Annotated in this window: 53 protein-coding genes and 1 tRNA gene (2 of these 54 cut by a window edge); 35 read left to right on the top strand and 19 right to left on the bottom strand. The window is 47.9% G+C overall.

The window, feature by feature from the left end; translation table 11 throughout:
* From AWU77_RS14210 to hldE, 6 genes are all read left to right on the top strand, one after another.
* On the top strand, window positions 1-885 hold the 3' portion of the coding sequence (locus AWU77_RS14210) for a branched-chain amino acid transaminase (RefSeq protein WP_062064627.1). The gene continues 45 nt to the left of window position 1, outside the view; the window shows 885 of its 930 coding nt (coding positions 46-930); the start codon falls outside the window, past its left edge; the stop codon is at window positions 883-885.
* Window positions 886-1,003: 118 nt separating this feature from the next.
* Complete coding sequence (waaF, locus tag AWU77_RS14205) at window positions 1,004-2,095, top strand: lipopolysaccharide heptosyltransferase II (protein ID WP_062064625.1); 1,092 nt, start codon at window positions 1,004-1,006, stop codon at window positions 2,093-2,095.
* The gene (gene rfaP, locus AWU77_RS14200; RefSeq protein WP_062064622.1) at window positions 2,092-4,071 is read left to right on the top strand and encodes a lipopolysaccharide core heptose(I) kinase RfaP; all 1,980 of its coding nucleotides are present in this window, start codon (window positions 2,092-2,094) and stop codon (window positions 4,069-4,071) included. Before waaF ends, rfaP begins: the two co-directional genes overlap by 4 nt.
* 7 nt (window positions 4,072-4,078) lie before the next feature.
* Window positions 4,079-5,272 (top strand): O-antigen ligase, encoded by a 1,194-nt coding sequence (locus tag AWU77_RS14195; RefSeq protein WP_062064620.1) that lies wholly within the window; start codon window positions 4,079-4,081, stop codon window positions 5,270-5,272.
* A gap of 3 nt (window positions 5,273-5,275) precedes the next feature.
* On the top strand, window positions 5,276-7,066 hold the full coding sequence (gene msbA / locus AWU77_RS14190; RefSeq protein WP_062064618.1) for a lipid A export permease/ATP-binding protein MsbA: 1,791 nt from the start codon (window positions 5,276-5,278) through the stop codon (window positions 7,064-7,066).
* Window positions 7,067-7,138: 72 nt separating this feature from the next.
* Complete coding sequence (gene hldE / locus AWU77_RS14185; RefSeq protein ID WP_062064616.1) at window positions 7,139-8,563, top strand: bifunctional D-glycero-beta-D-manno-heptose-7-phosphate kinase/D-glycero-beta-D-manno-heptose 1-phosphate adenylyltransferase HldE; 1,425 nt, start codon at window positions 7,139-7,141, stop codon at window positions 8,561-8,563.
* A 73-nt stretch (window positions 8,564-8,636) separates the two neighbouring features.
* Here hldE and AWU77_RS14180 read toward each other — a convergent pair whose 3' ends face one another.
* From AWU77_RS14180 to AWU77_RS14155, 6 genes are all read right to left on the bottom strand, one after another.
* A complete protein-coding gene (locus tag AWU77_RS14180; RefSeq protein WP_062064614.1) occupies window positions 8,637-9,791 on the bottom strand; it encodes an iron-containing alcohol dehydrogenase in 1,155 nt (384 codons plus the stop codon).
* A 91-nt stretch (window positions 9,792-9,882) separates the two neighbouring features.
* On the bottom strand, window positions 9,883-10,221 hold the full coding sequence (locus AWU77_RS14175; RefSeq protein ID WP_062064613.1) for a Rieske (2Fe-2S) protein: 339 nt from the start codon (window positions 10,219-10,221) through the stop codon (window positions 9,883-9,885).
* Complete coding sequence (locus AWU77_RS14170) at window positions 10,218-11,264, bottom strand: S1C family serine protease (RefSeq protein WP_062064611.1); 1,047 nt, start codon at window positions 11,262-11,264, stop codon at window positions 10,218-10,220. Before AWU77_RS14170 ends, AWU77_RS14175 begins: the two co-directional genes overlap by 4 nt.
* 18 nt (window positions 11,265-11,282) lie before the next feature.
* A complete protein-coding gene (gene htpX, locus AWU77_RS14165) occupies window positions 11,283-12,158 on the bottom strand; it encodes a protease HtpX (protein WP_062064608.1) in 876 nt (291 codons plus the stop codon).
* A gap of 315 nt (window positions 12,159-12,473) precedes the next feature.
* Window positions 12,474-13,271 (bottom strand): Crp/Fnr family transcriptional regulator, encoded by a 798-nt coding sequence (locus AWU77_RS14160; protein ID WP_062064606.1) that lies wholly within the window; start codon window positions 13,269-13,271, stop codon window positions 12,474-12,476.
* Between the two features lie 114 nt (window positions 13,272-13,385).
* Window positions 13,386-13,679, bottom strand: a complete 294-nt coding sequence (locus tag AWU77_RS14155; protein ID WP_062064604.1) for a TfoX/Sxy family protein — start codon at window positions 13,677-13,679, stop codon at window positions 13,386-13,388.
* A gap of 210 nt (window positions 13,680-13,889) precedes the next feature.
* Here AWU77_RS14155 and AWU77_RS14150 point away from each other — a divergent pair, with 210 nt between their 5' ends.
* From AWU77_RS14150 to cysE, 4 genes are read left to right on the top strand one after another with little or no spacing between them, the layout of a single operon-like run.
* Window positions 13,890-14,570: a M15 family metallopeptidase gene (locus AWU77_RS14150; protein ID WP_062064602.1), complete on the top strand. Its 681-nt coding sequence runs from the start codon at window positions 13,890-13,892 to the stop codon at window positions 14,568-14,570.
* Between the two features lie 20 nt (window positions 14,571-14,590).
* Complete coding sequence (locus AWU77_RS14145; RefSeq protein ID WP_062064600.1) at window positions 14,591-15,976, top strand: MFS transporter; 1,386 nt, start codon at window positions 14,591-14,593, stop codon at window positions 15,974-15,976.
* 31 nt (window positions 15,977-16,007) lie between these two features.
* Window positions 16,008-16,712, top strand: coding sequence for an HAD family phosphatase (locus tag AWU77_RS14140; protein ID WP_062064597.1), 705 nt, complete (start codon window positions 16,008-16,010; stop codon window positions 16,710-16,712).
* 11 nt (window positions 16,713-16,723) lie between these two features.
* Window positions 16,724-17,536, top strand: coding sequence for a serine O-acetyltransferase (gene cysE, locus AWU77_RS14135; protein WP_062064596.1), 813 nt, complete (start codon window positions 16,724-16,726; stop codon window positions 17,534-17,536).
* Window positions 17,537-17,549: 13 nt separating this feature from the next.
* On the opposite strand, the gene AWU77_RS14130 is transcribed toward cysE, so the two are convergent.
* Complete coding sequence (locus AWU77_RS14130; protein ID WP_062064593.1) at window positions 17,550-17,819, bottom strand: hypothetical protein; 270 nt, start codon at window positions 17,817-17,819, stop codon at window positions 17,550-17,552.
* A gap of 199 nt (window positions 17,820-18,018) precedes the next feature.
* Between AWU77_RS14130 and AWU77_RS14125 the strand changes: the two genes are divergently transcribed.
* The gene (locus AWU77_RS14125; protein ID WP_062064591.1) at window positions 18,019-18,798 is read left to right on the top strand and encodes a hypothetical protein; all 780 of its coding nucleotides are present in this window, start codon (window positions 18,019-18,021) and stop codon (window positions 18,796-18,798) included.
* Window positions 18,799-18,861: 63 nt separating this feature from the next.
* Here AWU77_RS14125 and AWU77_RS14120 read toward each other — a convergent pair whose 3' ends face one another.
* Together AWU77_RS14120 and AWU77_RS14115 are read right to left on the bottom strand one after the other, a co-directional pair.
* Window positions 18,862-20,841 (bottom strand): carbohydrate-binding protein, encoded by a 1,980-nt coding sequence (locus AWU77_RS14120; protein WP_062064589.1) that lies wholly within the window; start codon window positions 20,839-20,841, stop codon window positions 18,862-18,864.
* A 79-nt stretch (window positions 20,842-20,920) separates the two neighbouring features.
* On the bottom strand, window positions 20,921-22,408 hold the full coding sequence (locus AWU77_RS14115; protein WP_062064586.1) for an RICIN domain-containing protein: 1,488 nt from the start codon (window positions 22,406-22,408) through the stop codon (window positions 20,921-20,923).
* 311 nt (window positions 22,409-22,719) lie between these two features.
* Between AWU77_RS14115 and AWU77_RS14105 the strand changes: the two genes are divergently transcribed.
* The 5 genes from AWU77_RS14105 to AWU77_RS14085 all read left to right on the top strand — a co-directional run bounded on the left by AWU77_RS14105 (window position 22,720) and on the right by AWU77_RS14085 (window position 27,539).
* Entirely contained in the window at window positions 22,720-24,909 is a 2,190-nt protein-coding gene (locus tag AWU77_RS14105; RefSeq protein WP_084618413.1) for an AsmA family protein, read from the top strand.
* A 92-nt stretch (window positions 24,910-25,001) separates the two neighbouring features.
* Window positions 25,002-26,129 (top strand): A/G-specific adenine glycosylase, encoded by a 1,128-nt coding sequence (gene mutY, locus AWU77_RS14100; protein ID WP_062064582.1) that lies wholly within the window; start codon window positions 25,002-25,004, stop codon window positions 26,127-26,129.
* Window positions 26,130-26,136: 7 nt separating this feature from the next.
* Window positions 26,137-26,415 carry an oxidative damage protection protein gene (locus AWU77_RS14095; RefSeq protein ID WP_062064580.1) on the top strand — a complete coding sequence of 93 codons (279 nt, stop codon included), beginning with the start codon at window positions 26,137-26,139 and terminating at the stop codon, window positions 26,413-26,415.
* Window positions 26,416-26,520: 105 nt separating this feature from the next.
* On the top strand, window positions 26,521-26,991 hold the full coding sequence (locus tag AWU77_RS14090; RefSeq protein ID WP_062064578.1) for a hypothetical protein: 471 nt from the start codon (window positions 26,521-26,523) through the stop codon (window positions 26,989-26,991).
* 86 nt (window positions 26,992-27,077) lie between these two features.
* On the top strand, window positions 27,078-27,539 hold the full coding sequence (locus AWU77_RS14085; protein WP_062064576.1) for a hypothetical protein: 462 nt from the start codon (window positions 27,078-27,080) through the stop codon (window positions 27,537-27,539).
* Window positions 27,540-27,644: 105 nt separating this feature from the next.
* Here AWU77_RS14085 and AWU77_RS14080 read toward each other — a convergent pair whose 3' ends face one another.
* Window positions 27,645-30,131, bottom strand: a complete 2,487-nt coding sequence (locus AWU77_RS14080; RefSeq protein WP_062064574.1) for a cellulose-binding domain-containing protein — start codon at window positions 30,129-30,131, stop codon at window positions 27,645-27,647.
* Window positions 30,132-30,542: 411 nt separating this feature from the next.
* On the opposite strand from AWU77_RS14080, the gene AWU77_RS14075 reads away from it, so the two are divergent.
* The gene (locus AWU77_RS14075) at window positions 30,543-31,391 is read left to right on the top strand and encodes a class D beta-lactamase (RefSeq protein WP_193747539.1); all 849 of its coding nucleotides are present in this window, start codon (window positions 30,543-30,545) and stop codon (window positions 31,389-31,391) included.
* 103 nt (window positions 31,392-31,494) lie between these two features.
* Here AWU77_RS14075 and AWU77_RS14070 read toward each other — a convergent pair whose 3' ends face one another.
* The 4 genes from AWU77_RS14070 to AWU77_RS14055 form a co-directional block, all read right to left on the bottom strand.
* A complete protein-coding gene (locus tag AWU77_RS14070) occupies window positions 31,495-32,415 on the bottom strand; it encodes an alpha/beta hydrolase (RefSeq protein ID WP_084618409.1) in 921 nt (306 codons plus the stop codon).
* A gap of 243 nt (window positions 32,416-32,658) precedes the next feature.
* On the bottom strand, window positions 32,659-33,069 hold the full coding sequence (locus tag AWU77_RS14065) for a group II truncated hemoglobin (protein ID WP_062064569.1): 411 nt from the start codon (window positions 33,067-33,069) through the stop codon (window positions 32,659-32,661).
* A gap of 83 nt (window positions 33,070-33,152) precedes the next feature.
* Window positions 33,153-33,821: a cupin domain-containing protein gene (locus AWU77_RS14060; protein WP_062064567.1), complete on the bottom strand. Its 669-nt coding sequence runs from the start codon at window positions 33,819-33,821 to the stop codon at window positions 33,153-33,155.
* Window positions 33,822-33,824: 3 nt separating this feature from the next.
* Window positions 33,825-34,478 carry a DsbA family protein gene (locus AWU77_RS14055; protein WP_062064565.1) on the bottom strand — a complete coding sequence of 218 codons (654 nt, stop codon included), beginning with the start codon at window positions 34,476-34,478 and terminating at the stop codon, window positions 33,825-33,827.
* 257 nt (window positions 34,479-34,735) lie between these two features.
* On the opposite strand from AWU77_RS14055, the gene AWU77_RS14050 reads away from it, so the two are divergent.
* The 8 genes from AWU77_RS14050 (at window position 34,736) to AWU77_RS14010 (ending at window position 41,511) form a co-directional block, all read left to right on the top strand.
* Window positions 34,736-35,266 carry a hypothetical protein gene (locus AWU77_RS14050; protein ID WP_062064563.1) on the top strand — a complete coding sequence of 177 codons (531 nt, stop codon included), beginning with the start codon at window positions 34,736-34,738 and terminating at the stop codon, window positions 35,264-35,266.
* A 384-nt stretch (window positions 35,267-35,650) separates the two neighbouring features.
* Window positions 35,651-36,970, top strand: a complete 1,320-nt coding sequence (gene guaD / locus AWU77_RS14040) for a guanine deaminase (protein ID WP_062064559.1) — start codon at window positions 35,651-35,653, stop codon at window positions 36,968-36,970.
* A gap of 68 nt (window positions 36,971-37,038) precedes the next feature.
* A complete protein-coding gene (locus tag AWU77_RS14035) occupies window positions 37,039-38,217 on the top strand; it encodes an amidase (RefSeq protein ID WP_062064556.1) in 1,179 nt (392 codons plus the stop codon).
* A gap of 57 nt (window positions 38,218-38,274) precedes the next feature.
* Window positions 38,275-39,342, top strand: coding sequence for an adenosine deaminase (locus AWU77_RS14030; RefSeq protein WP_062064554.1), 1,068 nt, complete (start codon window positions 38,275-38,277; stop codon window positions 39,340-39,342).
* Window positions 39,343-39,399: 57 nt separating this feature from the next.
* Window positions 39,400-39,978, top strand: a complete 579-nt coding sequence (locus tag AWU77_RS14025; protein ID WP_062064552.1) for a phosphoribosyltransferase — start codon at window positions 39,400-39,402, stop codon at window positions 39,976-39,978.
* A gap of 239 nt (window positions 39,979-40,217) precedes the next feature.
* Window positions 40,218-40,293: transfer RNA gene (locus AWU77_RS14020), tRNA-Phe, on the top strand.
* A 268-nt stretch (window positions 40,294-40,561) separates the two neighbouring features.
* On the top strand, window positions 40,562-40,783 hold the full coding sequence (locus tag AWU77_RS14015) for a hypothetical protein (protein ID WP_062064550.1): 222 nt from the start codon (window positions 40,562-40,564) through the stop codon (window positions 40,781-40,783).
* A complete protein-coding gene (locus AWU77_RS14010; RefSeq protein ID WP_062064548.1) occupies window positions 40,780-41,511 on the top strand; it encodes a nucleotidyl transferase AbiEii/AbiGii toxin family protein in 732 nt (243 codons plus the stop codon). Before AWU77_RS14015 ends, AWU77_RS14010 begins: the two co-directional genes overlap by 4 nt.
* Before the next feature lie 140 nt (window positions 41,512-41,651).
* Here the strand turns inward: AWU77_RS14010 and AWU77_RS14005 are convergent, their stop codons facing one another.
* On the bottom strand, window positions 41,652-42,641 hold the full coding sequence (locus AWU77_RS14005) for a tyrosine-type recombinase/integrase (RefSeq protein WP_062064546.1): 990 nt from the start codon (window positions 42,639-42,641) through the stop codon (window positions 41,652-41,654).
* Window positions 42,631-43,332, bottom strand: coding sequence for a helix-turn-helix domain-containing protein (locus AWU77_RS14000; RefSeq protein ID WP_084618407.1), 702 nt, complete (start codon window positions 43,330-43,332; stop codon window positions 42,631-42,633). The genes AWU77_RS14005 and AWU77_RS14000 overlap by 11 nt, the downstream gene beginning before the upstream one ends.
* Before the next feature lie 118 nt (window positions 43,333-43,450).
* Between AWU77_RS14000 and AWU77_RS13995 the strand changes: the two genes are divergently transcribed.
* The 9 genes from AWU77_RS13995 (at window position 43,451) to AWU77_RS13955 (ending at window position 51,923) form a co-directional block, all read left to right on the top strand.
* Complete coding sequence (locus tag AWU77_RS13995) at window positions 43,451-43,660, top strand: helix-turn-helix domain-containing protein (RefSeq protein ID WP_062064542.1); 210 nt, start codon at window positions 43,451-43,453, stop codon at window positions 43,658-43,660.
* Between the two features lie 91 nt (window positions 43,661-43,751).
* The gene (locus AWU77_RS13990; protein WP_062064540.1) at window positions 43,752-45,572 is read left to right on the top strand and encodes a replication endonuclease; all 1,821 of its coding nucleotides are present in this window, start codon (window positions 43,752-43,754) and stop codon (window positions 45,570-45,572) included.
* 69 nt (window positions 45,573-45,641) lie between these two features.
* A complete protein-coding gene (locus tag AWU77_RS13985; RefSeq protein ID WP_062064537.1) occupies window positions 45,642-45,923 on the top strand; it encodes a single-stranded DNA-binding protein in 282 nt (93 codons plus the stop codon).
* A gap of 274 nt (window positions 45,924-46,197) precedes the next feature.
* Complete coding sequence (locus AWU77_RS13975; protein ID WP_062064534.1) at window positions 46,198-46,416, top strand: hypothetical protein; 219 nt, start codon at window positions 46,198-46,200, stop codon at window positions 46,414-46,416.
* A 264-nt stretch (window positions 46,417-46,680) separates the two neighbouring features.
* Window positions 46,681-48,030: a hypothetical protein gene (locus tag AWU77_RS13970; protein ID WP_062064531.1), complete on the top strand. Its 1,350-nt coding sequence runs from the start codon at window positions 46,681-46,683 to the stop codon at window positions 48,028-48,030.
* A gap of 10 nt (window positions 48,031-48,040) precedes the next feature.
* Window positions 48,041-48,322: a DUF2523 family protein gene (locus tag AWU77_RS20155; RefSeq protein ID WP_084618405.1), complete on the top strand. Its 282-nt coding sequence runs from the start codon at window positions 48,041-48,043 to the stop codon at window positions 48,320-48,322.
* A 5-nt stretch (window positions 48,323-48,327) separates the two neighbouring features.
* Entirely contained in the window at window positions 48,328-49,404 is a 1,077-nt protein-coding gene (locus tag AWU77_RS13965; protein WP_062064530.1) for a zonular occludens toxin domain-containing protein, read from the top strand.
* Entirely contained in the window at window positions 49,401-50,636 is a 1,236-nt protein-coding gene (locus AWU77_RS13960; protein WP_062064528.1) for a type II secretion system protein GspD, read from the top strand. Before AWU77_RS13965 ends, AWU77_RS13960 begins: the two co-directional genes overlap by 4 nt.
* Window positions 50,637-50,699: 63 nt before the next feature.
* Window positions 50,700-51,923: an MFS transporter gene (locus AWU77_RS13955; protein WP_062064526.1), complete on the top strand. Its 1,224-nt coding sequence runs from the start codon at window positions 50,700-50,702 to the stop codon at window positions 51,921-51,923.
* Between the two features lie 120 nt (window positions 51,924-52,043).
* On the opposite strand, the gene AWU77_RS13950 is transcribed toward AWU77_RS13955, so the two are convergent.
* The 3 genes from AWU77_RS13950 to AWU77_RS13940 form a co-directional block, all read right to left on the bottom strand.
* Window positions 52,044-52,307 (bottom strand): HigA family addiction module antitoxin, encoded by a 264-nt coding sequence (locus AWU77_RS13950; RefSeq protein ID WP_062064525.1) that lies wholly within the window; start codon window positions 52,305-52,307, stop codon window positions 52,044-52,046.
* Window positions 52,308-52,888: 581 nt separating this feature from the next.
* A complete protein-coding gene (locus tag AWU77_RS13945) occupies window positions 52,889-54,127 on the bottom strand; it encodes a dienelactone hydrolase family protein (RefSeq protein ID WP_062064522.1) in 1,239 nt (412 codons plus the stop codon).
* 89 nt (window positions 54,128-54,216) lie between these two features.
* The gene (locus AWU77_RS13940) at window positions 54,217-57,195 is read right to left on the bottom strand and encodes a TonB-dependent receptor (protein WP_062064806.1); all 2,979 of its coding nucleotides are present in this window, start codon (window positions 57,193-57,195) and stop codon (window positions 54,217-54,219) included.
* A 353-nt stretch (window positions 57,196-57,548) separates the two neighbouring features.
* Here AWU77_RS13940 and AWU77_RS13935 point away from each other — a divergent pair, with 353 nt between their 5' ends.
* Window positions 57,549-57,671: the 5' end (the start) of a DUF1456 family protein gene (locus tag AWU77_RS13935; protein WP_062064520.1), read on the top strand. It continues 369 nt past the right edge of the window; the window shows 123 of its 492 coding nt (coding positions 1-123); it begins with the start codon at window positions 57,549-57,551; its stop codon lies off the right edge, out of view.

Here is a 57,671-nt window from a genome sequence, read left to right as displayed (position 1 = left end):
CTCATTCCCTGGCGCGATGCCAAGGTTCACGTCTTAACCCACACACTGCATTACGGTATGGGTGTATTTGAAGGCGTGCGCGCTTATAAAAGCGACACTATGGGCACTAGTATTTTCCGTCTGCAAGAACACACTGATCGCCTGTTCCGCTCAGCGCACATCATGCGCATGAAAATGCCCGTCACTAAAGATGTGGTGAACGAAGCGCACAAAATGGTCGTGCGTGAAAACGGTTTGGCCGAAGCCTATTTGCGCCCCATGGCATTTTACGGTTCTGAAGGCATGGGCTTGCGCGCCGATAATTTAAAAGTACATGTGATGGTTGCCGCTTGGCACTGGCCGTCGTACATGTCGCCGGAAGCGCGGGATCAGGGTATCCGCATTCGCACTTCCAGCTACACTCGCCACCATGTGAATATCTCCATGTGTAAAGCGAAAGCCAACGGCCACTACATCAACTCACTCTTAGCTTTGCAAGAAGCATTGGACAGTGGTTGTGAAGAAGCGCTGTTGCTCGACGCTGAAGGTTATGTAGCAGAAGGCAGCGGCGAGAATTTCTTCCTAGTGCGCGATGGCATTATCTACACCCCGGAATTGACGTCTTGTCTCGACGGCATCACCCGCAACACCATTTTCCAATTGGCGGCCGATTGCGGTTATACCATCAAAGAAAAACGCATCACGCGCGATGAAGTGTACATCGCCGACGAAGCGTTCTTTACCGGTACTGCGGCAGAAGTATTGCCGATCCGCGAGTTGGATGGCCGTATTATTGGCGAAGGTCGCCGCGGTCCGATCACTACCCGGTTGCAGGATTTGTATTTCAAATCCGTGCGCGGCGAATTGCCCGAGCACACCAACTGGTTGGCGCCGGTTGCAAAATAAAGTACGCCATAACGGAGCCGAATGGCTCCGTTATCGTTTTGGTGTTATGTATTTTTTGTTAATGGTTCTGCGTTAATACTGCTGCTGTTATTGTTCAACTTTGAATGAACTCTCGCCTATGACTGACATTGACTTTCCTGCTGAGCTAAAACAAATCCAAAAAATTTTGGTGATTGGCCCCGCGTGGATTGGCGATATGATGATGGCGCAAACCTTGTTTAAATTACTCAAGTTGCGCAACCCGCAAGTGCGCATCGATGTGCTCGCCTCGGGTTGGACTCGTCAATTACTCGCCTGCATGCCGGAAATTCATGATGTGATTGATATGCCGCTCGGCCACGGTGCTTTTGCTTTTCGCGAGCGGCGAGCGCTGGGGAAATCCCTCGCCGGGCAGGGTTATGAACAGGCGATTGTTTTACCCAATTCTTTTAAATCGGCGTTTGTGCCTTTTTTTGCCAATATCCCATTGCGCACTGGCTGGCGTGGCGAATTGCGTTACGGTTTATTAAATGACGTGCGTGTGCTGGATAAAAAACGTTATCCGTTAATGGTGCAGCGTTACGCCGCATTAGCCTTGCCCAAAAGCGCTGCACCGCTAATTGAATTTCCTTTCCCTGAATTAAAAATCGATCAAACCCAGCGGCCACAATTATTAACAAAGTTTGCATTGCAGCTTAATCGTCCGGTGTTGATACTTTGCCCTGGTGCCGAGTACGGCCCCGCCAAGCGCTGGCCAGAACATTATTTTGCTGAAGTGGTCGACGAAAAAATTCGCGCCGGTTGGCAAGTGTGGTTAATGGGATCTGCAAAAGATCATCCGGTGGCCGATGCCATCCGCAATTTATTATTGGATGAAGAGCGTGCGCAGTGTTACAACCTTGCCGGTGGCACCAGCCTCGCCGAGGCGATTGAATTAATGGATTGTGCCGATGCGGTACTAAGCAATGATTCGGGTTTAATGCATATAGCGGCGGCGCTGCAAAAACCGCTTGCCGTTATTTACGGTTCTACCTCGCCCGAACATACACCGCCGCTGACGCAGCAGGTGAGTATTATCAGTAATAAAATTGAATGCTCGCCGTGTTTTGAGCGTGAATGCCCGAAGGTGCATCACAAATGTCTGCGTGAATTAATGCCGCAGCAAGTATTAACGGCGCTCAATGCACTTATTGCTCAAGCTGCGGTAGTCACCGTGGAAGATGTTAAATGACATTAGCGTTTGCTATCTTTCGCTATTTTCCCTTTGGCGGTTTGCAGCGCGATATGCTGGCCATTGCCCAAGCAGCAGTTGAGCGCGGTCATCAAGTAAGTATTTTTTGCGGTGACTGGCAGGGTGAAAAAATCTCCGGCATTGATGTCATCGAAATAAAAAGCTCAGGTTTTTTTAATGTTGCTGGTGTGAAAAATTTTGTCACTGCCTTTCAGCAACAATATCAGCGTGAGCAATTTGATTTATTAGTCGGCTTTAACAAAATGCCGGGGCTGGATGTGTATTTTGCCGGTGACAGTTGTTTTGCGCACAAGGCATACCGCGAGCGAAATTGGCTGTATCGTTTGTCGCCGCGTGCGCGGTTATATCTCGCCTATGAGCGCGCAGTGTTTGCCGAGTCCAGCACAACCCATATTCTTTCGCTGGTCGCTAGCGAACAACAACAGTTTGCTCGTTATCACGCAACCCAACCCGAACGTTTTCACACACTGCCACCGGGAATTTCAGCGGCGCACTTGGCGTGTGCCAATCCGAGTGCAGCGCGTGTTGCCTTGTGCCATGAATTGGGTTTGTCGCGCGACACTAAAATTATTCTGTGTTTAGGCTCTGGTTACAAAACCAAAGGGGTTGATATCAGCATTAATGCTTTTGCTGAATTAACCCAAATGACTACCGATAAAATCGCTTTGGTGATTGTGGGTAAAGATGATCCGCACGCCTATCGCCAACAGGCGATGCAAGCGGGCATAGAGCAGTGCGTATTTTTTCTCGGTCCGCGCAGCCCGGTGGGTGATTTGTTGCATGCTGCCGATGTGCTGTTACATCCTGCACGCAAAGAGTTGGCTGGTAATGTCATTTTGGAGGCCATGTTGTGCGGCTGCCCGGTAGTGGCTTCCGAGCATTGCGGTTATGCGCATTATATTGTTGAACAGCAATTGGGGCAGTTGATTCCCGCAAATACATCGCCATTAGTCATTGCTCAACAGTTAGCAGAAACGTTTGCGGTGGAGAAACAAGCCTGGCGCGTCGCTGCAGAAAATTTCGCGCAAACAAGCGATGTTTTTTCTCGCCCAGCAGTTGCAGTTGCAGCGCTGGAAAAAATAGCGACTGCCAAAAGGAATGTGCTCGCAGATTTTTCGTGCGTGCAGACTCCTGCAGGGCATGATGTGATTCTGCGCGATGAATTAATCGATAGCTGGAAAGGGCAGGATGTATTTTCCTTAATGGAAAACATGCAGGGAACGATTGCTCGTGAGATGAAAGATCGCCAGACGCTGCGTTTTGAAATAAATGGGCGGGGCTACTATCGTAAATGGCATCGCGGCGTGGGTTGGTCAGAAGTCATTAAAAATTTGCTGCAGTTGCGCCTGCCGGTATTGGGGGCAAGTAATGAGTGGCACGCGCTGAATAAATTGCGTGCGCTGAATATTCCCAGCTTGATCCCTGTTGCCTATGGTGTGCGCGGTAAAAATCCGGCGCGCCAGCAGTCGTTTGTCGTGACCCGTGAATTAACTGATGTGATTCAGCTGGATCATTTTTTTGAGCAGTATTCAGTCGGTATTAAGGCCAAACGGCGCATTTTGGCCTGTCTGGCTCGCATTGCGCGTGAACTGCATGCGGCAGGTATTAATCACCGCGATTTTTATCTGTGCCACTTTATGCTGAAAACAACGTTCATCGCAGATCAAGATCAAGCGCCGGAAATCTACTTGGTTGATTTGCATCGCGCCCAGTTGCGGCCACGAGTACCAGAGCGTTGGCTGATAAAGGATTTGGGGGGCTTGTTGTTTTCCTCGTTAAATTTACGTTTTTCTCAGCGGGACTACTGTTATTTTATGCGGATTTATTTTGCTCAAAACCTGCGCGCTGTTTTTACACAACAAAAAACTCGGTTGGGCAAAATCGCCGTGCGTGCCTGCACAACCTATCGCCGCGATTTTGGCCATGATCCACTGTTGTTTGCTCAAAGGAATTAATGTTTTGATGAAACTGTTGCAGCGCGAGTGGCGCGAACAAAAATTATTGACTTGGTTATCTGCTGGTTTGTGGGTGTTTATCTCGGCGTTTTTGTGGTCACCCTCGCGTGATGGGCTGGAAGCAATTTACGCGCTCGCATTTTTTATTCCCATGTTGCTTGTATTGCTCTGGCGTAAACCAGAGTTTCATCAATATGGCGGTTGGTTTAGTGTGTCTGCATTGGCTTATGCAACATGGAGTTGCATGACTAGCCTGCGGGGCGATGGTACAGGTTTTTTAATCTTGCAACTTTTTATTCTCGCTTCCTGGCTGTTGGGTTCTGCTTGGGTGCTACACAAAAAAGTGCCGGATTTGAATAAGTTATTGCAATGGTTTTTATGGTTAGGTGCCGCGACCGCGCTGGTAAATATTGCAGTATTTTATGCGAGCCATCCGCTGGCAGCGCGATTGGAGGGAATTACTATTGCGCGCGCACCGACCTTGGTTGGGCAAGTCTACGGTGTGGTGGTATTGGTTGGAATTTTATTGTCGTGGCGCATCGATTGTTTCAAATGTGCGCTTGGAATATCACTTGTCTGTATTCCGGCGCTGGCCGCGCTGGGTTTATCGCAAAGCCGCGGGCCCTTGTTGGCCTTGGTAGTGGTATTGGCAATCGGTGTTTTTTGGCTGCGTCCCGCGCGGAAAATTTTGTTGGTGCAGTGTGTTGCCGCGCTGCTCGGTTTGGTTGTGTTATTTCTGTTTTTTCCGCTCGATCAATTATTGTTGGAGCGTGGCGCCTCATTACGCGATCAAATCTGGCTTGATGTGATCGCGCAAATGCGCGCCGAACCCGGTTTGTTTTTGTGGGGTATAGGTATGGGCGAGGCTACCGACATTATGACCTCTGCTGGCGAGTACCATCATGCCCACAATGCTTGGCTGGATATTTTTTATCGCACGGGTGCAATTGGTTTGTGTTTGGCTGCAGTGCATTTGCTGTTGCTGTTGTGGGCTGCGCGCCGCCATCTGCAATTGGCGCCGCTTGTACTTTGGTTTGTTTATGGCTGCGCGTGCCTGTTTGTTGATTCGCGCAGTTTGTTTTGGGAGATAGATGCCAAGTGGCTGCTTTATTGGGTGCCCGCAGCATTATTGGCGGCACTCATGTCGCGTGCAGCGACCAATGCTCCCCTGGTTGCAAAAAGTAAAATTATCACTGGATAAGTTATGAGTTCTGATCAGAAAAAAACGACCCTTATTGGCGATACTTCAGCGTGGGTGGTTTATCAGCGCCTGCTGACCTATGTAAAACCTTATTGGCTATTGTTTGTGGTGGGTTTTATTGGTTTTGCGCTCTATGGTCTGTCCAATAAATTATTTGTTCATACGTTGGAAAATTTGATTCACGTGATTTCGGATAACAATCCCGCAGACCGTTATCTGGTGCCTTTGCAAGTGATGGGTATTACGGTGCTGCGCAGCATTGGTGCTTTTCTTGGGGCCTATTATTTATCCAAAATTGCCTTTAGTGTGATTCACAATTTGCGCACTCAAGTGTTCAATCATATGACGCAATTGCCTACGGCACATTTTGATAAAAGCAGTTCCGGTCATCTTATTTCGGTGATTACTTACAATATCAATGGTGTTACTTCAGCGGCAACCGATGCGTTAAAAATATCGCTGCGTGAAGGTTTAACGGTGATTTTTTTATTCGCAACCCTGATTCAAATGGATTGGAAGTTGACGATGATTTTTATTCTGATCGCCCCGGTGATTGGCTTGTTAGTTTCTATTGTTGGCAAGCGTCTGCGTCGCCTGAGCAACAAAGTGCAGAATTCAGTTGGCGATATCACCCAGGTAACTGGCGAGATGATTAATGGTGTGCGGGTAATGCGCAGTTTTGGCGGTGAAGAATATGAAAAAAAGCGCTTCGAATCTGCCAGCAAAAAAAATTACCAACAGAACATGAAGATTGTGGTGACTGCCGCTGCCAATACTCCGCTGATTCAATTAATTGTTGCAGCTGCCATGGCGGCGTTGATTTTTATCGCGCTGAGTTTTATGGAAATTACCGATCCGGCGCGATTCGTCGCCTATATGACCGCAGCCGGAATGATGCTGCCTTCTATGCGCCGTTTGGGCGAAGTGGCGCCTGCAGTTCTTAAGGGGGTTGCGGCAGCGGATAGCGTGTTTACCTTACTGGATACCCCGGTTGAAAGCGATCAGGGTACGCATCAAGTGGCGCGTGTGAAGGGGAGCGTTGAATTAAAAAATGTAACGTTTTGTTATGCCAATCAACCCGTGCCCGCGTTAAATAACATCAATTTAACTGTGCGCGCTGGTGAAGTTGTGGCACTGGTGGGGCGCTCAGGTAGCGGTAAATCCACACTGGTTGGGCTGCTTAACCGTTTTCATGATTTAAGCTCCGGCGATATTTTAATTGATGGCATCTCAGTAACTGATTACACCCTTGCCAGTTTGCGCGAACAGGTAGCGCTGGTGAATCAACAGGTGACCTTGTTTAACGACACGGTTGCGGGCAATATTGCTTACGGTAGTTTGCAGACGCGTTCACTGGATGAGATTCGCCGCGCTGCCGATGCGGCTTACGCCACAGAGTTTATCGAACAATTACCGGAGGGTTTTAATACGATAATTGGCGAAGCCGGAGCGCGTTTATCGGGCGGCCAGCGTCAGCGTTTGGCAATCGCCCGTGCACTGTTAAAAGATGCGCCGATTTTGATTCTCGATGAGGCAACTTCGGCACTCGATAACGAGTCTGAGTATTACATCCAGGCCGCGCTGAGCACGGTTATGAAAGGCCGTACGACTTTTGTGGTTGCGCACCGATTATCTACCATTGAGCAGGCCGATCGTATTATTGTGATGGATCATGGTGAAATACTTGAGCAGGGCACTCATGTGCAATTGCTGGCGCTAAATGGGCATTACGCAAGGCTCCACGCCAAGCAGTTTAGTGAAGAAGAGCTCCCGCCAGAGCAGCCGGAGGTCTAATATGCAAGTAACGGCAATTATTGATTATATTGGAGGGGTGGTTTTAATGGACTACAACTATCGGAGTTACTTATGCATCTGATCATGCCTTATTTTGAGCGCGCCCATTTAGTGGTAGTAGGCGATTTGATGCTTGATCGCTACTGGCATGGTGCAAGCTCCCGAATCTCACCTGAAGCACCGGTGCCGGTGGTCAAAGTGAATCAAACCGAAGATCGCCCCGGCGGTGCAGGCAACGTCGCCCTCAATATGGCTGCCTTGGGTTGTGGTGTCTCGCTGATTGGTGTTGTCGGCGACGACGAAGCCGGTCAAATCCTCTACAGCCGCTTACGGGCGGCTAAAATCCACACTAACTTCCAGATCTCCAGAACCAAGCCTACCATCACTAAACTGCGTGTAGTCAGCCGTCATCAACAACTGCTGCGCATGGATTTTGAAGAAAAATTTGACGCTGGCGATAGCTCCGAATTTGTAGAAAAAGTAAAAGGGCTGATTAATCGTACCGATGCCTTGGTCTTGTCGGATTATGCCAAGGGCAGCTTGCTTGACTGCCAATCGCTGATTCGTATGGCGCGCGACGCGGGTATTCCGGTATTAGTTGACCCAAAGGGCAGCGATTTCAGCCGCTACCGTGGCGCAACCATCTTGACCCCTAATTTTCAGGAATTCGAAGCGGTAGTAGGCAAGTGCACCAGTGAGCAGGATATGGTCAGCAAAGGCGAGGAGCTGATGCAAGCGCTGGATCTGCAGGCGCTACTAGTGACCCGTGGCGAGCAGGGCATGACACTTTTACGTCACCATCAACCGGAGCTGCATTTGCCTGCACGTGCACGCGAAGTATTTGATGTCACCGGTGCTGGCGATACAGTGATAGCTACTCTCGCGGCAGTGATTGCTTCTGGGCAAACCTTGCCGGAAGCCACAGCGCTGGCCAATTTGGCAGCAGGCATAGTGGTTGGCAAGATGGGTACTGCGACGGTGAGTGCACCCGAGCTGCGCCGTGCGATTATTGCTGAACAGGGCGCCGAGCGCGGAGTGGTAACGGAAGAGCAGCTGTTGTTGGCACTGGAAGATGCACGGGCCAGCGGTGAAAAGATTGTTTTCACTAACGGTTGCTTCGATATCATCCACGCCGGTCATGTTGGTTATTTAGAAGAGGCGCGCAAACAGGGCGATCGGCTGGTGTTGGCGGTAAATTCCGATGCCTCCATTCGTCGTCTTAAAGGTTCTGGTCGCCCGATCAACCCGCTGGATCGCCGTATGGCCGTGCTTGCCGGGTTGGAAGCGGTAGATTGGGTCGTGCCCTTTGATGAAGATACACCTGAACGGTTATTGCGCAGGGTCAAGCCAGATGTATTAGTTAAAGGCGGCGATTACACTGAGGACCAGGTTATTGGCGGTCAAATCGTCAAAGCTTATAACGGGTCGGTAAAGGTGTTGAGCTTTTACGATAATTGTTCCACGACCTCGATAGTGAATAAGATTTTGCGTCAGTGATTTGTTCGTGGCTACTAACAAAAAGCCCCGCCAACAGAGTTGTTGGCGGGGCTTTATACGGCACTGTTGGTTCTTAAGCCGCGAGCTCCAAAATCTCACGCGATGCTTCAGGGGTGATGGCTCCATGTTCACCCAGCGCTAGCAAGTCGTGCTTAATCAGCATATCGACCAGATTGGGGATCGACTCGCGTCCAACACCATAACCGCTAAGGCTGGTCGGGGTGCCCATTTGTTCAAAGAAGTTTTTGGTTGCGGCGATGGTGGCATCGATCAGCGCATCTTCATCGGAGTGATTCAAATTCCACACGCGGCGACCATATTGCAGTATTTTTGCGCGCTTTTTATCGCGTTGGTGCTGCATCAACGCCGGTAAAACAACGGCGAGAGTTTGCGCGTGATCAAGCCCGTGCATCGCAGTTAGCTCGTGGCCAATCATATGAGTTGCCCAATCCTGCGGTACACCAACACCGATCAAACCGTTTAAGGCCATAGTCGCTGCCCACATCACATTGGCGCGCACTGCGTAATTGGTTGGCTCTTTGAGTGAGCGTGGGCCTTCTTCGATGAGGGTCATCAACAAGCCTTCGGCAAACCGATCCTGTACTTTGGCATCGACGGGATAGGTTAGATACTGTTCCATGATGTGGACAAAAGCATCGACCGCACCATTGGCAATTTGGCGTGGCGGCAAACTATAGGTTGTGGTTGGGTCGAGAATCGCAAACTGGGGATAAATAAGCGGGCTGCCAAAAGGGAGTTTTTCCTGAGTTGCGGCTTTGGTGATAACCGAGTTGCCATTGCTCTCCGTGCCTGTTGCGGGCAATGTCAGCACACAGCCAATGGGTAGCGCGGAGTTAAATGGCTGATGTTTGGCGAGTATGTCCCAGGGCTCGCCTTCGAAGTTTACCGCTGCAGCAATCAGTTTGGTGCCATCAATAACGCTGCCACCGCCGACTGCTAACAGGAAATCGACTTGCTCTTTTTTGACGACTTCTACCGCTTTCATCAAGGTTTCGTAGTGGGGGTTGGGTTCGATACCACTGAATTCAAACCAGATTTTTCCCTCTAGGGCTTTTACCACCTGCTCGTAAACACCGTTCTTTTTAATTGAGCCGCCGCCATAGGTCAGCAAGATTCGCGCGTTGGCTGGGATAAGATTGGCTATCTCTTTGATTTGACCCTCGCCAAAGACAATTTTGGTTGGGTTGGAAAAGGTGAAATTCTGCATGAACTGTATCTCCGGATGTGATCTGGTGTACTAGTGGGCTGCGACTCTACTAGTCAGTGGTTAGTAACTCGATCTGGTTTACGCAAATTTACTAGGTTGAGATGACTATATTGCCATCATCAATATGGAAATTTAGCGGGATTAATGCGCGGCCATTGCACGGGCCTGCGACACACTTACCGGTTTCAATTACAAACAGGGCGCCGTGATTGGCGCATTGAATCATGCAGCCGCTGCTGTCGAGAAACTGATCCTCAACCCATTCGAGGGGGATGCCAAGATGCGGGCAGCTATTTTGGTAGAGATAAATTTTACCCCGCTGTTTGACGGCAAATAGCTTGCGCCCGTCGTAGTTAAAACCCTTGCTGCCCCCTTCCGGAATATCGGCGAGGGAGCAAAGGCGGGTCTTATCCGGTAGGTTGGCGGTCACTTGGGGGCTGCCAAACGAAGGCTGCGGATAAGCAATTTGCCATCGCGCACCACACTAACATTTACCTTGTTGCCCGGTTTGTAGTGCTCCAGCGCGCTGAGTAGCTGGTCGTCGTTGGTGGTAGGGTAGTCTTCAATAGCGACTATCACATCGCCCAAGGTGATTTGCCCCCAGCTGTTGCGTTTGGCACCTTCCAGTCCAGCAGCCGCTGCCGGTGAATTCGGCTCCACGCGCAATATAGGTACGCCTTGGATCCCAATCTGCTGTGCCCATTGATCCGGCGCTACCGCGATACCAAGTACCGGGCGAACCAAGCGTCCGTGTTCAATCAGTTCAGGCACTACTTCTTTGACCGTGTTAACCGGAATCGCAAAACCAATACCGGCACTGGCGCCGCTGGGGCTGTAAATCATGGTGTTGACGCCAATGAGCTTGCCCTCTGAATTGAGCAGTGGGCCGCCGGAGTTGCCGGGGTTGATGGCGGCATCGGTCTGAATCACGTTGGTGATTTTGCGTTGATTGGGGGAGGTGATTTCGCGCCCCAAGGCACTCACCACACCGGTGGTGAGCGTAGCATCCAGCCCAAAGGGATTGCCAATCGCCAGCACTTTGCGGCCGACGCGCAAATCGCCGGAGTCACCCAATGGCAGGGCGCTGAGTTTGGCTTTTTTGCCATCGATTTTGAGTACCGCAAGGTCCCGTTCCGGCGCCAAACCCACCACTTCCGCTGGCCAATTGGATTGATCCTGCAGGGTGATGGTGATCTGCCGTGCGCCTTCAACTACATGGTAGTTAGTCACTATGTAGCCTTTGTCATTCCAGACAAAACCGGTGCCTGAGCCGCGCGGCACAGTCACCAGATCAAAAGAGTAGGGGTCGCGCGCGAGTTGTTGATTGGTGACAAACACCACGCTCGGGCGCGCTGCTTCAAACACGTCCATACTGTTGCGTTCGTCATCGGTAGAAAATGCCTTGGCGCTAGCGCCAGTCACCAGTGTCAGCCCCGCTAACAAGTTGATAATGAACCAGCGCCAGAGTCGCATACCTAGTCTCCTAGAGGGTTAAACCGCGTCACGCAGCGCTTGGATACGTGCTTCTAATGGTGGATGGCTGGCAAACAGGTTGCGCATACCACCGCTGATACCAAAGGCGCGCATAGTGCTCGGCAGCGGGCTTTCAACGCCTGCGTTCATTTCCGCCTGCAAACGCTGCAGGGCGCGGATCATGGCGCCGCGATCCGCCAGTGTTGCGCCAGCGTGGTCGGCACGGTATTCGCGATAACGCGAGAAGGCGGCAACGATCATGGAGGCCAAAAAGCCCAGCACCACTTCGGCTACCATGGTGGCGATCATAAAACCAAAGCCGCGACCGCTTTCGTTCTTGAGTAAAACGCGGTCGACAAAGTCGCCGATAATGCGCGCAAAAAACATCACAAAGGTATTCACTACACCTTGAATCAGGCTCAGTGTGATCATGTCGCCATTGGCTACGTGGCCAATTTCATGTGCCAGTACGGCTTTTACTTCATCGCGCTCAAATCGTTGCAACAAGCCAAGGCTTACCGCAACCAGCGCATCATTGCGGTTCCAGCCGGTGGCAAATGCATTGGATTCCTGGGCTGGGAACACGCCGATCTCGGGAGTCTTAATACCCGCTTTTTGGGAGAGTTCCACAACGGTATCGACCAGCCATTGTTCATCGGCATTGCGGGGTTGTTCGATCAGCTGAACCCCCATACTGCGCTTGGCCATCCATTTGGAGATAAACAGGGAAATAAACGAACCGACAAAACCAAAGACGGCACAGAACACTAGCATGCTTGATAAATCCAAACCGCCAGCGGTGCGATAGTTGCCTACACCGAGCAAGCTCAGCACAACACCTGCCACCACCATCACTGCGATGTTAGTTAACAAAAACAAGCCTATGCGTAACACGATAATATCTCCCGAAAAATTGATTTATGCACTGCGTTATACGCAGCGTCGCGGGAGGATATGTGTGCGGAGGGAAACAATTTCAATTGCTGGGGGTGTTAAGAAAGGAAAAATGGCCGCCACCAGGGCGGCCCAAGCAACCGTGTTAGCCGAGAGACTTTCGTAGAGGAAAGACCCTAGGGGTGAGAGGAAACACTAATCGACTTGCAGGGCGACTATTGCATCCTCTCTGCCGCTGTACAGGAGAAGTTGTGCAGCAGTAAGTTAACAATAATCGTTCTCATCTGTGCGGTCAAGCTTTTTTGAGAAATGTTCTCATTTGTGTTGAGGGGCTTTTAGTTGCAATAGCTGATTATTTAGGTGGTTGATTTTGGCGGCCATTTCTTCAATAAGACCCATGCAGATTTGTGGTTGATGCTCAATCAGGGTGATGAACTCTTCTTTGCGCACGGCTAACACGGTGCAATCGCTACTGGCGATTACCGAGGCGATACGTGGTTGGCGGGTAAAAACCGCGAGTGCCCCGAAGATTTCATTGGCGTGAATCTCGCCTACTTTGACACCATCGCAAACCGCGTCCGCTGCGCCTTCTAATAAAGTGTAAACCCGGTCGGCGATATCACCCTGATTGATGATGGTTTCACCCGTGCGAAAATGCAGAAAACCTGCCGATGGTTGGAATTCGGTGCGCAGCTCTTGGGTGAGCGCTTGTTCGTAATAGCTGATGCTGCAGAGCAGAAGATAAGCCCAGTTGCGCTGGGATTTGAGGTCGCTATTGGCTTGTTCAACCAGAGCATCGCGCTCATAGGCTTGCAGTGTTACCGGGCCGCTGCAGCTGAACTGCCCTTGGGGGAGGTTGAGTGAGCGCGGCAAGCCAAGCAGGTCGCCCTCTTCAAAATGCATAACTAATTTATTGTGCAGATAATAGTCGACCTGTCCTTCTACAACTAACAGTGCGCGAGTGGGTGGAATATCAGCAAAAATATCACTGGTGGCCGCGATGGTAAAAGGTTCATCGGCTGGCGCCACTTGCGTGCACAATAGCTCGGTCAATCCGCGCAATTTGGCGGCAAGTTCAGACATAAGGTCAGACTGTTTGGTTGGAAGATGCATAGACCCCTCGGTTACAAAAAAGCGCTAGTAAGGCGCTTTTAGTGTAGCCTGTGTCGGGGAAAAAACTGCACTTAAAACCTCAGTCTGTTAACCGAATAGTTTTTTTGTGAACGATTAGGCCGTTGCCTGGGAAAAATTTCCCTGATCGGGCATTTCGGCTTCACTCACTAGTTGGGCTTTTAAGTCGGGTGGGATATCGTTCCAGTGGATGTCCATCAGTGCACCTTGCAGCGCGTAGAGCATCACTTTGGAAACATTAATGTCGCGGGCTCGTATACGGCGATAAGCCTCAACCGCTCCAGTGCGTTTGAGGTCGGCGTAAGTGTTAATCCCTATAGCGCGGAGGATATTTACCGATGCCATTCCAAGATTCTTTAATTGCAATAACTCACTATGACAGGCAGTCATACAGTGCAATCTCCATTTATTATTATCGGGTATTGTGTTTTAAAATTTCCGTTTACTTCGCCGCCTTATCTTACATACTTGGAAGCCGTGTGCAATTGTTTTCTCATGAGTGCAGTGAAAATCATGACAAATGGCAGTTTGAGTGCAATAAATTGGCGCGGTATTTTGCGAAATATTTCATCTATAAATTGAGGTTGACGGAAAGCGCGCATGGTTGAGTATTCGCAGCAGTTGCTATTGGGCTTGGATGAATGCGAGTTAGTGGAATCACCTCTGCTAAGCTGCCGCGTGCATTCGCAGGTGCTTGAGCCGCTGCACTTTTTAGCGCAGCGCGCCGCCAGTGCCGGATTTGTTTTTAAGGTGGCTAGTAGTTATCGCAGCTTTGAGCGGCAGTTGCTTATCTGGAATAACAAGGCGCGCGGTTTGCGTCCGGTGCTCAATGATGCAGGTGAAGTCATCGACCTGAACCGCTTGTCCGAGCGCGAAAAAGTCTTTGCGATTTTGCGCTGGTCGGCGCTGCCGGGTGCTTCGCGCCATCACTGGGGAACCGATATAGATGTGTACGGCGCAGCGCAACTGAATCCGGATTATCAATTGCAATTGACTGTGGCTGAAACCCAAGGTGCGGGCCCTTTTGCTGAGTTTCATTGCTGGTTGAGCGATGAATTGGCGCAGGGTAATAGCGATTTTTTTCGCCCCTATGTGCAGGATCGCGGCGGCATAGCGCCGGAACCCTGGCATTTAAGTTATGCACCGCTGGCGATGAGTTTTTCAGGTCAACTCACCCCCGAAATCTTGCGCGCACAGCTGGCGCAAACCGAGTTGGAATTAAAACAAACCGTGCTCGATAATCTCGATGAAATTTATCAGCGTTTTATTTGTGTCGCTTGACCTCAATAAGGAATTATTTTTTGACTCACTCTGAACCTGTTGTTCCCGCCTCTAAAAAAGCTATTCGTTCCTGGATGTTATTTGACTGGGCAGCGCAGCCGTTTTTTACGGTGGTGATTACCTTTGTTTTTGGCCCTTATTTTGTCTCGCGCCTCGCAGTTGATCCGGTGGCAGGGCAGGCAGCCTGGGGCTACACCATTACTATTGCCGGTGTGGCGATCGCACTAATGGCGCCCCTATTGGGTGCGGTTGCCGACGCAACTGGCGCGCGCAAACGTTGGATTGCATTTTTTGCTGTGTTTAAGATTATCGCACTCTTTATGCTTTGGTTTGCCGCGCCGGGTTCGACCTTATGGTTGCCTATGGCGTGTGTGATAGTGGCGATGATCGCCGCTGAGTTTTCGATTGTGTTTAACGATTCAATGATGCCGCGCTTAATTGCCAAAGAGGATGTTGGCCGTGTGTCCAATCTCGCCTGGGGCTTGGGTTATCTCGGCGGCTTGGTGGTGTTATTCAGTGTGTTGCTGTTGCTCGCGGGCAATCCTGCAACCGGTAAAACCTTAATTGGAATTGCGCCGCTGTTTGGCTTGGATGCTGCGCAAGGCGAAGATGCGCGCATCGCTGGCCCCTATGCCGCGCTGTGGTATTTAATTTTTATTTTGCCAATGTTTTTGTTTACACCGGATAGCAGCAAGGGGGTATCGCTAAAGTTGGCGATTGTTAAAAGTGCAGGCGAATTAAAAAATACTCTGTCGGAACTAAAACAGCGTGCAGGATTATTGCGCTTTTTAATTGCGCGCATGGTTTATCAAGATGGGGTAAACGGCCTACAGGTATTGGGTGGTACTTTTGCCGCTGGCATGTTTGGCTGGCAGACCATTGAAATGGGGGTTTACGGAATTTTGTTATTGGTGATCGCTATTGGCGGCTGTGCTATTGCAGGGCGTTTGGACGCACGCATAGGCTCGAAAAACGTTATTTTGCTCAGTTTGTTATGTTTAATTATTGCAACGATTGGCATTATTTCAACCGGTCCCGGTTATGCGCTATTTGGCTTGCTGCAATTTTCAAGCGAAGACTCTGGTGGTTTATTTGCGACGGATGCGGAAAAAGTCTACGTCGCATTTAGTTTTCTTATCGGCATAGCGTTTGGTCCGGTGCAAGCATCTTCGCGTTCGTTTATGGCGCGCAGCGTCAGTGTAAGCGAAGCGGGGCGCTACTTTGGTGTTTATGCACTCGCCGGCCGGGCAACGGCATTTTTGGCACCTATGGCAGTGGCGAGCATCACCCTCTATACCGATTCCGCGCGTATCGGCATGGCGGCGTTGATCGTATTTTTAGTTGCGGGTTTGGCGATCTTATTAAAAGCGCCTTATCCTGCATCGGCAAACAATCAGGCGCTGTGATTGTGGATTTTGCAGAGGTAAAGAAAAAGTTATGTTAGTGATTTTTGATTGTGATGGTGTGTTGGTTGATAGTGAAATTCTCTCTGCGCAAGTATCGAGTGATTGTTTAAAAGAGATTGGTATTGAGTTAAGTGCCGATTATTTTTTAGAGACCTATCGCGGCAAATCGGTGGCGGATTGCATCGCTATGATCACCGCAGAATTATCCCGATTGGATGGCTGGAAAAGTTTGACTGCCGCCGAGCAGGCAGAGCGCGGTGCGCAATTTTGGCGCCGTATCCAATTGCAGACATTAGTGGTGTGCGAAACGCAATTGAAACCTGTGGCGGGGGTAATGGCGGTGCTCGACAGCTTGCAAGAAAAACAGATTCCGTTTTGTGTTGCCTCCAATGGCAAACATGAAAAAATGCGCATGACCTTAGCTAAAACCGGCATCATGCCCTATGTGCACGGGCGCGTATTTAGCTTTGAAGATGTAACTCGCGGTAAGCCCGCGCCGGATTTATTTTTACATGCCGCCAAGTCACTCAATATTCCCGCCGAGCAGGCGATAGTGGTGGAAGATTCGCTAACCGGTATTCAAGCGGCAGTCGCTGCCGGTATGCGCCCGCTGGGTTATTGCCCACCCAATAGCGACGGCAGTGACAATGTATTGTTGGAGCCAATGCGCGCCTTGGGAGCTGACGTTTTTTTTGCGATGGATGAATTAATCCCGTTAATTTTTAAGAATCACTAAGCCGGGTTGTTATGCAAACATCAGTACACAATTTTGCCCATGTTGATGTGTGGCAAGAAATTCGCGCCGAGGCGCAGCAGGCGAGCGCCGATGAACCTGTGCTCGCCAGTTTTTATCACGCGAGTATTTTGAATCACGCATCATTTGCGGCGGCGATCAGTTTTCATCTCGCCAATAAACTCGATAGCCAAGCGCTGCCAGCGATGATGCTGCGCGAAGTGTTTAGCGAGGCGATGCAAGCTGATGCCAGTATTGAGCGGGCAATGCGCGCTGATATTCGTGCGCACCGCGAGCGCGACCCAGCCTGTAATAGATTCTGCATGCCGTTTTTATTTTTTAAAGGCTATCACGCGCTGCAATCCTGGCGCATCGCGCACTGGTTGTGGTCGCAACGGCGCAATGCCTTGGCGCTCTATTTTCAGAATCAAATTTCGCAGGCGTTTGATGTGGATATACACCCCGGTGCCCGTATCGGCAGTGGCATTATGATCGACCATGCGACTGGTGTGGTGATCGGTGAAACCACCGTGATCGATGATGATGTATCCATGTTGCACGGCGTTACACTGGGCGGCAGCGGCTGCGTCAAAACTGATCGCCACCCGAAAATCCGGCGCGGGGTTTTAATTGGCGTTGGCGCAAAAATTTTAGGCAATATTGAAATCGGTGAGGGCGCAAAAATTGGTGCGGGCAGTGTGGTGTTGGATGTAGTTGCGCCGCACACCACGGTTGCCGGAGTGCCAGCCAAACCTATCGGCAGGCCGAAAGGGGAGGCTCCGGCACTGGATATGGATCATCACCTGCATGAAGGTGATGATGGTTAATCAGGCATGCAGTTTATGCGCTGCGCTGACCGGGTAAATAACTGGTCTCATCATCACAGCCATCCATTAGCCACTTGAGCACTGACTCGCGGCTTTTCAGCATGGCTTGGTAATGTTCAATCAGCATGGTATTGGGGCGCGGATGTGCCTGCATGGCGGCGATTCGGTCGCTTAAGAAGGCAATGTCCTGCTCAACCTTAATGCGCGCATTGCCGTGTGGGCTGAGCGCGCCATCTACCACGAGTCGATTGTCTTGCAGTTTCTTTTGGATAAAAGGCAACATAGTTTTCACCACTCCTTCGTAGCTGAGTAATGAGTATGGTTGGCGGCTCGGCCAATCGCCAGTTCGGTTTAAGACTGATTGGTTACATTCTGGGAGCTGTTTATCGCTCTTGTTTTTCCATAGCCGTCGGCGCCAGCATTTGCGCTGTCGAGTGCTATTATTCAAACAGTGCAATTTCAGCAGCAGGATTTTTGGATTTATGAGCGCTTCCGAATTCGACATTATTTTCCGTGGCGATATTGTCTTCGGCCACCAGTTGGCTGATGTAAAGGCCAAGTTGCAGCAGCTATTTAAAGTGGATGCCGCCAAGGTCGACAGCTTATTTACAGGGCGCCCGGTGCCGCTCAAGCGCAATTTGGATGAGGCAACCGCCAACAAATACCGCGATGTATTAATTAAAGCTGGCGCTATGGTTGAGATCTATGCCAGCGATGCCAGCCCCGCTAATGCCGCACCTAAACCCGCTCCTGCGCCGCGCCGCACGGTTGAACCGGCGGCACCTGTTGCCGCCACACCTGCTCCGGTGGCAGCGAGCTGGACCTTGGCGCCACTGGGCGCTGACTTACTGCCCGCGCAAGAGCGCCCCGCGCAACCGGCGCCGGTGCGGGTTGATATCTCCGGCTTGAGCTTGCGCGCCGCCGAGGGGAATTTGGTAGATGTCAGCGAAGTACATGAAGAGGTTGCAGTACAGGTGGTCGCGCCAGATCTAGGTCTGGCTGCCGTGGGTGCCGATTTAATCGGCGCCGATGAAAAACTGGCGCTGCCACTGGTCGAAATCGAATTGGAAGACTGGGGTATCGCTGAAGCTGGTAGTGATTTATTGACCGATGACGAGCGCCCCATAGTGCTGCCTGCAATAGTTGAAATAGGCGATTTTGGCCTGGCGCCCGCAGGCAGTGATCTGGGGCAGTTAAAACCCAATGTAAAACCTGTTACTCCCGATATCAGCGCTTTGCGGCTGGCCGACTCGGGCAGCTAGCAATCATCTCTGTGACCTATACAAAAACGCCTGGCCGATTCACGGCCAGGCGTTTTTTATTGCCTATTGCACGGGAATTAGCTTCCAGCGCGCGCTCCACCACCCAGGTTGGATGGCGCTGGCTTGCAGGCGATTGCCTTCGATGTTGATGTACTGCTCTGGCTTTAAGCGATTCTTCAAGCGGTACTCATCGCCAGAGGCTTTCTCTAACTCCCAGTGACCGCTGCTTTTATCGCTGCCGATAACGCTGGCGGCAAGTGCACCCATTTCTATATTGAGGGATTGGGTTGGCTTCCAGCGATTGATCAGGCGCACAAACTGAGTGCCGGTCACCGGCGTTATATCCCACTGTGAGCTCCAATAACCCGCCGGTACATCGCCCGTGCTGAGCGCGCCATTTTCAATATGGATAAATTGTGTTGGCTGCCAGATGTTTTGCAGGCGATAGGTGCCGAGGCTGGCGGCGACTTTTTCGATCTTGATCCAATTCAGGTTGAAGTTGCCCGCCTTGATTGCCAGCGCGACATACTGCTCGCCCGCACTCAATTCCACTTCCTGGCTGATGGTGGTCCAACTTTGCCAGCCGCCAGTGACGGGCACATCAATTGCGCCATAGATTGGATTGCCGCCTTGTTTTTCAAACTGGATACGCCCGGCGGTGTTGAGGCTGGCTACCCGGTAAGACACCTGATACTTGCCCGCGCTGGGAATGTTGGCTTTGTAGGCGAGCCATTCACCGCTGGCGATCCAGCCGACATTGTGCCCGCCGCCAGTATCGCTGGTTGCCTGTATGTCTACATCGTCCTGGCGATAGGCGCCGCCGGTGTTGCCACCTGTGGTGTCGTAGTAAGCGGTGTAATCCTCGGCTTGCAAGGTGATGCTGGTATTGGTATCGCCCGGGAATGGAATGGTGTGCCGGCGATTGGCCGACATGCTCGCCGCGCGCTCGCGCCACAGCCTCGCCATATCGTTGTTTTGGGCGGTGCCAAGGACATTTCCCTCTTCATCTTTAAGCAGCGGCGATGAGTAGTAAGCAAGGTCATTGCCACATTGAATAGTGCCGCGCCCCTGCCGGATCGAATAGCCAAAGTTATAGCCGGAGCCGTCCGGGCAGTGAACGCCTCCCACATTGTGCCCCACCTCATGGCGATAGGCGCTCGGCCAAGGGGCGCCGATCACATGGGTGTCGCCGCCCACACCGGCCCAGCCACCGGCGCTGCCGGGGGCATCGGTGGGCATTTGCACCATGCCGATCAGATCCGGCGCGGTGCGTGCAATATCGCTAGCAAACCAGCTTTTGACATCACTCAATACCGACGTTACTACACCGGGGTTATTGGGTGATACGCCGGTACCGACCAGACGCAGATACACATTATCTACCTTGCTGTTTTTGAGCGCGGTATTGACCGATTCTATGTAGGTTTGTGCGGTGGCCTCCAAATTGTTGCGCACATAACTGGAGCTGGCCGCTTGGGTGGAAAAGCCAATGAACACGTCAACTACGTAGCGCCCGGAGGCATCCTGCTCGCCAACCACCAGTGGTGCTGCGGTCATTGCAGAGGCTGTCGTGGACAAGGTGGTTTTAGCCGTTTTTGTCGTGCTGGCTGACTTATTGGTTTTGGCTGGCGTTGCAGTCTTGCTGGTTTCGGGGTGGTAAATCTCATTGAGTACGGGCGGTTTGGATTGGCGCCAGAGGCGGGTGGCATCGCCTTCCGCATTAAAATCAAAATGCCCCTCGGTGGTTTCGGCAAAGGCGCTCAGGCTGCCGGTTTTGGGCGAGAGTGTAACTATAAGGTTGCGATAACTGCTGTCGGTGTTGGCGTAGGGGTCGAGCAGGCGGGCGGTGATGATTTCCAAGTCGCCGCGGGTTTCGCGCTTGGTAACTTCAAAGGCGAGGCGAGTGCCGGTTTCCAATTGGATCTCGCCAAGGTTTTGCGTTTTAAATTTGGTGTATTCGAGTTCGGCGGGGGTTGGCTGCGCCATAGTGCTGGCGCATAGCAGTGCGAGGCTGAGCGCTGAATAGCAAAGGGTGTGCTTCATAGCGGTATTCCTTCGGGTGAGGTGAAACGAAAAAAGCATTAGCCGATGGGCTGAAATTCATCGGCTAATGCAAAGGGGATTAACGTTTGGTGAGAACAAAGCGCTGCGCGGCACCGCCAGTGCACCACCACTGGTGTACTTTTGGCCCTATGCCCATATCAACATCCAGGCATTTGCCCGAATGGGCGGCGACAAATTCCACTTCTAATGGTGCCCAGGTGATGACTTTCATGGTCCAGGTCTGCGCGGCTGAAGCGTTGCAGTCGTATTGCTGTACCAAGGTGCCATCGGCCGTACCTGCTGCTGTTACATCCACACATTTACCGCTGTTGAGGGCGCGCAATTCCATTTTGTAACCGGTCAAATCAGCCAAAGTGAAGGTCTGTGCATTGGTACCATTGCAGGTGTAAACCTGAAGTTTGGTGCCGTTCGCGGTCGATGCAGAGGGCACATCCAGGCACTTGCCGCTGGCTTTGTTTTTGATCTCGTAGGTGCCAAAGCTGCCGGCCATTTTGGGGTGCTTCATAGCGGCGTCAAATACCGAGCCTGCGCCATCGGCGTCGATGCGCCAATTCGCTTCACCTTGTTTGTCTATATCAAACCAGTTGAAGGCGCGCAGTTTGGGGTACTGGCCGCTGGTGAAGGCGTCAGCGAAATCGCGAATCCACTGGGCTTTATGCGCGCCAGGGGTAACCGCCATCTCACCAATCACAATGGGGCGACCGGTTGCGGCTAATTGGTTGTACCAAGGGTTAAGGATGCTTTTGAAACTGGCATCCGCACCACCGTAAATATCAATGCCGATCCAGTCCATATAGCCGGGTACATACATGTCCGCGACTATTGCTCCGGTGCCGTGAGGGCCAGCGTCGGTCCAGCAATCGGAGTTGGGCCAGATGGAATTGCCGAATTGCACATTGGTTGCGCCCACCGCGCGGAAACGATCCACCACATATTTATATGCACTTCTGAAACGTGCCCAGGTTTCGCGATTTTTGCAGGGGCTCCAGTCATACCAAGCACCATTGGCCTCGTGGAACAGGTCGATAACAACCGGTACTTTCTCGGCTTTTAAGCCGTGGGCGATGTTGTCGATAATGTCATTGTGATTGCCGTCCAGAATTTCCTTGATGATGTTGCGGTCAACCCGCTGGTTGGTGGTATCCCACTTCCACCAGCATTTGCTGTTGTCGTGCAGCGCCAATTCACCGTGAAATTCAAGGTTGATGTAAGGCACACGGCCTTGCGCCTTGATTTTAGCTATCTCGTTTTTCCAGAGGTGATACCAGTTTTTACTGCCGTCCGGGCGAAAGACTTCCGGGAAGATCTTGCCAAAGTAGGGCGATGCATTGCCGTACCACTGTTTGTTATCGGCCCATTCCCATTCCTGGGTGACTTTGTCGCCGCAGGGGTTGGCGGCGGTCCAATCGCGATCGACAAAAGCGCCCATTAATATGCGGTCGCCAGCGGGAATAGTGTTGGCTTGGGCATAACTCAGGCTGGGGATAAGGCATAGAGCAGCAATGCTGGCGCCCAGCCAGCGGGAGAAAATGAGGGGAATTTTCATAGCGTCACCTGTTATTAATTATGTGGGTACTTATGTTGAGTGGTGGCGAAAGGCTAAGCCTCTCGTTCTGCCAGCTTCGGCCGTTACACAAGCCGGCGCACCCCGATTCGCGCTGGTGTCCAAACTGGCAGTGGGTGTGCCAGGTTCGAGTAAAAGTGGTACTCAAAATGCGCAAACCCCGGCATTTTTATGTGAACAGGGTCAGGTTTTATCTGGCTACTGGGGCACTTTGTTCATACACTCCCCTCTAAACTGGGTATTGGCGAAGCTGTTGGTTTTGCATCGCCCGTTTCACCACAGAGGGAATGATTATGAAAATTGCTCTTAAAACACTCGCGGTATTGGTCGCATTAGTGCTGGTTGCAGTGCTGGCGTTAGTCTTTTTGGTAGATGCCAATCGCTTTAAACCGCGCATTGAAGCACTGGCGCAGGAGCAGGGCGTTGCGCTGCAGATCAACGGCGATTTGGGCTGGAAACTCTGGCCGAGTATTGGTGTTGCGGTGGCGGATGTGAGCGTCGCTGCACTGGATACCCCCGCGCAGCCCATTGCGCAATTGCGCCAAGCCAGTTTGCTACTGGCACTGATGCCACTGTTCTCGGGGGATTTTCAGGTCGATCATATTTTGCTGGATGGCGCCAAGGTCAACTTGGCGGTGGATACCAAGGGCAAAGGCAACTGGGAATCGCTTACTCAATCCAAAAACAACACTAAGGCCAGTGCGCCCGCCGCGACTGATGCCGGTGAAGTCAGCCTCAAACTGACCGTCGAGCGCATCAGTCTGGTTGATAGTGCGGTCGATTATGCCGATGCCAAAAGTGGGCAAAACATTGCCCTGCACGACATCAACCTGACGCTGACCGACGTGAATACCCAAGGCAAACCCTTTGCGCTGGATCTCGCTTTTGCGCTGGCACTGACACCCGCCGATACACCACCACTTGCGCTGAAAGGTCGTGTACAAAATCGCATAACACTCGATGAAAAACTCACCCGCATCAGCTTGGATGAAGGTGAATTGCAACTGCAGGCCGATGGAAAATCCTCCGCCAAATTAGCCTTAAGCTATTCGATGAATCTGACCGATGTGCAGCAAAATCTCGCCTATCAAGGCCAACTAAAAGTGGAAGACACCAACGCCCGCGACTGGTTAGCGGTGCTGGGCACCGAATTGGAAACGGCCAATAAATCTGCCTTGAGTAAGGTGAGCCTATCCAGCAACCTAGCGGGCGATAGCAACAAGGTCACCTTTGATAAGGTGAATTTTCAGCTGGATAACACCCGCTTTAGCGGCTCGCTCGCGGTGACCGATTTTGCCACCAGCGCCATCAAGCTGGTATTGCAGGGCGATAGCCTTAACCTTGACGATTACCTGCCGCCACCCGCGCCTGAGTCGGCCAATGCCCCCGCCCAAACCGCGAGTGAAGATGTGCCCCTGCCATTGGACGCGTTGCGCGGGTTGAATCTGGATGCGCAAATCAAACTGGAAAGCCTGCGCTACAACAATCTGCAGCTGGACAATATCGCGCTGGGTATCAAAGCCAAAAAAGGCATCATCGACCAAACGCTCACCGCCCGAAGCTATGAAGGCGATATTAAATTCACCAGCAATACCGACGCGCGTGGTAATCAGGCAGCGCTTAAATTTGATGGCAATGTCAAAGGTGTGGAGCTGGAGCCACTTATGAAAGCACTGGAGGTGGATGAAAAACTTGGCCTGTCCGGTGCCATTCAAGCGCAAACCCAAGGCACAGCGCAGGGCGCTAGCGTTAATCAATTAATGGCATCAATGAACAGCACCGCAGCCTTTTCCGGCGCACAGGTGCGTTTATCGCCGCTCAATATTGAAGAGCAATTTTGCAAGTTGGTGAACCTGGTTACACAAAATCCTGCCGAAGTAAGTTGGGATGATTTTACGGAGCTGCGCCAGTTGGATGGCAATCTAGTCTGGCGCGATCAAGTCATCACCCTGAGTAGTTTTAATGCGGGCGTGTCGCAGTTATTGCTCGCCAGTACCGGGGTAATTAATTTGCTGACCGACAAATACGAGTTTAAATTACCGCTGAAACTGGCCGATGCCAGCGCCGCCGCCAGCATGAAAGGTTGCAGTCTCAGCACTACTAACTACTGGGTAGATCGCAGTTTATCGCTGCTGCGCTGCAAAGGATCATTGGCGGCAATAGACCCATTGAAGGATTGCGGTTTTGATAAGAGCGCACTCACCTCGCTCACTAAAGATTTTGCCGAATATAAATTGCGCGAAAAACACGGCGCAAAAATCGATGCGGCAGAACAAAAATTAGAAGAGAAAAAACAGGAAGCAAAAGCGCAGGTGGAAGAGAAAAAGCAGGAGCTGATTAACAAACTGCAAAACAAGTTATTTAAAACTCCCAAGTCAGCGGCGGCTGCATCGGTTGCCGCGGAAGCTGCAACACCCGCGACTGAAACAGCACCTGAAGAAGCGGCTCCAGCAGACGCAAGTGAATCGCCAGCTGCCGAGTAGTGGCGAGACGATAGAAACTAGCAGCGCAGATAGTCGCGCAACAAACTGCTAGAATTCGCGCCTGCCCTTTACTGCTGCGAACGCGAACTGCTATGACCTCTTCTTTTTCCGCGCCTGTGCTCAAATGGTTTGATCGGCACGGGCGCAAACATCTCCCCTGGCAACAAGACATCAGCGCCTACCGCGTTTGGCTGTCGGAAATTATGTTGCAGCAAACCCAAGTCACCACGGTGATTCCCTATTTCGAGCGGTTTATCGCGCAGTTCCCCAGTGTGCAATCCCTCGCTGCGGCGCCGATTGATGAAGTGCTGCATTTATGGACGGGTTTGGGCTATTACGCCCGCGCGCGCAATTTGCATAAATGTGCACAAGCGGTAGTGAATCAATATGGGGGTGAATTCCCCGCAACGGTGGCAGCCTTGGCGGAATTGCCCGGCATTGGCCGCTCAACAGCCGGTGCGATTGTGAGTATCGCCTTCCAACAGCGCGCAGCGATTTTAGATGGCAACGTCAAACGTGTGCTCGCACGTTATCACGCGGTAGAGGGTTGGCCGGGGCAATTGCCGGTAGCCAATCAGCTGTGGGAAATTGCCGAGCAATACACGCCAAAAAAACGCGCCAATCACTACACCCAAGCGATGATGGACATGGGCGCAACCCTGTGCACGCGCAGCAAGCCCAAGTGTGAACAGTGTCCATTGCGCGATGGCTGTGTCGCTTACGCGCAAGGCAATCCGCAGGATTACCCCGGCAAAAAGCCGAAAAAAACACTGCCGGAAAAAGCCGTGCAGCTATTAATGCTGCGCAATCCTGCAGGTGATTTATTGCTGCAGCAGCGCCCCGCGCAGGGTATTTGGGGCGGCCTGTGGAGTTTTCCTGAATTGGCGATGGATGCGGACGCGCAAGAATTTGTCGAAACACATTTCGGTAAAGTGATTGAACTGGAAGAGTGGAACTCCTATCGCCACACGTTCAGTCATTACCATTTGGATATCACACCGGTATTAATCCAACTGGCTAAATCTCCCGGCGCTATCGGTGAAGCCGCCACCCACTGGTACAATCCCCACCAACCCGATGCGCTAGGCTTGGCGGCGCCGGTAAAAAAATTATTGGAAAAACTCGCGCAGCTAGATCCGCGTTCAACGAAAAATCTACGCGCAAGCAAAAGCAAAACCGCCGCAAGCAAACGCCCAATTAAATTAACTAAATCTAAGTGAGAAAAATATGAGCCGCATGGTTTTTTGCCGCAAGTACCAACAAGAACTGGAAGGTTTGGATCTGCCCCCTTACCCCGGTGCCAAGGGTTTGGATTTGTTTAACAATATCTCCAAAAAAGCCTGGCAGGAGTGGATGGCACACCAGACATTATTGATTAACGAAAAACGCTTAAACGTAATGGATATGGGCACTAAAGTGTATTTAACCGAACAGATGGAAAAGTTTTTGTCCGGCGATAAGTTGGATGAAGTAGAGGGGTATGTGCCGCCGCCGAGAAGCGAATAGTTACAGGGCATAACAGGCATGGGGTCATTGAGTGCAGTAATGTGATGTGCAAGGAACTGGTATATAAGTCCGCAGCACTATCTTTGTCAAATTAGGAGTAATAGATTGAAAAAAATACTGTTGATTGGTGCGTTGTTATTTTCCAGCAGCGTTATTGCAGAGGACGCGAATAATGATTATTCATTCAATGCAAAGCTTGGTGCGTCTCGCTACACGGGCATTTTTGGAGTTGAGGTGCAAAAGGGAAAGTGGAGTGTAGGTGTTGGCCTGCCAACTTCAATCTCTTTAAAGCGCTATAACTATGAAAACGAAGACTCATTATTTTATGGAGTCTATTGGGGAAAAATCACCGACGATAACTACAACGATTATGAGGACGGTATTTTGTTTGATGCCTATGAGCGCGAGAGCTATGGGGTCGGCGCGGGATATATTTGGCTGTGGAAATCGGGGTGGAATGCATCAACAGGGCTTTCTTTAGAGGATTTTGAACAACAGTATACAAATTCTAATGGCAACTATTTGAAGACGGGGTATAGCATCTATCTGGATTTGTCTGTCGGGTACAAATTTTGATGTGATTGTTACTTTTAGCTGATGCGCTGCTAGATGGTTGGCAGAAAATAGAATGTTGTTATCTTAAATAAAATGGAGAATCCAATATGGATGCATACAAAACACCTGAGTCAAACCTTGAGTTGCCCGCGCAAGCATTATTTAAACCAGTTAAGGCGTTGGTTTATGGATTTCTTATTTCGGTAGTGCTGCTGCTTGTTGTGAGTGCACTAGAGCTTTTTGTGTTTGCGCTGATGAATCGTGAACATATTGCGAGCCTTGCCAATGAGGGTGAAATAAATGCGTTTTTTTCACAGCATATCCTCTTTCTTGTGGTGGATATTATTGTCTCGTTTGCCGTTTTATATTTTGCTGGAACTGTTATCCGAAAATATGCTGTTGGCTATGAGCTTAAGTTCGGATTTGTTCTTGCGCTGTTAACTCTTGGAGTGCATTTGGTATTATTTAACGTCAATGATGCCAGCGATAACTATCCTTTCTGGTATAACGCGGCAGGATTGATTTCTATTTTTGCGGCAATTCTTTTGGGCGCGCGAGCAAAAAAATAGGTTATATTTTTTGTATGTCGTCCAGCTGTTTTTACCCGAGGTATATAAAAAACGGCGCAAGCTTTCACTTGCGCCGTTTTTTTATGAAAAAATAAAACTAATCAATTACTGATAATGTTTGTCGTACAAGGCTGCTGTGCTCGTCACACCTTCAAGCAATTGCAAACGGTAATCGTGTTTGCGTGTGCGCGTTTCTTCTCCGTTGTAGAGATGATCTACGTTGCTCACTACCGCGACTACTACACCATTTTTCGGTGCTTTAGTGAGATCCAAACAAGCTTCACCGCTAGTGACTGGTTTGCTGTAAACCGCACTGCCGTCTGCTGCGCGATAAGCCAATTGCACGCGCATGTTTTGGCCGATAAGTTGGAAGTTCACGCGCACTTTATTGCCGGTGACTTTTAATGGAATCTGATTTGCGCCAGACCAACCCGGTAACGTTGTTGAGTTTGGAATTAAGGTTGTGCCTTCTTGGGTTGTCGCTGAGTAGAAAGTCAAACGATGCGCGCCCGGATCTTGCAAAATTCCACCCGCAACAGGTTCAGCATTAATTGTTCTGCCCCAGTTGTTATTAATAGGCACTTTAAATGCGTTTGACCAAGGGCCGAAATCCACCATCGCCTGACGCGCGCGGAATTCCATAATCATACGTTGTGTTTGCTCTTCGCCCACACCACCGGCGAGCGAACGCAAAATATGATTGTGTGCTCCCTTCGCCCAAATCCAGGCGTTTGCACCTTTGGAAACATGCACACCTAGGAAGTGTGGGAAGGCAGAGTTGTATTGATTGCCGCCGAGATATTCACGCCAGGTGGAAATTTGTTGGCCATTCACACGGCGATCAACACCTTCTGCATTTGGTCCACCAAAAGTACCGTCTTGCAGCCAGCCGCTGTAATTTTCGATGGGCATATGCGGAGCGAGGAATGAAGTCGCATCCAAAAATCCTACGCCGTAATTGCCGGTGCGCGATGCTTCCAGATTCATCTGCAACCAGGTGTTGCCGCCTTCATTAAACCAGGCTGCTTTGTTGCCGCGCGTGGCCATAATCGTGTGAATAAATTCGTGGGTAATTCCGCCGCGTTCGCTCGGCGTCACAACGGGGTAGTAAGACAACAACACCATCGGATAACCGTTGATTCCGCTTTGCCATCCACCTTTCTCGGTGTTCGCTGCACTGTCGGTACACAGGCCGGAACCGTAGAGATAAATATTGCTGAAGTAACCTTCTGCTTGCAGTTTATCGACCGGCCAACCCATCACGTTATGAATGTAATCTGCATCTTCATTGAGATTAGTCAGCACGCGCTCAATGTCCGCATCGGTAATCGATGGGTTGCGGTTGTGACCCCAAATAAATGCAAAGCGGCCTTTGGTTTTTACACCCGCGATAGTATTCGCGGGGCAACCGTTATAAACCTTGAATTTGCTGGTATCGACTTGGCCAAAGTCAGTGCGGAAATCGTAATTTAAATCCGGCTCATACTTCGGCCAATCGTAAGCGCTGCACTGCGCAACATTCGGAGTGCTACTGCTGGAACTGCTGCTGAATGCAGGTGTGCTGCTTCTTGCGGATGAGCTGCTCGCCGGTATGCTGCTGCTCACCGATGAACTGCTCAGTGCAATTGAGCTTGCAATACTGCTGCGCAATGATGAGCTTATCGCCGTACTGCTTTTTGATGAGCTGACAGAGCTAACAACATTGCCGGCAGCAGTGCCTGATACACGCCATTCCAATATGCCGGTCGATTGCTGGGTGTTCAACATGGAAACACGCACGCGATTAGTCACCAGGTTATTTAATGCGAGCGTATTAAATGCATTTTTTGCGAGAGGAACATTGCCTGCATTGACCCAGGCACTGCCGTTCCAATATTCGATATAAGCGCGCGTTGGTGTGAGCACTCCGCCGATATCATCGAACCAATAAATTTGCGTTGAATTTAATGTGTAAGTTTGTGGCCAATCGTACTGCACCCATTGAATTGAATTGGGATTATTCCAGTTGCCATAAGCACCAGCAGATTTATCGTTAGAGTTTGTTGGATTGCTGTTGTCGTTAACCGCGCGAAGTGTTTCCCATGGCGATACATAAGAGGTTGTTGCTGTCGCAAAGCCTGCGATATTAACGCCGGTCGCAACTGACGCAACGGATGAGCTGGTCGCAACAGGTTTGCTGGAGGCGATACTAGAGCTTGCAGCAGTACCGCAGGCAGCACCGGTAACTTGTGGCGTTTCAACCGCACCGCCGTTAGTCGCACCCTGCACACCAAATTCAGCAAATTGACCGGGACGCAAAGTGCCGTTCCAAGCGATGTTAGTGGCGCTATTGTTTGCACTACCAGCGCCGCTAAGCAGTGCATTCCATGAATTGCTCAGGGTATTTTTGCTGTAGTTCCAATTGACTTGCCATCCATTAATCGTTGCATTGCTATCGTTAGTAATACGGATGGCGGCAGTAAAGCCGCTGCCCCATGAGTTTGTAACGGTATAGCTACAGCCTGCAGAAGCGACATTGCCCCAGATTGCGGTGATTAACCCCAATCCGAGCATAGTTGCAAGGCGATAGCCTTTTGCTTTGTGGTTAAGCATAAGGAGTTCCTCAAGGTATAAAAATTTATTGTATTGAGCCGTAATAGCTTCGCAAACCAACTATCAGGTTGGTTACATCAGGAAGGGATTGACCGGTCTTACTGCTAATTGCCATTTGGTGAGCGGATGCAGGGGGTTGAGTACATCAGTCTCTTTGTTCTCATTTTTATCTTAGGTAAAATTATTTTTATATTTGATGTGGAGAGGTTGCATACTAGTGCGGCGAGATACCTGTATACAAGAGATTGAGGCGCCACTTGGCGCGATAATTAATAAAATAAGATTTAATGCCGGGTTAGGGGTGATCTACTTGGCGCTTTAGGTGCGGGGAATGCATACTTACCCGCCGCACGAGCATGTTGATGCGCTGGCTATTTCTGGATCAAAAAATTATCGATGGAGAAAATGATAGTGAAAATAAAAATGGCAGTTGCCTTGTTATTGTTAACACCTTTGATGAGTTTTGCCGATGTCTGCAAAACCACCAAGCTGATCAATACAGAGCCTTACATTGCCGACATCGGCACACGCAAAATCACCTTTTTGGCGGTTGATTATAAAAAGAATCACTGCTGGGCGATCAATGAATCAGGTCTCGCGCAGCGTCATGGCCCTTATTCCAGCTTTAAAATTCCTCATACTTTAATTGCGCTTGAAGCGGGTGCGGTAAAATCCGTTGATGAGCGTTTTGAATGGAATCAACAAAAGCATCCTGCAAAAAGTTTCTGGCCGGAAACATGGAAGCAATCACACACTTTAGCAACTGCGTTTAAACATTCAGCAGTGTGGTATTACCAGGAGTTAGTTCCGCGTATTGAACCTGAACAATATAAAAAATGGCTCGCTACATTTCGCTATGGCAACCAAACCTTTACGCCGGGCAGCGATCAGTTTTGGTTAAACAGAGAATTACAAATCTCTCCTGTCGAACAGGTGAGTTTTATCGCCTGCCTGCTAAAAAACCGCTGTGGTGTCAGTGCCAAAAATTTTTCTTCGTTTGAATCTGCCGCATTACAAGAAACCAAAAACGGCTTATCGCTCTACGCCAAAACCGGTGCAGGTTCGATTGATCCAGATAATAATGACGGAGCGTTTGAGGGTTGGTATGTGGGTTATATCAAAGATAAAAACGCTAAACCGGTTGCGGCATTTGCGCTGCATATGGAGGCTGAAAACTTTTCGGATTTGAAAGATTCACGCAAAGCGCTGGCACTGCAATTATTGGCAGATTTGGGGTTATGGAGCGACGAACAAAAATAAAAGGGTTCGCACAGAACGAGTTATTTTGAATACTAATCGGCAATGGCAATGCATAAGAAGCCCGCTTAATACTAAGCGGGCTTCGCTTGCGCCAATAAAATTCTTATTTAAGAAACCCATTCACCTCAAGCCAATACATAAAGGAATCAAACCATTTGTTGCTGGTGCGATCCGGGTTGCCTAAACCAAAACCGTGGCCACCATTTTGATACAGGTGAAATTCCACCGGAATCTTTGCGTCATACCAGGATTTAATCAAACCTGCTTCGCCGTGAAATAAGAAGTCATCTGCTGCGATGACCACAAACATAGGCGGTGCATTTTTAGGTACTTCAACTGCATCCATTCCACCGTAAATCGGTGCGATAAATGCCAGCTTTACTTTTTTCGATTGCAGTGTGGTCGCCATCGTAAGCCCTGCACCGGCAGAGAAACCCATCATGCCGATTTTTTTCATATCCACATTCCATTCCTTTGCGCGGCTTTTAATTAATGCGTAAGCGGCTTCTGCGTCTTCTAATTGGTTTTCTAAATTCCACTGCGGTCGAGCAGGTCGCTCGTTTGCCGGTTTTGCGGCTTCGGCAAAACGTTGATTCATTTGAGTTTCAAAACCTTCCAGCGAATCAACCGTGGGTTGTAGCCGATATTTGAGTACAAACGCATTTATGCCTTTTGCAGCCAATGCCTCAGCAACTTCCCAACCTTCATTGCCCATTGAAAGCCACATAAATCCACCACCCGGTGCCACTATCACGCTGGTGCCGTTGGCTTTTTTCGGATCAGCGAGAAAAGGCGTTAGTGTTGCTGTGGTAATGTTTCGCGCCATAGGATCACCCCACTGACGAAACCAGGATTCTTTTGCTGGTTGATCATCCACACCACCCGTGCCGAGCGGAATAGCATTCGGCTCTTTAGGTGCGTCAATGGGATACATTTTTCCATCCTGCGCAAATATTGCCGCGCTATGCAGGTAGACCAAACCTAAAATTAAAATTTTTAAAAAGACATTCAATTGCCGACGCATGTTTTTCTCCTAATGGAATTTAAATTTACGTTATTAACATTCGGTAGCTTTTCTTGTTGGCCTCGAACTACTTCTTTTATTTTTAAAACTCCGCCCAGGCCGAACAAAAATAAATAGCTAATTTTTTTGCAGCAGAATGGGATGAGCAGTTCAAGCATACAAGCTTATTATAAGATAAGTGAATTTAAGAAGTGTAAGGTAGTAAAAAGTACTTGGAGAGAGGATCTTTTGTTTATATGTGATTTATTTTTTGCTGGCAGAAAGTATTCGTTCGGCAGGAATCCTCAATTGACCAAGCAGATAAGTTGCAAATTCCACTGAATAATTCTGCTTGGCAATGGCGCGCTCCATACACAATAACCAAGCATCGCGCTCGGCTTCGCCAATGGCTAAATGGGCGTGGTCGCGGGGAATGTTAATGTTCCCGTATTTTTCCCGGTAAATACTCGGTCCGCCCATCCAGCCGCACAAAAATAATGTCAGTTTATCGCGCGACTCGGTGAGATCGGTTTTGTGCATTTCTCGAATTATTTTTGCTTCCGGGAGCGTACCCATTTCCAAATAAAAATCATCTACCAGTTGGCGAATGCCCTCTATGCCACCAGCGGCTTGAAAGGATGTATCGGAAAAACCGTAAAGAGGAGCGTCTGCCATTTGAAAACCTATAAGCTGTGACTAGCGAAAGGCCGTTATTGTCGCAGGATTGCAGTGCTGCATACAGCAACCTGCTGGGAGCGTTATATAAACAAATGCCCCGTCTTAACATAAATCAATGCGCCGTCGTCTTTGGTGAAGGGATGATGTTGGCTTAGGTGAGGGCTGCGCAGCCATGATCCTTTAGGGTATTGGCCGTGTTCGTCGTGGAAGGTGCCTTCTAGTACGAATATTTCTTCGCCGCCCCAATGTCGGTGGCTGCTGAATTGTGTGTTCGGTGCCCACTTCACTAAAGCGACGTGTTCACCTTCGAATTCATGCAATGGCATTACGCTTAAGCCATCTACTAGCCCTTGGCGCCAGGGTGTTGTTTGCGTATCAATGATGGTTGGTTTTATATCGGCGGCGTTGAACTGTTGTAGCTTGACAAAAATAATCGCGCCTTCTTTGCCAATTTTAGGTGTGTGCGATGTGCCTATAGGGTTTCTGATGTAACTGCCTTTTCGGTAGCTGCCGTACTCGTCAGCAAAAACGCCGTCGAGCACAAAAAATTCTTCGCCACCGGAATGCGTGTGCGACGAGAATTCACTAAACGGTGCGTAGCGCACAACTGATGTTGCGCGCGCGACTTCATCGCCAATTCGGTCGAGCATCATGCGTTCAACACCGGGCATGGGTGAGTCAACCCAGTGATAATCGTCGGGTCGAATCACAACGCGTTGTGAAAAATCTGCATTAATTAGGCTTGCCATTACTTAATTAGTCTCTTGCATTAACTGCGTCAAAATTTGTATGTAATTTTCAGTGCCTTGTGCGCCGGTCACCAAGTGGCGTTGATTAAATACGATCGCAGGTACACCGCGGATGCCCGCGTCGATCCAAAATTTCTCTGCAATTCGTACATCATTGGCGAAGCGTTGATCTTTTAATACCGCAAGTGCTTCGTCGCGCGCTAAGCCAATCTCTGCGGCAACATCGGCCAGTACCGTATCGTCCGATAAATTTCGACGATGCGTAAAGTGCGCAGCAAATAATGCTTGTTTCAAATCGTGCTTGCGCCCTTGTTGTTCGGCCCAATGCAAAAGTTGATGAACATTAAATGTGTTATGCATGCGCATGTCGTCGCTAAAGCGAAACTCAAAGCCAAGCTCAGCGCCTACAGCGGCTATGTTCGTCCGGTTGGCTTCCGATTGCTCTTTGGTCAAGCCATATTTCTCTACTAAATGCTCGCGCAAATTTTGGCCTTCTGTGGGCATGTCGGGATTCAACTCAAATGGGTGCCAATGAAGTTCATAGGGCGTTGCGGTTTCTGCTAAGGCTCTTTCCAGTTGTCGGTAGCCAATAATGCACCAAGGGCAGACTACATCGGACACTATGTCGATACGGAGTTTGTTTGGGGGGATTGTCATGGGGTAGGCCTGTGTAAGGTGAGAGTGGTTATTGTTGCAGGGTTTGTATGTTGAATACAGTAGAAATATAAAGTGATCTTTTGGTTTTGTTGGTTATTATTAAGCGTTGTAGCTGATTGGCGCGATGCTGTAAGCGCGTGTAATTGTGGGTGATGGCTTGTTTGAGTGATTGGCTTGTAGATTGTAGATGAGTATACGAATCGCAACAGCTAGATCGTGCCAAGTTTCTAAATTGCATCAGGGCTGGAGGAATAGAAGTGTTAGCTGGATATGTCGGTAACTATTCGCGCTATGAAATTGAAAAGAAATTTCTGCTAAACAATTTGCCGGAAATTCTTCCAGAGTCATATATTGATATTCATGATCACTATTTAAAAAATTCAAATCTTAGACTTAGAATTGAAAGTTCAAATACTGGTGAAATTATCGGAAGGAAACTAACCAGAAAAGAACGAGCTACCGATCTGGGAGCCGAAACAAGCATTATAACCTCGTTAAATTTAACTGAAAACGACCTGCTTGCCTTGGGTATGTTAAATGGCTCATCGCTAAAGAAGAGGCGATATATCGAAGAGTTTTCTGAGCGTAGAATTATTTATGATCAATTCCAGAGTGAGTTATCGGGTTTGGTTTTGGCAGAAATTGAATTTAAAAGTTATGAAGCACTTTCAAAGTTTGAGCTTAATTCCTCAGACTGGGTGGAGGTTACTGGAAACCCAGAGTATTCTGGCGGGTATTTAGCATTTAAAGCCTCAGCAAATGTCACAACTTATCAAACTACTGGGTAATAAATGGGAACAGGTGCTATCAATGTCATTGTGCCTTCCGATTAATGCGCTCCTCTCCCAGGTTCCGTTTTTTGACCGAACTGCGAAGTTCGGCGGCTTGCTTCGCGAAGCAAGCCCTACGGATGAAAAAAATCCCGCTTACGTTTCCGTGAGCGGGATTTTTTTTTAGGGTTTCGGAAAAATTAGCGGTATTTATTCGTGGCGGTTTCTTTGGCGGAAATATGGTCATGTTGGGGTTCGTTCCTCACCGCCAACCTACGAAGCTGCATTAAGTTGCAGCTATTTCGCGTAAACGTTTTACGTCTTGAAGATAAGATTTTTCGCTGCATTACGATCACATCATTTATAGTGTTCTCTCTGCTACTCTGATTGTTAAGGCTGGTTATGACTGCTGATATCCGCGCCTTTCGTGCGCAAATTTTGCATTTTATCGATGCGCCTAATCCGCAAACGGGTGCGGGTGTTGAATATTTTGCTGACGGTGTGTTGCTGGTTGAGCATGGTCGCATTAAAGCGGTTGGTGATGCGCAGGTTATGGCGGCGCAGGGTTTGGATTTAACCCGCTGCGAGCATTTTCCTGAGCATTTGTTAATGCCGGGTTTTATCGATAGCCATATTCATTGCCCGCAAGCGGGGGTGATTGCGTCTTACGGTGAGCAATTGTTGGATTGGCTCAACCTGTATACGTTTCCTGCGGAGCTGCAATTTTCTGATCCGGATTTCGCGGCGGCGGCAGCAGAGCAGTTTTTACAATTTCTGCTGCAAAACGGTACGACGAGTGCGATGGTGTACACCACAGTATTTGCGCAATCGACTCATGCTTTTTTTACGGCAGCAGAAAAATTGAATATGCGTATGATTGCCGGAAAAGTGACGATGGATCGCCATGCGCCCGCTGCATTATTGGATACAGCACAAACCAGTTATGCCGATTGCCGCGAGCTGATCGATAGATGGCATAACATCCAGCGTTTGCACTATGCACTGACGCCGCGTTTTGCACTCACCAGTTCACCGGAACAATTGGCGCTCACGGGAAAATTGTATCGCGAATATCCCGATCTTTATTTGCAAACACACCTCGCGGAAAACCCGCAGGAAATTGCGCTGATAAAATCACTTTACCCCAGCGCGCGCGATTATTTGGATGTGTACGATCATTACGGTTTGCTTGGCTCGCGCAGTGTATTTGGTCACGGTATTCATTTGAGTGAGCTTGAAATAGAGCGTTTGGCGCAAACCCAATCGGGCATTGCTTTTTGCCCTACATCGAATTTATTTCTGGGTAGTGGTCTGTTGGATATGGCGCGTTTGGAGCGCGCAGGTATTTCAGTGAGTTTGGCTACCGATGTCGGCGGCGGCACCAGTTTTTCGCAACTGCGCAGCCTTGCCGAGGCGTACAAAATTTTGCAGCTGCAAGGGCAGAGTTTACATCCGTTAAAAGGCTTTTATATGGCCACCTTGGGTAATGCACGGGCGCTGCAGTTGGATCATTGCATTGGAAATTTTGCGCCGGGTAAAGAAGCGGATTTTATTCTGATTAACTTGGCTGCAACGCCGCTGCAAACCTTGCGGCAATCCTCCGCGCAGACACTTGCCGAAAAATTATTTGCGTTAATGATGTTGGGTGATGAGCACAACATCGCGCGTGTTTATATTATGGGTAAGCTGATGTTTCAGCGCGCCGCTAGTTCACGGGGCTAATACCCGGCTATCCTCAAGTAATACTCCATTGCATTTCTGTTATCACGTTTGGTGAGATTTAATTATTTATGTCGTTCGATCAGTGCGTCTTTGCATGGCGCGGTCACTATGCAAATCCTCATACAGGCTCTGGCAGCCTTGCCGGTTTGCGGCTGGGGGTTAAGGACTTATTTCATATCGCCGGTCTGCCTACGGCGGCTGGAAATCCTGACTGGCTGGCCAGTCACTCTATACCTGAGCAGACGTCACCGGTAGTGACGCGATTACTGAACGCCGGTGCTGAACTCATCGGCAAAACTCAAACTGACGAACTCGCCTACAGCCTCAACGGTTTAAATATTCACTATGGTGCAGCGCTGAATCCGCGTTGCCCCGAGCGTTTGCCCGGTGGTTCGTCGAGTGGTTCAGCAGTAGCGGTGGCGGCGGGCGATATAGATATAGGCCTCGGCAGTGATACCGGCGGCTCGATTCGTGTACCCGCGAGCTATAACGGTTTGTTTGGTATTCGAACCAGTCACGGGCTGATTAGCCGCGAGCAGATGGTGCCGCTTGCGCCACTGTTCGATAGTGTCGGTTGGCTCACGCGCGATGCCAAAACCCTCGCGCAGGTGGGCGAGGTGTTGCTGCCCGATCATCTGCCGCGTTCCTTCGAATATAAATCACTGCGCATCGCCCTGTTGTTGCCCGTTCAAGATCGCGCGCTCTGGACGCCTGCGCATCAGGCTTGGTTGAACAATCAGTCACTGCTGCAAAATAGTCAATCTATCGCACTCAATAGCGTGTGGCTCAGCCGCGCCAGTCAGTGTTTTCGCACCTTGCAGGGTAGAGCAATTTGGCACACTCATGGCGATTGGATTACCGCGCACAACCCCAGTTTTGCACCGGATATTCACGCGCGCTTGCAATGGTGCGCTACGCTCACAGAGGCGGATCAGCGCGCGGCAGAGATCGAGCGCGCCAGCTTGTGTGCCGATATCAACAGTTGGTTTGCTCATGTCGATTTAATTTTGTTGCCCACCACACCCGGCGCTGCTCCTTTGCTCAGTGCAAAAGCTGATTGGATGGATAGCTATCGCAGCCAATTAATGGGGCTGACGGCGCCTGCTGGTCTGGCCGGATTGCCACAAGTACATTTGCCGGTGTTAATGGATCAGAATGCGCCCTGCGGCATATCGCTGCTCGGTAAAGCAGGTAGCGATAAAGCCTTGCTGCAACTGGCCTGCGATTTATGTGAAGCGAGTAGTTAATTTGTATTGCGGTGAGATTGCGATAAACAGTGAACCTATCGGGAAAGGAGAATAAATATGATTCCATCGGTGATTGCTCCGGATTTTTCCGGCATACCTAAACTCAATGAATTGGCCTCGCGCGATTTTTTAGCTGGCCTGCCCAAAGCAGAGTTGCATTTGCATCTCGATGGAGCTTTGTCGCCAGCGCTTATGTTTAAATTGGCGCAGCGCAACCAGGTGGAGTTGCCCTATAAATCCATCGCGGAAATTGAAGCCGCCTATCAATTCACCAATCTGCAAAGTTTTTTAGATGTGTATTATCGCGGTGCGTCGGTGCTCAATACTGAGCAGGACTTTTACGATCTCACTCGCGATTATTTTGCAAAATGCAAAGCCGATAATGTGCAGCACACGGAGTTGTCGTTTGACCCGCAAACTCATACCGAGCGCGGTATTGCGTTTGCCACGGTAATCAGCGGCATTTTGCGGGCGATGGCTGATGCCAAAAAAGACTGGGGTATTAGCGCAAAGTTGGTGATGGATTTTTTGCGACACTTAAGTGCCGAGAGTGCGATGAAAACGCTGGAGGAATCCCTGCCGTGGAAAGATAAAATTATCGCCGTCGGTTTGGACAGTTCTGAGTTAGGTCATCCTCCTAGTAAATTTACCGAAGTCTTCGCCCGCGCTCGCACAGAAGGTTATCGTGTGGTTGCTCACGCAGGGGAAGAGGGCCCGCCGAGTTATATTTGGGAGGCGATTGAACTATTAAATGTTGAGCGCATCGATCACGGTGTGCGTTGTGATGAAGATGCGAAGTTGATGGACTACCTGCGCGAAACGCAAATTCCGCTCACAGTGTGCCCGCTCTCCAATGTGCGCTTGTGTGTGTTCGATACTATGGCCGAACACAATCTATTTACGCTGCTGGATGCAGGTTTGCGTGTAATGATTAACTCGGATGATCCCACTTATTTTGGTGGATATCTCAACGACAACTATTTTGCTCTCGCCGATGCGTTTCCCGTAACCCGCGAACAGGCGTTGTTATTAGCTCACCATAGTTTTACCTCGAGTTTTATTAGCGATGATGAAAAGCTGAAGTTTATTGGACAGCTAAAAAACTACGCAAACAATTTTCAGTAGTATTTCAATGCCATTAGTATTTCAATACCAATCGTATTTCGACAATAGGTAAGCGCGATGGATAAACATTTTATAACCGCCAATGAGCTCTTGCTCGATTCATTCAAATTAGGCGAGCAAATTTATCAGCGCGGATTTCGCCCGCATTTTATTGTTGGTGTCTGGCGTGGCGGCTCACCGGTGGGCATTGCGGTGCAGGAATATTTGGAATACATGGGTATTGCGACCGATCATATCGCAATTCGCACGTCGTCCTATTATGGTATCGATAAACAGAGCAAAGACATTCGTGTGCATGGTTTGGATTACATTATTAAAAACGTTAATGCCGATCAGGAATTATTGATTGTCGATGACGTGTTTGATTCCGGTCGTTCGATACAGGCCATTATCGACGAAATCAAACGCAAGTCCCGCCGCAATACACCCAACGTAATAAAAATTGCCTGCCCCTGGTATAAACCCGCGCGCAATGTCACCGAGTTAACCCCGGATTTTTACGTGCACGCCACCGACCGCTGGTTAGTATTTCCGCACGAATTGTGCGGCTTGACCCCACCGGAAATTTTGCAGGGCAAGGGCAGTGAAATCGCCGATACCATTGCGCGCGCAAAGGATGGCGACGACTTTAAATAATAGGCTGTTTGCCCTGTGATCTGATGAGTGAATGCTTGAATAGAGGGTTAGCTGATAGAGCGTGCGCGCACCGGAAAATACACAAGTGTATTAAATGAGCGATTTGCGCTGTGAAAATAACCATATCAGTCAGGATTCAATTTTTTTTAATCCCGACTATTGACTCAAAAAGGCCAAACAGGTTTAATACGCGCCTCTTGCAGTGCAGCGCTTAGCAAACACTGAACAAGAAGCGACACGCCCAGATAGCTCAGTCGGTAGAGCAGTGGATTGAAAATCCTCGTGTCCCTGGTTCGATTCCGGGTCTGGGCACCATTAATTCCTTATGAATCAATTGCTTACTAAGGTAGTAATTTGATTTATTAAATGCAGTGACTACAGTCTGCCTACTAAAAGCCTCCACCAAAATGGGGGCTTTTTAGTTTCTCCCCTCTCCCCCGCATTTCTCAACAAATATAATGACAAATAAAATAATTGACATGTCTGTCAGTAAGTCATATCTTTTGATCAAATATGAGCAATTGCTAATCGCTCCAGTCCCGTCAGTTGCTTTATAGCTTGTACCCTAATTTGGCAAAACGCCATGAACAACGTCATTCAATGTATTGATAGAAAAGAGTATCCAGAGCTTGATCTCATTTTGTGGGACAGGGTTGATCGCCTTATTGTTCCTCAGGATGCCTTTTTAAAATATGAACAGCGTTGGCGTTATGTCGACCAAGCTAAGCTAACCCCAAAAGAATGCCAGCTTATTGAGTGCCTTACCCAAAGTTATGGTAAGGGCTTCTTTTTGGCTGCTGCATGACGTTTCATCGTCCCCATCATCAAAGAATTCTCCAAGTGTTACAAAAGTTTGATGCTCTCTATTTGGCTGAGCATTCGATTCTTTTTGGCGGTGGTACCCGTATTGCTTTGGAAATTGAAGAGTATCGTGAATCTGTTGATATAGATTTCTTCTGTGTGACGCCAACTTCATATCGAGCTGTCAGGAATGAGGTATCTGAAAAAAGCTTGGGTGCTCTTTTGATGCCAAACGAGTCGCTCTCTTTTTTCCGTGATATTCGTGCAGATAGAGATGGTGTAAGAACATCTATTGCTTTTCCAGATGGCGATCCTATAAAGCTAGAGTTCGTGCATTTTGACTATTTTGATTTTCATGCCGATAGTCGCTCGGATCTTTTCCCTGTGCCATTTATAGATAGGGAGTCTTGCTTTCTGTCCAAGCTTTTGGCCAATGCCGATAGATATAGCAATGGCGATAATAAGGACATATTTGATTTATGCATGATGCACAGGCATTGGGGAGCAATTCCTGCTGATGTTTGGACGCGAGCGGATATTAAATATGGTTTAAAAACTGTATGTCGTGCGCTTGAGAGATCGCTTTCCCTGATACTCTCAGATCCTCAGGCTGCTTTAAAAATTGCTATAGATCGACTTAGTATTAATCCTGATCTTGCGCAAAAGCTTGTAGCTGAATATGCACAATCCTTCCTAGACGAAGTTATAAGTATTAATTCAAGCACTAATTGAATTATTCATTAACTTTTGTACTCACCGAAAGATGGTCGTCCGCCTGGTTTGGAGCATAGTCCCGCAGGCGGTACCGGCCAACCATGCGCCTCATAGATTTGTCACGGCTAGTTGAACCACGCATTTCATTTTGTAAACACTTAGGCTATAAATTTCAGTGGGCACTTTTCGGGAGTATCCGCTAGATGTTCTGGTGCAAAGTGCGCATAGCGCATGGTCATGGTTAGCGTCGAGTGCCCCAATATTTTTTGCAGTGTGAGAATGTCGCCGCCGTTCATTAAATAATGGCTCGCAAATGTGTGGCGACAAACATGCGTTAGTTGCCCTGCAGGTAGTTCGATATTTGCCCGTTCTACAGCCTTCCTAAATGCTCCTGCGCAACTCTCGAAAAGCTTCCCTGTTTTACCTCTCACATAATTTTCAATTACTGTATCTTTATAGGGGACTGATCGGGTCTTGCCGCTTTTGGTCTTGCTGAATGTGATGCGCCCGTCTCTAACTTGTTGGCCGTTTAATCCCTCCGCTTCACCCCATCGTGCACCTGTTGCCAGGCATATGCGCGCAACAATAACTGCCGATGGATTGGTGCTATTTTCAAGCTCAACCATCAGTCTTTTAATTTGCTCTGTAGTGAGCCAGGCTAATTCTGTTTCGTCGAATTTTATTGCTTTCAATTTTCTAAATGGATTGGGTAGCGTCCATTCTCCCGCGCGGTCTAATTCGTTAAAAACTGCTTTTATGTAGGCAAGCTCATGATTTACTGTATTGGGCGTCACCTTATCTTCATCGAGGCGTAATGAGCGATAGTAAGCAAAGTCTTTTGCTGTAACGCTTGACGCGATCGGGTTGCGCATTTTTTCTGAAATTTGATATAGCTTGCTTTTTCGTCGTATGCCATCTTTTAATGTTTGCCCATGCAGCATCCACCACTTTTCAATGAGTTCATTCAGTGTTCGTTTATCACGCTCTGACGCATTCCATTCCTTTTTTTGGCCTACGTTTGCTAATGCAAACTTCTCAAATCTAGCTGCCTCAATCTTCGTATCAAATTTTTTTCGAATACGTTTTCCGCTACGTCCATTTGTGTATAAATCTACAAGCCACTTTTCCCCCTCTTTTTTAATTGTCATACGGTTCTTCTCCATTTTTCCAGGCAATAAAGCGCTCGTAGTTCTTTGTATTTTCATTGGGCTTCAATAGTTCTTTATAGGCTATAATTAAAGTTGAACTTGTGCTTTGTACTATTGAATCTTCTGCCTCGAAATATTCTGCTTTTAACACAAGATCATGATCAATTTTGGAAAGTTCTTCTCGCAGTTTAATTAAGCTATTCCTGCCCCCGTGATCTGAGTCGAAATTCAGTATTCCTGATCCTATCCAAATAACATTTACAACAGATGCTGATGTGGTGTGATAGACATTTGTTTGATTGATTTCAATTAATACTGCCAGATTTGATTCGTCACTCTTCGACTGGATAAAAACAACTTTTCTAAACAAATTTTCTTTAACAATACATCTACTAATTCCACGCGCATCGACATGATCGATCACCCTCAAATAAGAGTCCCTATCTGACGGGACCTGAGCTCCTAGCGGTGCGATGTGTTGAGCACCGTCTGTTTTCTGTGTTAGCAACCAGTAGGCAAATTGCGGCAGGGCTTTAGCTATGCCTTCCAGAACGTCACCTCTTGGGATTCGGCCCTCACTTTCTATTCCCTCTATGGTTCTCCCCGGGATTCCAATTTTGTCCCCGAACGCCTCTCTGGTCATGTGTAGAGCTGTACGTATTGCGCGAATTCGCCTGGCTAGGGTTGACATTAATGACGGACCTCGCTATTTTAAAAATACATTTTTTCAGGGGATTTGTTCTTGAATTCATGTATTAAATCGTGAATGGCCCCAATTGTCCAGAATTGTGTTGTAACGAGGGTAAATAGTGGAAAACGAACACAAACCCGCCGTCCAAGCCACTACCCCAATAGTGACCAAGGCGCGATTCTCAGAAATGAGCGGATTAAGTGAGGAAACGTTGCGTGGAATGATCGAGCGCGGACACCTGCCGACTTTGAAGGTAGGCAAACACCGCATGATCAATGTGGCACTACTCACGAAAGAATGTTTAGAGCAGGACTTTGAAAGGTTTTAGAAGGTAGCCATACCAGCGCCAACTGGTATGGCTGAGTGGGGCGCGCCAACGCCCCGAGTTTGTCCCAGCTTCGCAAAAAGAGGAACAGCTCATGGTATCACCACATACCATGCCTGGCCAATTCATAGGTTTTGATGGCCAGCAACATCAGTTTTCAGTTCTGGACCAGTTCGGGACAGTTGACTGTGCAAAATTCCGACGTCAGATTTTTGATCGTGTCGGCCCGCTTCAGTCTGCTGCCGCGGCTTCATACCTGCATGCTGCGCAGAAAAACGGCCATGTTGCTGCTAATTCGTTCTTGCGAAATCTGGATCAAAAACTTTCGATTTCTGAATCCTCTTTTTCACTGCTTTCAGCTGATGGGTATCGTGATGTCTGCGATTATGCCAGTGAGGTCGCACTAGCGTGCGACTGGATCAGGAATTCTATCTCTGATTCCAGTCAACTTGATTATGAAGAAACCTTTCAACATTTGGTGTTGTTCATCGCCAGATTTCAGATTGATCCTCCTTCCGTTCGCCCTGATCGTTCCGATCTCCCAGCTGCAATAAATCGCCTGTGTTGCCCTCTGTGGTGGCGCAGACAGTTACGAAAAATGCAGGCCGATCGCATTGAATCCGTTGCGCGCGATCTGCGCCAGGTACATGCAAAAAATTCTCAATACTGCTCGCATGTTTCAACAGCAAATTGCCGTGTCCGCAAACATGCCAATCGAAATTATCTGGAATCTAAAATTGCTGTTAATGAGCTGGATCAGGAATTCACATTGTCAGAACTATCCGATTTAGGCGTTTCTAATCCAGCAATCCGGAGATATGAATTAATCACGCGCGTAAAGGGTTTCGAGTCCGTTTCGAAGCTTTTAGGACATGAGGGGGTTTTTATAACACTGACCACCCCATCCAAATTTCACCGTATGACAAAAATTACGGTTAGTGACGGCAAAGCGGTTGTTGTTCCAAACAAAGCATATGCGGGACTGACTCCGCGTGATGCGCAGGAATATCTGTCCGGTCTATGGGCAAAAATGCAGGCAAAATTCAGTCGTTTGCAAATTAAGCCTTATGGATTTCGTATTGCTGAGCCACATCATGACGGTACACCGCATTGGCACTTCCTTCTGTTTTCATCATCTGAAAATCTACAAATTATTTCTGAGGTTTTTCATCATTACGCATTGCAGGATTCGCCTAGTGAAAAAGGCGCGAGAGAACGTCGATTGAAAATCGAGAAAATTAAACAGGGAATTAACAATAAAACAGGACGTGAGTATTCGGCCATTGGGTATCTAATTAAATACATTTGCAAAAATATAGATGGTTACGGCGTAGACAATAAAAACGTTCATGGCGGTCAGGACTGGGCAAATAAAAATGCTTCTGATATCGCCGAAAAAATCGAAGCATGGTCACGCACGCACCGCATTAGACAATTCCAACAAATTGGAGGTGCCAGCGTGACTGTATGGCGAGAACTACGTCGTTTATCTGAGCAGGATGGAGAATTGGAGGCGCTTAGACAGGCAGCTGCAGATGGTAATTGGGATCAATTTGTTTTGCTCATGGGAGGTCCAACAGTTCGTCGCGATGAACAGACGGTTCGACCATCGTATGCGGCATCTCAACAGATTGATAAAACGTCTGGTGTAATTGTCCCCGCTACTAAAACTCGTTACGGCGATGAAGCAAAAGAACGCGTTGTCGGCGTTTTGTATGCTGGCCTTACTGTGCTGAGTCGAATTCACACCTGGGATGTCCGTGATAACGAAAAGCTTCGCCTTGCACGTCAAAAAATAATGGATGGCATTGTCGAAATTGTCACCGAAATTAGTGAACAAAACTCACACCTTTATCCAGCTCATATTATGAGTTCTTTTAAATCAAATTCAATTCCTTTGGGCGCACCGCGTTAGCGGTGCGCCCCTTGGACTTGTTTCAATAACTCTACGCTCGTTATTTTTAATCAAAAAGAGGCTTTAAAAATGGTAAAAGTTTCGGTTGTTAATGGTCATCATTTCCCCCAATCACGAAATACATCAAAAGGGGTTCGTTATTATCAGTCTGCATATGTGCATCTCGGTGGTGCATACCCGCATGAGATCGAAATCCCATTGAAAACTCCTGCTGATGCATTTCCGGTTGGAGATTATGAAGTGGGTGTTGGGAGCTTTCGAGTAGGTAAATATAAAAATTTGGAACTCAATCCATTTGAACTCAAATTGGAGATTTTGAAAGCTGCCGGTGTTTTATCAAAAGCGGGTTAATCCAAAAGTGATTTGTTTAACTTTCTTGGCTGATGGATCTGTTCATGCAGAACAAATCGATGCCATTGATCAATCGAGCTGCACCGGATTCGTTGTGTTGCAGCCTATTGATTCGAGCATAACTAATCTACCTCCTGATCCTGAAGTGATTTCAGAATTTTTTGGTCTCGGCCTGTATTGGGTGGTGGGTTGTTATCTGGCAGCGTTCGCAGTTGGTTCGTTGTCAAAATTGTTGCGACGATAGTCGTTAATTTACTTTTACTTTGGAGTTTCTATGAAAAGTCTTATTTCAAAAAAAATTGCTGTTCTTTCTGCAGTCGTACTGGCTGTAGCTGCTTCAGCATCTAATGCGGCCGGTTTTTCCGACCTGACTGCAGCGATCTCTTTTGCTGATGTCATTGCCGCCATTTTTGCAATTGGTGTATTAGTTCTGAGTGTTGATATGGCAATGCTCGGTTTCCATAAGGTTCGCCAAATTGCCAAGGCTAAATAAATGGTGATGTAGAGGGGGTTAGCCCCCTCTTTTTATAAATTAACTCTTGGTTTTTATATGGATCCTAACTGGTGGTATTTCGCATTTTTGTTGTTGGGCGTTGCATGTGGTAGCGCAATTATTAAGGGGCTCGATTTATGAAATTCAGAGTATTTTTTATCTATTTAGGTGTGATTATTGTATTGCTTCCAATTGTTTATTTATTTCATTTGTCTCTCGAATATTTTTCGTAATTCGGTTTTAGGTTTGACAGAGGTTTGGGTTATGAAATTAAAGTTTTCTTTGGCGTTCGTGGTAATTTCTATCTTCATACTACCGTTTGCTAACGCTGCTACCCAGCCGGCCTACAGCGGTAGAATGAATAATACGCTAGGTTCTATCTACCAAACTAAAGCCACAAAGCTCGGTTTTGCTGCAAATGACCCTAGGTTTACATCTTCCGTTAAATCTATCAGTGCTCGTTCCACCGCGTTAGCTGGTGGTTTCTCCGGAGGAATATTGGCTACTGCTAAATGGCCGCGGTTGCTATTGACTGCCGGAATTTTTACGTTGGCTGATATTGCGCAGGATCTGTCTACAGATCCAAACCTGAAGGTTCAATGGAATGACGATCAAACACTTAAGCTTTCTGGTCTTCCAGGTAATGCTGATTATGCCTCGTTTCCTATTTGTTCCACCGGTCAGTCGCTAATCTCTAGCGTGGGAACGAGTTATGATGGTTTTTGCGTTAATACTGCACGCAATGCTTTTTCCCGTATTTCTACACGTTCAGTTTCTTGTAATTCAGGCGCTGCGGTTCAAGCGCTCTGCTCCCAAAAAACGTTAATTCAATATGTGAATTCCTCTTTTTCTGGGGCTGCTCAGACGCCTTTAAGCTCTTATCCGTATTGGCGAATTACCAACGCTTTTCTTATCAATTCCACAGAAGATACCAATTCATATAATGTGGTTTATTCGTATGTTGCTCCATCTGGAGTTGTGTTGACCCCGCCGTCACCTGCTACTGAAAGTCTATCTCCCGAAGCTGCTTTGGCTGCATTGCCAGAAGCCTATATGAATAAACCTTTGTCTGATGAGCAAATCGCGAATGCAGCGAACACTATGTTGCAAAATGCTCACGCACATTCACCATTGGCCATGCCGGAACTTGCTGCCAATCCTGTTACGCTTGCGGATGTGAATGCATGGCGCATTCAAAACCCTCAAGCTATACCTACAGTTGCCGATTTATTTTCTCCGGTTGCTGCACCTGGTTCCGGCTCAGTTCTAATTCCTAATCCTGCTGTAGATCCTACAGCTGAAGTCACTCCGGGAACCCAGGTTATTAATGTCGAAGCAAAGGTCGAGTGGGGTGTTTTTACGCCGCCCACTCTTGATGAGACTCCAACCGCAAACAATATCCTGGACCCGCTGTTTAATTTTTTCCCCAGTTGGGCCGATTACAGCATGCCTTCACATCACGCTGAATGCCCCCAACCGCAATTCACCGTATTCGGTCACACATATACATTTGATCAGCTTTGTACATACGCTGAAATGATGCGGCCACAGCTTCAGGCGATTTTTATGGTTTGTTGGACAATCGTTGTATTTTTCATAATTTTATCTGCGTAGTGGGTGGGATATGGGCGCATTACTGACGAATATTTTTGGTTGGGTATTTCGAACAATAATTATTAAATTTTTCCTTTTTACCGCTCTATTTTTAGTTGTTTCAGAGTTTTCTAATTACCTTATGACAAAGTTTTCTGCTTTTAATCCTGCTGCTTTGAATTCCAGTTTAGGGGCTCTATCGCCTGCGATGTGGTACTTCATTGACCTCACGATGTTTTCAGTGGGTTTTCCGATGATTGTCTCAGCATACATAACCAGATTTGCTATTCGTCGTATTCCACTGTTGGGCTAATTTTTATGAGTATTAATGCATATACAGGCCTACAGGGGTCTGGAAAGTCCTACGAGGTTGTTCTTTCTGTAATTATTCCAGCAATAGCACAAGGTCGGCGAGTGGTTACCAATATTGATGGTATCGATTCAGATGGTATCCGTGCCTACATTCATGAAAAGCAATCCATCCCATTAGATCAGCTTGGTTTTGCTGTTCATGTGGATAATTCCAAGATTACCGAAAGAAATTTTTTCCCATGTAATTACCACGAATTGGATTCTGCCGACACCGTTGTTAAACCGGGCGATTTGGTTGCAGTAGATGAAGCCTGGCGTTTCTGGGGAGTTGATTGCAAAATCTCCGAAGAACATAGGATTTTTTTTCGTGAGCATCGACATTTTGTGGACTCACAGACTGGTGTTGCCTGCGATTTGGTTTTTATGGTTCAGGATATATCTGATATTCACCGCATTTTGAAAGTTGTGGTTGAAATGTCTTTTCGTTGCCACAAGGCGAAGGCTTTGGGAATGAATAGTGTTTATAACGTATCTATGTGGGAGGGCTGGAAGCAGCATCAAAAAAATGTTGTTCAGGACTGGATGAGAACATACGATAAAAATATATTTCCTCTCTATCGATCATATGCAAGCGATGTTCAGGGGCAGGAAGTTGCATCCGATTCGAGGCAAAATATTTTTGCCGATAAACGACTACTGACTAAAATCGTCTTCTTTTTGATTCTGTGTGCCTTTTGTGCATATAGAATTTTTTTATTTTTCAATGAAAAAATTCATCCATCGGGGGCTACTCCGCAAGCTTCCACATCATCACCATCGCAATCTCAATCACAAGTTCCCGTCAATTCGGCTCAGTCGCAATCTGCTGCTGTCCAGCGGTGGCGCATTGTTGGTGTGATTGAAGTTGACGGATTTCGCTCCGTGGTTCTGGAGAGCGACGGTGCTATTAGGCTAGAGAGTATTTCGAAATTCTCAGGTTATGGCTCAAGTCTGCGGGGTACTGTAGATGGTCAGGAAGTTACCCGATTCTCTGGTATCACCAAATCCAAATCTCAGTTTTCGACTACAGGGAATTCAAAATGAAATCCATTTTAATAATTATCTTTTCTACTTTGCTTGTATGTAAGGTTAGCGCCCAGCCTTCAATTTTATTGGATGTTGATCGTATGACAGTTTCGCAGGTCATACAATTAGTTTATCAGGATGCACTACCAGAGGACCCTTATTATATGGCTCCAGAGGTTTCTTATGATGATCGTATGGTTTCATTCCGATATTCATCTAATCGAAAGTCTTTTAAAGCTCATTTTTCCACTTTTTTGGATGATCTTGGATATGCAATTATTCGTAAAAATTCTACAGATTTCATCGTCAAAAAGGACGTTTTTTCGTCAGACGCAGAAAACCCGAATGTTGAGATTTTCTACTACCGACCACAATACCGCACCTCCGACTATCTGGTTGAAATTCTTTCACCTCTGTTTCAAGGGAAGTTTACCTCTCGCCGCCAAATTTCTGAGCCTGTACCATCTGGCTCTCAGGCTGCTCCACAGGATTCCGCGCTAGCTCAACAATCTGTTGGTGGGAATGACCAATTAATTTTTTCCGGTTCAAAATCTGAGGTCGGGGTATTAAAAAAGTTACTTTCTCAGGTTGATAATGATCCAGGTCAGGTTTTTGTTACTGGAATCCTCTTTGAGGTTCAAACATCTAGCCAGTCAGGATCAGCAATCAATCTCGTTGCATCTCTTCTCAAAAATAAATTAAATTTTAACTTTGGTTTTCCTGGGGCGGCTGACAACTATGTGTCATTTCAATCAGGTGATTTTGATGCTGTTTTCCGTGCGTTAGATTCGGATAATCGGTTTAAAATTTTGTCGAATCCGACAGTCAGGGTCGCATCAGGTAAAAATGCCGTTTTTACCGTGGGTGAGGATGTTCCTGTTTTGGGAAGTGTCACTTATTCATCAAACGCCATGCCGGTTCAATCTGTCGATTACCGATCTAGCGGGGTAATTTTTGATATTTCTCCGACTATTCGAGATTCAGTAATTGATGTATCCATCAATCAAGAAATTTCCTCTTTTGTTACTACAACAACCGGCGTTAATAATTCTCCCACTCTTACAAAACGTCAAATTCAGACCCAAGTCTCCATGAAAAGCGGTGATGCTTTTGTTATTGGAGGCCTCCGGGAAAACAAGACTGCCGGCGGTAGCTCTAAATTCAAATATCTCCCAGACTTTTTGTCATCTAAAAACTCTGAGGAGAAATCATCAGAAATTCTCTTGTTTATAAAAGTTAATCGGGTTTAACGCCCGCAGCGAGTTTCGAGCGAGGACGATAAACCCGATCAACTTTTTTGGTGTTGTTTACCTATGAGTCGCAATTTATATTTTTTGTTTGGCAGTCAGACGCTTATTATTTTTAGTGTTGTTCTTGTTGTGTTTACAATCGGTATGGTGGCATTTAATGAAACGCTTTCACTGCTATCTTTCAGTCAAATTGTTATTTGTGGATATGTCCCTGAACTTATCGTCGCTCCATTTTTAGGTGGTCTAATAGATAGATACAATCGTGGTCTCATAATTTTAATTTGTAATTTTCTCCACTTTACGATCTTTCTATCGTTATCTATTTTTATTTTCCTGTTCGATTTTGATCTGGTGGTGTTTTCCATTTTTATTGTTTTACTTTCCCTAGTCTCGGGCGTCCATCGTGTGGCTTATAACACCATCCTGTCTGTAATTACTGATAACCCTCTAAATTATCCGCGACTTAACGGTAATATTCAGTCCGGTATTGCTATTGCGCATATTGTTGCGCCTCTAGTTGCTGGATTCATGATTGAGAGCTCCTCCCTGTTTGTTGTTATCTGTATGGTTACTCTTATTTCGCTATTTTCAATGTGTTTAATGCGTGTTGTCTATTGCCCTGATTATGTGCCTCTCAGTGATAAGAAATCACAACCAGTTTTTGGCTTTATATGCGGTTTTCGGGAAATTTTTCATAATAAAATTCTATATAAATTATTGTATCTTCATGGGTTTTTTAATTTCGCACGCAGTGCTGCAGTTGTAGTTTTTACCCCGCTGATTTTATCAATAGGATCTGAATCGGATTTGGGGGTTTTGCGTTCGATTGCTGGTATTGGAATTGGTTTAGGCGCGCTTTTAATTTCTAAATTAATTATTCCTAGACCTATTATTACTCGTTATAAAATTTGTACTACTTCTGTCGCTCTATGCGCCGTTTTTATTATTTTTATAGGTGTTTCACACAACCTGTTGGTTGTTGGTGTTTCAGTTTTTTTTCTCTTTTCACTAACCCCAATTTTGGCGGGAACCGCTAATGCAGTTTGGTTGGAATCCGTTCCCGTTGGGATTCAGGGCAGAGTTTTTGGGGCACGAGATGCGATTGTTGGAGGGGGGTCTACAGCGGCATTTGTATGTGCTCCCTGGTTCGCTGAGTTTTTTCAGCGCTCAGGTTTTTGTTCTTCTATGTCTCATTCATTATCACTATCGTACGTTTGTTTTGGATTCCTACTGCTAGCTGTGGCACTGCCACAGCTGATTAGGTTTCCGAGGTATTTTTCCGATTGATGGTGTCGAAATGCATGAGCTATCGCCTCAGCCAGCTCGTCATCCGTCATATGTATTAAGGCATCACCAGCTGCCCTCGTTTTCGGCGACCTAGTACGTGCTAATAATTCTCCGAATTCGTCATTTTTTTTGCCCATTTGATTTCACCTTCCAATCGTTGAAATTTTTTTGCATTAAGAGCCAGCTCTCAGCACTGCGCCCAAGAATTTGAGAAAGTTTTTGCGCTATTGCTGGTGTCACGTCTATTTTCTCATTTATCAAACTATCTAGGTTGGCAGGTCTTATCTGAAGTTTTTCTGCGATGTCATCGGGTGCGAGATTTAGCGGTTGTAGGTATACCCGTTTAATAAATCCGCCAGGATGTGGTGAGTTATGTTGATGCATTTTTTTGAGCCTTCAGATTATTGGTATTTTTCGATACTGTGGCACTGCCACAGTATCTAAGGATGGCATTTCCTCATTTACCAATTTCTTTCCTCACAATCCTTTCCATTTGCGATAGGTTTTACGTGTCGAATGCAATTTTTCCTATAATCCTACCACTGTTTAAAGCATCTGCATGAATACAGGACACTAACCACTGGGCTCCCCAAAAACATTGCCGTGCTGAATATGGAAAATGGTGATTAACGTAGTAAATGGGGGAGTCCTCTTGAGGTTTTTCATTTTTTCCTGTTGCTTTATCTGCTGTCGAATGTATGCCTACATCTTGTCTACATAGTAGTGTTGAAATGTGGTTAATAGTGCTGTTTTCTTATCTCTAACATATTGAAAATAAAGAAAAAGTGCTTCAATGTGTGTTATTGTGTTACCTCGGGTAAGGATTGAAAATCCTCGTGTCCCTGGTTCGATTCCGGGTCTGGGCACCATATTAAAATCCAATGTAGTCTTAATTGGTCCAAAACCCCGCGTAATTGCGGGGTTTTTTGTTTGGGTGTTGGTAATCTGCGCCCGAAATTTATCCTTTATTTCGCTAATTCCAGTGTCAATTCCGTGGTAAATAATTGTGCCCTATCTCTATTGCTCGCCCATCGAAATAATATTTCTGCGTCTTGTGCTACGAGTCCGTTAAAAACAGGCTTGCCGTTCAAGGTAACGGCGACGGGTTGATTGAAGTCGATCATGTCGGGGTTGAGTAGTAGTGTGAAGCGCGAGACGTCCTGAGTTAATACCGTAAAGGCATTGCCATTTCTGCGCGCCGAAATCCACCCGGGGTTTATGCTGTTGCTGAGTTCATCTATTTTTAACCAATGAATGCGTGCGTAGCGGTCTACGCGATCAGTTATCCATCTGGCTTTTTCTGGTAGTGGGTCGCGCAGGTGCTGCTCTTTAAATACTGAAATGTTCGACTGCTCTGCATCGAACCATTTCATGTCGTGCTTGCCCTTTTTTATCAGCGTAAAGGTGTGATTTATTTTTGCTTTTTCCAGAATGTGTATGAAGGGGGCAACAGATTTGGCTGGGTATACGGGATCGTTTTCGCCGTTGACAATAAAGAGTGCGGAGTTAACTAAGTTTTCAATATCTATCCTGCCTGTCTGCTGCTCGCTTTTAAGTGTAAGCACTCCCATATGGCCGATATAGGGCAAAAATGCGGCCCATTCGGACGGTTGTTTAAACGCAAAAAAATAAGCGCCTGTGCCGCCGTCAGAAACGCCTGAGAGATAAACTCTGTTGTCATCGATGTTGTAGGTCGATTTTAGCCTGCGCAATATGCTGGAGAGATTATCGGCTTGTGCATCGCTCCACCAGACTGCATTGCGCCAGGCTGCGGGAAATACGGTTATTTGGTCGCGTTGCAAATAGGCTTCATATTTTTTCCCTTTGTTCCACCATTTGCCTCCGGCACCCCAGCGTGGCCGATTAACGGCGCCGTGCAACATAAACTCTACGGCAATAGGTCGCTGCGCGTTATAAGTTTCCGGTACTACAACTATGTAAGGAAACCGAGCTCCGTCGTCTGCGATGCGCTGCTGCTCAAGAATGCCACGTGGGGCATCTGTGCGATAACCTGGTCCTCGTTTAAGCCATTGATAGAGTTTAAGTACATCACCGCCGGCGGCACTTATCAGTTGGTTCTTCGTTTGTGTGTAGGTTGAATCATCGCTTTCCCAATAAGCGGAAACCAATGCTTCGCTCGCGCTAGTGGCCAAACTATTACAGGCGATACAGCACAATATCCAGACGGCGATTGCTTTTGGCATAGCTCACTCCACGAGCCAATTAACAATAAAAAAGCCGGGAATAAATTCCCGGCTTTTCGATGGTATTGCTATTAAGTTCTCGTAATGAATTAGAACTTATAGCTTGCACCAAGGGTGATGCGGCGGTCGGTAAGACCTTGATAGCACAGCAATGCGCCATCGTTAACACAGTATTGACGAGTATCTTCGCGCAACAAGTTGATCGCTTCGATACCAATGTTCAACTGTTCAGTCACATCATAATTTACGCTGGCGTTGAGCTGGCCTCTGGCTTCTTGAACTGCGTAGAAGCCCCATGGGTCGCCACCACTACCGTAATTATTGGTGCTGAACGCATCGCGCCAGGTGTAGCGCACACGGGCAGATACATCGTATTTTTCATAGTAAGCCGTGATGTTGTACGCGTTCTCTGACAGGTTGAGCAATGCAGCGCGAATGCTAACATCCGGGTGACCCAATGAAGTAAACACTTGGTCTGCACGGCTAACGGGTTCTTTGAATGTGTCGCCACCCTCGTATTGTTGGTAGGTGTAGTTAGTCACGAAACCAAAACCAGATGCCCAGCCGAGAGTGTCTTCAAATTCGGTCAGGTCATATTGAAATGCGAGTTCAATACCTTTTTGGGTGGTTTCACCTGAGCCATTAACTTTGGCGGTAGTGTCTACACAAAGACCTTGAATATTTTGCTCTGAATCTGGTCTTAATCTGTTGCGCACAGCAATCGGGTTCCACAGGCCGCCACCTTTACATGCTGGATCAATTTCACGGTATCCATTTGCATCAATCGCAGCACTGTAAGTTTGGTCTACGTGTAAACCGGTGCGCACTTTGTGGAATATGCCTGCGCTCAATACGCTTGAGGGGGCAAAATACCACTCAGTAGACAGGTCAAATGAAGTTACTTCTTCAGGTGCTAAATTTGGATTGCCGATAGCAACTGCAGAGTTCTCTGTGGTTTGAAACGCATAGGAGGTTGAAAGGTCGTCAAAGTCTGGGCGACGAATATCTTTGCCCCAGCCAGCGCGCAGAACTAAATCTTCTCTCAAATCTGCTACCAGATTAAGACGCGGTAACAAGAAGTCATAGCTACCTGTCTTCACGCTAGGGGTGGCTACATTGTTTACTACGCTAAAGCCCAGTGAATCAACTTTAGTTTCCAAATAGCGCAAACCTGCATTGCCGCGGAAAATGCCGTACTCAAAATTTGCTTGTGCATAAAGTGAGTTGGTTTCTTCCGAAATATCAAAATACGAAGCGGCTGTTGATGTTGGGTTCGCAATGGTAGGAGTGTTGCGATTATTTGCAGCGTTATCAGCAATAATTGCTGCGTTCAACACATCTCTGACATGTTGTGGATTGGCGAAGGATATTGCCGGATCTACCAATAGGAAGTCTTTGATGTACAGTTTTCTGCCATCGGCATCGTTAAAGTTGCTTGCGCCCGGAGAAAGAATCTCTGCAAAGAGGTTACCGCTCGGAGAGAAATAGCGCTGATCTTTAGCTGGGTCACTGTTAGGCTTATTAACATATGAGAATGTATTATTTTGGCCTTGAACATCTTTAATACTAGAGCTTTCATTGAAACGATAGCCCACGTCGATTGACGTGATCCCTGCCATATCCAAGGCATAATTGAAGTCAACACGGAAAGCGTCTTCTTGGTTCTCGGTGGAGTTATTGCTTTGGTTAACAGACGCTAGTTTATAGTTCGCAGGATCAAGCAGTTGCTCTTTGGTTGGGGTTGTTGCTAAACCTTGCGCTATACCAAAAGACAGTGAGCCACCGGTCAGGTCAAATTCAAACGGTACGCCGTTATCTATGCTGGTTGCGGTTTTAAAAGAGTTTGGGTTGAGAAAGTTCAGTGTAGTACTGAAGTTGGGCGTATTGCTCTCTGATGTTGAGGTGGACGCTTCTACGCGCACTAATAGTTTGTCGCCACTCCATTCGCCGCCCAAGCGGAAAATATTGCTGTCGGTGACGCGTGCGTTGGTATCTGTTGAGTTGCGCAGGTTTGGATCCAGTGAGCCATTTTGCATTGGCAAAAGAACGCCTTTGGTCACGGCGGCAATGCTGCCAATTTCTTGTTTGCCTATCGCGCTATCGACAGTACCAAAATCAATCATTTCATAGTCAGTTACCAGCGCTTTGTCTTTAACGGCATTTGCGCTGACCCCTGAAGCCTGCAAACGGTAGCTCTCTTGGTGGCGCTCCTGATCATTCATTACCGCATCAAAAAAGAGTTTGGTATCGTCATTGGGTGCCCACTCAAATGAAGCAGAAACGTTTTTGGTTTCGTATTCATAGTTGTCATAGTCTTGCTGCAAAAATTGGATAGGCAAGTGTGCTTGTGGCAGTGAAGGGTTCACGCCTGCTGCAACCAAATTGTCGCGATCGACGCGAGGACGGAAGTCAGTAACGTCCATCTCGGCGTAGCTTGCGCTGACTACTACGCCGAACTCACCAGCGCCGGTAGACCAGTTGTCGCCATAGGTGCCTGATAACCTTGGAGTCAAGCCGCCATCAGCGGAAAGGTCGCTTTGCTCGCCTTGCACGCGTACCGAGCCTAAGGTTTCTTTTAACTCAAGTGGGCGAATAGTGCGCAGGTTGATGGTGCCACCTACGGAGCCTTCAATTGTTTTTGCTTCAGGCGCTTTGGTTACTTCAACTGCTGCAATCATGGCTGCAGATACATCGTCAAAGCTGATACCGGTACGACCAGAGCCAGAGCCTACAGTTGATACGCCATTGATTTCTGTACGGTTAGCATCTGTACCGCGAATTTGAACGCCTACACCTACACCACCCTCGCGGGTGATCTGCACGCCGGTAATGTTTTCCAGTACTTCTGCCAGATTTTGGTCAGGTAACTTACCAATATCTTCTGATTGAATTACTTCAATCAGGTTGCTGGCAGCTCGCTTTTCTTCAATCGCACTTTGCAAGGAGGCACGGATACCGGTAACCATCACCTCTTCTACCGCACTTGCTGGCTCTTGTGCATATGCCATAGATGACACTGCGGAAATTGCAAGTGACAAACTGCAAACCTTTGTACGTAATTTCGTCATGATTTCATCCCCAGGAACTTTTATAGTTAAGTTTTTGACCGCATAAACAACATAGCACATGAACGTACTTTACCAAGTATTCTATCCAAAATTATTATTGGTAATACCAAAAGTGTGTATATAGGTAATATTGACATCCAAAAAAGTAACAGGTTGGGTATTATGTTTTTGTCTGAACAATTGTTGATGATTTATATGACACGATGATCGGGTTGTGTTGGATGCTTTGCTAACTTATTGATATATAAGAGAAAGTGCAGTAAGGTGCCGCGTTGCGGTAAAAATAGGTGCGGGTGTGCGCTTTGGACACCTGTTTTGCTTCCCGGTGAACTTTAACTTCTGGATTTATTCCCATGACCAATAACGACATTCTCCGCCGGGTGCGCTTTATTTTTGATTTTGGCGATGCGCAAATGATGGCACTGTTTGCGTCGGGTGGTTTTAATGCATCGCGCGAGCAGGTGAGCGATTGGTTA

The organism is Cellvibrio sp. OA-2007 (genome assembly GCF_000953825.1).
Taxonomy (GTDB): Bacteria; Pseudomonadota; Gammaproteobacteria; order Pseudomonadales; family Cellvibrionaceae; genus Cellvibrio.
The sequence above is the reverse complement of the archived record's forward strand: the minus strand, read 5'-3'. Positions and strand labels throughout refer to the sequence as shown.

Excerpts from the sequence above, each read along its gene's own strand:
- waaF (WP_062064625.1), top strand. The coding sequence starts at position 1,004 with ATGACTGACATTGACTTTCCTGCTGAGCTAAAACAAATCCAAAAAATT.
- rfaP (WP_062064622.1), top strand. The coding sequence starts at position 2,092 with ATGACATTAGCGTTTGCTATCTTTCGCTATTTTCCCTTTGGCGGTTTG.
- AWU77_RS14195 (WP_062064620.1), top strand. The coding sequence starts at position 4,079 with ATGAAACTGTTGCAGCGCGAGTGGCGCGAACAAAAATTATTGACTTGG.
- msbA (WP_062064618.1), top strand. The coding sequence starts at position 5,276 with ATGAGTTCTGATCAGAAAAAAACGACCCTTATTGGCGATACTTCAGCG.
- hldE (WP_062064616.1), top strand. The coding sequence starts at position 7,139 with ATGCATCTGATCATGCCTTATTTTGAGCGCGCCCATTTAGTGGTAGTA.
- AWU77_RS14180 (WP_062064614.1), bottom strand. The coding sequence starts at position 9,791 with ATGCAGAATTTCACCTTTTCCAACCCAACCAAAATTGTCTTTGGCGAG.
- AWU77_RS14170 (WP_062064611.1), bottom strand. The coding sequence starts at position 11,264 with ATGCGACTCTGGCGCTGGTTCATTATCAACTTGTTAGCGGGGCTGACA.
- AWU77_RS14160 (WP_062064606.1), bottom strand. The coding sequence starts at position 13,271 with ATGCATCTTCCAACCAAACAGTCTGACCTTATGTCTGAACTTGCCGCC.
- AWU77_RS14155 (WP_062064604.1), bottom strand. The coding sequence starts at position 13,679 with ATGACTGCCTGTCATAGTGAGTTATTGCAATTAAAGAATCTTGGAATG.
- AWU77_RS14150 (WP_062064602.1), top strand. The coding sequence starts at position 13,890 with ATGGTTGAGTATTCGCAGCAGTTGCTATTGGGCTTGGATGAATGCGAG.
- AWU77_RS14140 (WP_062064597.1), top strand. The coding sequence starts at position 16,008 with ATGTTAGTGATTTTTGATTGTGATGGTGTGTTGGTTGATAGTGAAATT.
- cysE (WP_062064596.1), top strand. The coding sequence starts at position 16,724 with ATGCAAACATCAGTACACAATTTTGCCCATGTTGATGTGTGGCAAGAA.
- AWU77_RS14130 (WP_062064593.1), bottom strand. The coding sequence starts at position 17,819 with ATGTTGCCTTTTATCCAAAAGAAACTGCAAGACAATCGACTCGTGGTA.
- AWU77_RS14125 (WP_062064591.1), top strand. The coding sequence starts at position 18,019 with ATGAGCGCTTCCGAATTCGACATTATTTTCCGTGGCGATATTGTCTTC.
- AWU77_RS14120 (WP_062064589.1), bottom strand. The coding sequence starts at position 20,841 with ATGAAGCACACCCTTTGCTATTCAGCGCTCAGCCTCGCACTGCTATGC.
- AWU77_RS14115 (WP_062064586.1), bottom strand. The coding sequence starts at position 22,408 with ATGAAAATTCCCCTCATTTTCTCCCGCTGGCTGGGCGCCAGCATTGCT.
- AWU77_RS14105 (WP_084618413.1), top strand. The coding sequence starts at position 22,720 with ATGAAAATTGCTCTTAAAACACTCGCGGTATTGGTCGCATTAGTGCTG.
- mutY (WP_062064582.1), top strand. The coding sequence starts at position 25,002 with ATGACCTCTTCTTTTTCCGCGCCTGTGCTCAAATGGTTTGATCGGCAC.
- AWU77_RS14095 (WP_062064580.1), top strand. The coding sequence starts at position 26,137 with ATGAGCCGCATGGTTTTTTGCCGCAAGTACCAACAAGAACTGGAAGGT.
- AWU77_RS14085 (WP_062064576.1), top strand. The coding sequence starts at position 27,078 with ATGGATGCATACAAAACACCTGAGTCAAACCTTGAGTTGCCCGCGCAA.
- AWU77_RS14080 (WP_062064574.1), bottom strand. The coding sequence starts at position 30,131 with ATGCTTAACCACAAAGCAAAAGGCTATCGCCTTGCAACTATGCTCGGA.
- AWU77_RS14070 (WP_084618409.1), bottom strand. The coding sequence starts at position 32,415 with ATGCGTCGGCAATTGAATGTCTTTTTAAAAATTTTAATTTTAGGTTTG.
- AWU77_RS14065 (WP_062064569.1), bottom strand. The coding sequence starts at position 33,069 with ATGGCAGACGCTCCTCTTTACGGTTTTTCCGATACATCCTTTCAAGCC.
- AWU77_RS14060 (WP_062064567.1), bottom strand. The coding sequence starts at position 33,821 with ATGGCAAGCCTAATTAATGCAGATTTTTCACAACGCGTTGTGATTCGA.
- AWU77_RS14055 (WP_062064565.1), bottom strand. The coding sequence starts at position 34,478 with ATGACAATCCCCCCAAACAAACTCCGTATCGACATAGTGTCCGATGTA.
- guaD (WP_062064559.1), top strand. The coding sequence starts at position 35,651 with ATGACTGCTGATATCCGCGCCTTTCGTGCGCAAATTTTGCATTTTATC.
- AWU77_RS14035 (WP_062064556.1), top strand. The coding sequence starts at position 37,039 with ATGTCGTTCGATCAGTGCGTCTTTGCATGGCGCGGTCACTATGCAAAT.
- AWU77_RS14030 (WP_062064554.1), top strand. The coding sequence starts at position 38,275 with ATGATTCCATCGGTGATTGCTCCGGATTTTTCCGGCATACCTAAACTC.
- AWU77_RS14025 (WP_062064552.1), top strand. The coding sequence starts at position 39,400 with ATGGATAAACATTTTATAACCGCCAATGAGCTCTTGCTCGATTCATTC.
- AWU77_RS14015 (WP_062064550.1), top strand. The coding sequence starts at position 40,562 with ATGAACAACGTCATTCAATGTATTGATAGAAAAGAGTATCCAGAGCTT.
- AWU77_RS14010 (WP_062064548.1), top strand. The coding sequence starts at position 40,780 with ATGACGTTTCATCGTCCCCATCATCAAAGAATTCTCCAAGTGTTACAA.
- AWU77_RS14005 (WP_062064546.1), bottom strand. The coding sequence starts at position 42,641 with ATGACAATTAAAAAAGAGGGGGAAAAGTGGCTTGTAGATTTATACACA.
- AWU77_RS14000 (WP_084618407.1), bottom strand. The coding sequence starts at position 43,332 with ATGTCAACCCTAGCCAGGCGAATTCGCGCAATACGTACAGCTCTACAC.
- AWU77_RS13990 (WP_062064540.1), top strand. The coding sequence starts at position 43,752 with ATGGTATCACCACATACCATGCCTGGCCAATTCATAGGTTTTGATGGC.
- AWU77_RS13985 (WP_062064537.1), top strand. The coding sequence starts at position 45,642 with ATGGTAAAAGTTTCGGTTGTTAATGGTCATCATTTCCCCCAATCACGA.
- AWU77_RS13975 (WP_062064534.1), top strand. The coding sequence starts at position 46,198 with ATGAAAAGTCTTATTTCAAAAAAAATTGCTGTTCTTTCTGCAGTCGTA.
- AWU77_RS13970 (WP_062064531.1), top strand. The coding sequence starts at position 46,681 with ATGAAATTAAAGTTTTCTTTGGCGTTCGTGGTAATTTCTATCTTCATA.
- AWU77_RS20155 (WP_084618405.1), top strand. The coding sequence starts at position 48,041 with ATGGGCGCATTACTGACGAATATTTTTGGTTGGGTATTTCGAACAATA.
- AWU77_RS13965 (WP_062064530.1), top strand. The coding sequence starts at position 48,328 with ATGAGTATTAATGCATATACAGGCCTACAGGGGTCTGGAAAGTCCTAC.
- AWU77_RS13960 (WP_062064528.1), top strand. The coding sequence starts at position 49,401 with ATGAAATCCATTTTAATAATTATCTTTTCTACTTTGCTTGTATGTAAG.
- AWU77_RS13955 (WP_062064526.1), top strand. The coding sequence starts at position 50,700 with ATGAGTCGCAATTTATATTTTTTGTTTGGCAGTCAGACGCTTATTATT.
- AWU77_RS13950 (WP_062064525.1), bottom strand. The coding sequence starts at position 52,307 with ATGCATCAACATAACTCACCACATCCTGGCGGATTTATTAAACGGGTA.
- AWU77_RS13945 (WP_062064522.1), bottom strand. The coding sequence starts at position 54,127 with ATGCCAAAAGCAATCGCCGTCTGGATATTGTGCTGTATCGCCTGTAAT.
- AWU77_RS13940 (WP_062064806.1), bottom strand. The coding sequence starts at position 57,195 with ATGACGAAATTACGTACAAAGGTTTGCAGTTTGTCACTTGCAATTTCC.